Source organism: uncultured Maribacter sp. (assembly GCF_947495965.1).
Classification (GTDB): domain Bacteria; phylum Bacteroidota; class Bacteroidia; order Flavobacteriales; family Flavobacteriaceae; genus Maribacter_B.
Genome location: NZ_CANMBB010000005.1, coordinates 173,015 through 230,685 on the forward strand (window position 1 = coordinate 173,015; position 57,671 = coordinate 230,685).

Here is a 57,671-nt window from a genome sequence, read left to right on the forward strand (position 1 = left end):
ATAGTATCTGCTTTACCTGAAAGTATTTTTTTCTTCAAGGTATCAAACATAACAGGAGTTGCAATAAATACAGAAGAGTATGTACCCACAATAACACCAATAATCATTGCAAACATAAACCCTCTTAAAGATTCTCCTCCAAAGATAAATATTGCTAATAATACCACTAAAGTAGTTAAAGACGTATTTAAGGTTCTTCCTAACGTACTATTAATAGCAGAGTTTACATTTTCTCCTTTGTTCCAACCTCTTTCCGCTATTATTTCTCTAATACGGTCAAATACTACAACGGTATCATTCAGAGAATATCCAATTACGGTAAGTATTGCCGCAATAAATGCTTGGTCTATTTCCATATTAAAAGGCATTATTTTACCTAATAAAGAGAAAATACCTAATACTATTAATACATCATGGAAAACCGCCACAACAGCACCTAAAGAGAATTGCCACTTACGGAAACGTATTAAAATATATAAGAACACAACTGCTAAAGAACCTAAAATTGCTAAGAATGCATTATTCTTAATATCATCTGCAATAGTAGGGCCTACTTTTACGGATTGTAAAATACCTATAGATGCTTCATTACTACCAACATTAAAATCCTGTTGTGAAATTCCATCTGGTAAATATTTTTGTAATGCAGTAAATAATTTTTCCTGAATTTCAGTATCTACTTCAATACCTTCAATATCTACTTTATAAGGTGTTGTAATTTTTATTTGATTTGATTCTCCGTATGTTTTAACATTAGTACCACTACCAAATACAGCATTTAATTCTGATGCTATTTCTGAAGGATTTACCTGCTGCTCAAAACGTACTTGATACGAACGACCACCAACAAAATCGACACCCTGTTGCAATCCTGCTCCAAAGAATAATGAAAATAAACCTACACCTACTAATATTGCAGAAATTACATAAGCAATTTTTCTTTTTCCTAAGAAGTTAATACTAATATTTTTAAATAAGTTTTTTGTTGCTCCTGTAGAAAAATCTAATGTTCTTCCCTTACCACTTAGGTACCAATCTACTAACAATCTAGTAATAAATATTGCAGTAAATAAAGAAGTAAGAATACCTATTAATAATGTAGTTGCAAATCCTTTTATTGGACCAGAACCAAAAACAAATAAGATTATTGCTGTAAGACCAGTAGTAATGTTAGCATCTAAAATAGAAGATAATGCATTACCAAAACCATCTGAAACAGCCTGAGATTTTCCTTTCCCTTTTGCTAACTCTTCTTTAATACGCTCAAAGATAAGTACATTAGCATCCACAGACATACCTATGGTTAATACGATACCTGCAATACCAGGTAAAGTAAGAACTGCATTTAAACTAGTAAGTACTCCAAAAATTAATAATATGTTTAATAATAAAGCAATATCTGCAAAGGCACCAGCTTTACCATAATAAGCTATCATCCATAATAAAACAATTGCCATTGCTATTAAGAAAGACATAAAACCACTATCTATAGCTTCTTGTCCTAAAGATGGCCCAACAATTTCTGATTGAATAATTTCTGCAGATGCAGGTAATTTACCAGCACGTAATACATTAGAAATATCTTTAGTTTCGTTAATTGTAAAGTTACCTGTAATTTCTGAACGTCCTCCAGTAATTGGTCCTGTAGATACTCCAGGAGCGGTATATACTTTATTATCTAGAACAATTGCAATACCTGTTTGGTTGCTATATGCATCTCCAGTTAACTTTTCCCATAATTTGGCACCTTTAGTGTTCATGGTCATAGAAACTGCAGGCTTGTTAAATTGGTCAAAATCATCTCTAGCATCACTAACCACATCTCCACTAATTCTTGGTGTAGCGTCTCTGTTAGATTTTAATGCATATAAATCTATAACCTCAACTTCTTCACTAGTAGGACGCTCCCATACAAATTTTGTAAACTGAATATCTGCAGGTAATAAACGTCTAATTTCTGGCATTCTTAAATATGCTCCTAATTGTGCAGTATCTTTAATTGCAGCTCTAAACATTGCATTTGTTCCTGGATTAGCAGGAATTAATAAATCATATAAAGGATTTACCTGGCTTGCTAAGTCTAAAGAGTCTGCAGCCACATCGGATAATAAAGAATCTATTTCTGACTCTATTACCTCAGGTTCTGGTTTTTTAATATCTACTATAGTTTTTAGTTTTTCATTAGCAGAAATTAAAAAATTATTAAAACTTGGGTTTCCTTGTTTGTACGTTTCCCAGAACTCTAATTGTGCAGTACTAGATAATAAACTTTGCGCTCTAGCTATATCTCTTGCTCCAGGAAGTTCTACCAAAATACGACCAGAATTACCTTCTCTTTGTATGTTTGGTTGTGTAACTCCAAAACCATCAATACGCTCTCTTAATACTTCGAAAGCAGAAACAATTGATTCGTCTATTTTTTTTCTAATTACTGGCTTAACAGCATCATCAGCCATTTGAAAGTTAACTTCTTCGCTAAGTGCTTTATTTGCAAAAATGTCTGGAGACGCTAATTTAGTTTCTCCTTTAATTTTATCAAAAGCTTCAAAAAATAACTCTACATATGTATCATCACTATCTTTAGATAAAGCATCTGCATCTGCTAGTGCTTTATTAAAAACAGGATTTTTAGTATTATTTGCAAGCCCCTTTAAGATGTCTTTTACAGATATCTGAAGGGTAACATTAATACCACCTTTAAGGTCTAACCCCTTATTTAATTCTTTCTTTTTTGCTTCGTTATAATTAGTATAACCAAAAACACTATTACCACCTATAGAATCTAAATAGCTTGCTGCTAATGTTTCTCTTTTAGAAATATGATCCGCTTCTGATTCTGAAATACGGCTGGCAGCAAAAACCTGTGCCTCCTTCTCTACTTTACTTGTAATAAAAGTATAGGAAAGCTGGTAAATACTTACTAACCCAAATAATAAAGCAAAAAGCTTTATAAGTCCTTTGTTTTGCATTTTAAAATTTATTTAATTTATGTTGATTATGATTGTATGAAATTTATAGCCTAAAGTAAATTACTCTTATATAAAGTAATTACATTCTTTAGTAATATTCTTTGTATTGGAATTAACTATTTCCACTTACATAAGGTCCTGCCCTTACTTCTGGAATTATTTGTGAAGTGTTGTATTTTGCAATTGCAATATTCTTATTAATCCTAAATGCTGCCTGCACAACAGCCTCCTGTTTAAAAACGAATGTTTTTTTACAAGGTAAAACTACTAGTTTAAATAATGTATTTAAATCTTGCTTTACTATAAAAGCATACTTTCCATTTAAATTCTGGCCTTCTTTAACGTGCTGATGCAGGTCTGAAACTACTAAATTATAACTTTCTGGAAGTTCATCTATTGGAAAATCTAGAGGATGCTTATCTACATCTTTATTCTTTACAGCAAGTTGGCTGTCTTTAGAAAGAAATTCTTTTACACTATCTGCATCAATAGCACTATAATAACGTATACTTAATTGCGCTTCGCCGTTTTCTATTATTTCAATAGTATCTACGCCTAACTGCTGCAGTTTTTTAGTAATGGCGGCCAAAACCTCATCATGAGCAGTATCTGAAGCTAATTCTACATCTGTAAATTCTAATAAAATTTGCTGATTAGAAGCTTTTGTTTGCTCTTGACTTAGCCCAAATATGGCTAGAATAATAATTAAAGTACTTACGCACCATTTTGCATTCATGCGGCAAATATAAAAAGAAAGATTATACTAGGTAGTATATTTTTACAATATATGTTTCTGACCACTACCCTCTTATAATAAGAAAGCCTTTATAGCTTAACTATAAAGGCTTTCTTATAGGTTTATGAGTATGTAAACTACAACTCTAAAAGACCGTTAGTTTTAGTAACACCAGCAGCACTTTCTTGCATTTTTGCTTTTTCTGCATCACTTAAAGGAACATCAACGATATGTTCAATACCGTCTTTCCCTAAAATTACAGGAACACCAATACAAATATCATTTAATCCATATTCTCCTTCTAAATAGGTAGAACAAGGGAACATTTTCTTTTGGTCACATGCAATTGCTTGTACTAAACCAGAAACTGCTGCACCTGGAGCATACCAAGCACTTGTTCCTAAAAGTCCAGTTAATGTTGCACCACCTACTTTAGTATCTGCAGCAACTTGCTCTAATCTTTCCTCAGATAAAAACTCAGAAACTTTAATACTGTTTCTTGTAGCATGCGATGTTAAAGGAACCATCCCTTTATCACTATGACCACCAATTACCATTCCGTCTATATCAGAAATAGGAGCTTCCATAGCCTCTGCTAATCTATACTTAAAACGTGCACTATCTAAAGCACCACCCATACCTATAATACGGTTTTTAGGTAAGTCTGTTGTTTTGTGCACTAAATAGGTCATAGTATCCATAGGATTACTAACTACTATTAATATTACATTTGGAGAATGCTCTATTAAACTAGAAGAAACTGTCTTTACAATTCCTGCATTAATACCTATTAACTCTTCACGAGTCATCCCTGGTTTTCTAGGAATTCCGGAAGTAATTACAGCAATATCACTACCTGCAGTTTTAGAATAGTCATTAGTAACTCCAGTAATTTTTGTATCAAAACTGTTTAAAGAAGCTGTTTGCATTAAATCCATTGCTTTACCTTCTGCATAACCTTCTTTAATATCTAATAATACTACTTCAGATGCAAAATCTTTAATAGCAATGTACTCTGCACAACTTGCCCCAACGGCACCTGCCCCTACTACGGTAACTTTCATATACTTATATTTTTTTAATATTTCTTTTAACGTACCAAAAGTACTGAATTATCCCTAAAAAGTAAGGAAGATATCCATCAAAATTTAACTTTTAGACCGATAAAATAAACGTATTATTTACCCTTTAACCCTAAAAAAAAGTCACTTAATCGATTATCTAACAATTTTGATGCAATACGTCGAATTTTAGCAATACAATTTTCTTAAATAGCGTTATAAATTTAAGAAACCCCCAAATCTAATACCTACAAAATGAAAAAAGTAGTTTCATTCTTAGCTATTATAGCTATAATTTTAGTGAGCAACTGTTCTCGTATTGAAGAAAACAACGACCCTGTAATTGGTATTTGGTCTAATGCAAGAACATCATCAGACAATGTAACTAATAAGCAAACCACAAGCAAGCAAGAGTGGATATTTAATGATGCTTATTTAGGAAGGTACCATGATTTACAAAATGGTTCTATTACTATGAAAACGGATTTTAAGTGGACTCAGAAAAACGGAGTTTACACTGTTTCTTATCCTGGATTACCAGATAAAACTAATGATGTTTTTGTAATTGTAGACAAAAGTCCGGAAGGCATTCTTTTACAAGATCAGAATGGCGATTTAATTGCGCTGAGAGAATAAAAAAACATAAAGCGGTGATTAAAAAAGGAGCTTTTGTTTTAAAAGCTCCTTTTTATTTTATCTAAACCCAAAATTAATACCCATAGATAGGGTGTTAAATTCTGCAAGCGTATAATCTGCATGTAATCTAAAAAAGCCAAGTTTTAATTTTGCTCCTATATTACCGGTTACACCGCTTATTTTATTATTAATAGAAAAAGGGTCTGTTACACTACCTGCTAATAAACCTCCACTATAAGTACCTAACACATCTATTTCAGATTTTCCGGCTATATAACCTAGACCACCATAAAAGTTAATTATTGGCAATTTTGTAGACACTATAGCTTGAAAAACCCAAGTATTCATTTTCGCATCTAATTTTTGATCATCTCCGGCTATTACCCCTTGTTCTGTAAAGTCATAAGAACCATTTAAATGGGTATAACCAATTACTCCTGAAATAGCTATAGGCCAAATTTTTTCTGCTGGTAATAGACTAGTAAATTCATGTTGCAAACCAACACCATAAAAACCTAATTTAGCTTCATCAGTATTAATCTTTGGCAAAAATCTTGCTTTAATTTCCGTTCCTTTTATTAAACCTAAACTTACCTGCACAAAAGCTGAAGGCACAAAATTTATATTTTCTGACGACAAGCCTGTTGGTAACTCAAAATCTTGACGATCTATATTACCCGCTAAAGGGCCATCCACATATACACCAACCCCATCTATATCTCCAAGAGCAGTAGCTACTGTTTTTACAATACTACCATCTTGAAATTGTAAGTTTTCATAATCTGCTGTATTTAACTCAAATCCTTTTTTACCTTCTTTATTTTTAAAAGAAGCCATATTTCCTATTATAGATATTTCAAAACCTCCAAGTGGTTTTGCTTTTCCTGAATTATACCATCCATTAGACATGCTATAAAGCAAACCTTCAGACATTGGAGTTACATATGCATTTGTAAATTTTTCTGCATCGTTTACCCCTGCTGCAAATAAATCGTTAGCATTAGATTGCGCCATTATGTGCAAACTAGATACTAGTGCAATTAAAAAAAGTATATTTTTCATGATTAAAATTTTCTCTAAAACTAAAAAACTCGCCCTTTAGAGGCGAGTTTTTGTTGTGTAAGTAGCTTTTCTTATACATCAATGTTAGCATAAACAGCATTTTTCTCAATAAATTCTCTTCTAGGAGGAACTTCATCTCCCATTAGCATAGAGAAAACTCTATCTGTTTCTGTTGCATTATCTATAGTGATTTGACGCAATGTTCTAAATTCTGGGTTCATGGTTGTATCCCATAATTGTTCTGCATTCATTTCCCCAAGACCCTTATAACGTTGTATTCCTACACTACCGTTAAAGCTTTCTGCAATTTCATCTCGCTCTTCATCAGTCCAAGCGTATTTTTTCTTTTGTCCTTTTTTAACCAAATATAAAGGCGGTGTTGCAATGTACACATGACCACCTTCTATTAATTCACGCATATAACGGAAAAAGAAGGTTAGTATTAAAGTTTCAATATGGCTACCATCTACATCGGCATCACACATGATGACTACTTTATGATATCTTAACTTTGATAAGTTTAAGGCTTTACTATCTTCTTCTGTACCAATTGTAACCCCTAAAGCAGTATATATATTTTTTATTTCTTCGTTTTCAAAGACACGATGCGGCATTGCCTTTTCCACATTTAAAATTTTTCCACGCAAAGGTAATATTGCTTGAAACATCCTATCTCTTCCTTGCTTAGCAGTACCACCCGCCGAATCTCCCTCTACTAGGAACACTTCGCATTGTGCAGGATCCTGCTCTGAACAGTCGGATAATTTTCCTGGCAAGCCTCCAATACTCATTACCGTTTTACGCTGTACCATCTCACGAGCTTTTGTTGCTGCATGACGTGCTGTTGCTGCTAAAATTACCTTTTGGATAATTGCTTTAGCTTCATCTGGATTCTCTTCTAAGTAATTGGTAAGCATTTCAGAAACTGCTTGACTAACCGCTGAAGAAACCTCACGGTTACCTAATTTTGTTTTGGTTTGCCCTTCAAACTGTGGCTCTGCTACTTTTACAGAAACAATTGCTGTTAAACCTTCTCTAAAGTCATCCCCTTGAATTTCAAACTTCAACTTATCTAACATTCCAGAAGCATCGGCATACTTTTTTAAAGTACTAGTAAGCCCTCTTCTAAATCCAGATAAATGTGTTCCTCCTTCGTGTGTATTAATATTATTTACATACGAATGCAGGTTCTCTGTATAAGATGTATTGTAAATCATTGCAACTTCTACAGGGATATTATTTTTTTCCCCTTCCATAGAAATAACATTCTGGATTAATGCTTCTCTAGTACCGTCTAAAAACTTAACAAATTCTTTAAGACCTTCTGTAGAATGAAAAGTCTCAGAAATAAACTCTCCTTTATCATCCTTATTTCTTTTATCTGTTATGGTAATAGTGATTCCTTTATTTAAAAAGGCTAATTCTCGCATTCTATTTGCAAGGGTCTCGTAATTATATTCTGTAGTTTGTGCAAAAATTGAATCGTCTGGCTTAAAAGTAACAACTGTACCTCTTTCCTCTGTTTCTCCTACTCTTTTTACTGGGTATTGGGCTTTTCCTTTTTTATATTCTTGCTCCCAAATAACCCCTTCTCTATAAACAGTAGCTTTTAAATCATTAGATAAGGCATTTACACAAGATACACCTACACCGTGTAAACCTCCAGATACTTTGTAAGAATCCTTATCAAACTTACCACCCGCTCCAATTTTGGTCATTACAACCTCTAAAGCAGATACTCCTTCTTTTTTATGTAAACCTACAGGAATACCTCTACCATTATCCTTTGTTGTAATAGAATTATCTTCATTTATAGTAACGCTAATTTCGTCACAATGCCCTCCCATAGCTTCATCAATGGAGTTATCTACTACTTCATAAACTAAATGATGTAATCCTCTAACTCCAACATCTCCAATATACATGGATGGACGCATACGTACATGCTCCATACCCTCTAGGGCCTGAATACTGTCCGCCGAATAATTATTCTTTTTTGCTTCTTCGCTCATATTAATTTTATTCCTAATTTAAACTTATTGCAATAGCAACTTAACAAAGATAAAATAAAGGATATGTCTTTTTTAAATGATTTTAAGCCAATATTAAATAGTTATCAACAATTTACCCAAGTTTAGCAAAAGTTCATAAAAAAGCCTTAAAAGCATCTTAAATACGATTTAACAAAAAATAAAAAGAAAACCCAGAATAACTAAAATAATAAAAGTCGCTAAAAAACCTTTTAAATTAATTTCCCTTTTTTAGAAAAAAATATTTACTAAAATAAAAAAACTACAAACTACTTGCTATAACAAAAGAAGCACCCAATTGGGCGCTTCTTAAGGACTAATTAAAATAAAAAAACTGAGACTATTCTTTCGAATAGACAAACAGAATTATTGTTAACGTATAATTCACTAATTAATTGTTAATACGCTTTGTCATGTACGTTAGCTATTGCCCTACCAGAAGGGTCATTCATGTTCTTAAATGCCTCATCCCACTCTAAAGCTGTTGCTGTACTACAAGCCACACTTGCTTCTTGTGGTACGCTTAATGCTGCAGCATCACTCGGGAAATGTCCTTCAAAAATAGTTCTATAGTAATACTCTTCTTTATTTAAAGGTGTGTTTATTGGAAAACGAAAAGCTGCATTTTCAATTTGCTCATCTGTTATTTCGTTTTCTACTAATTCTTTTAAGGTATCAATCCAACTATACCCAACACCGTCGCTAAATTGTTCTTTTTGTCTCCATGCTACACTTTCAGGTATCATATCTTCAAATGCCTTACGAACTACCCATTTCTCCATACGCTCCCCATTGATCATTTTATCTTTTGGGTTTATACGCATAGCAACATCCATAAATTCTTTATCTAAAAATGGCACGCGCCCTTCAATTCCCCAAGCAGCTAAACTCTTATTAGCTCTAAGGCAATCATACATATGTAATTTATCTAATTTACGCACAGTCTCTTCATGAAACTCTTGCGCATTTGGAGCCTTATGAAAGTATAAATATCCTCCAAAAATCTCATCTGCTCCTTCCCCAGATAATACCATCTTTATACCCATAGACTTAATAACTCTTGCCATTAAGTACATTGGTGTAGAAGAACGAATGGTAGTAATATCATACGTTTCTATATTATAAATAACATCTTTTATAGCATCTAAACCTTCTTGTATAGTAAACTTAATTTCGTGGTGTACGGTACCAATATGATCCGCAACTTTTTGTGCTGCTGCTAAATCTGGAGAACCTTCTAAACCTACAGAAAAAGAATGTAATTGTGGCCACCAAGCATCTTTAGTATCTCCAGACTCTACTCTCTTTTGTGCATATTTTTTGGCTACTGCAGATGTTACAGAAGAATCTAAACCTCCTGATAATAAAACACCATAAGGAACATCTGACATTAATTGTCTATGTACTGCTGCTTCTAAAGCTTCTTTTACTTCCTGAATGCTAGTTTCATTTTCCTTAACTGCATCATACTCCATCCAATCTCTAGTATACCACTTCTTAATTTCTCCGTCTTTACTATCTAAATAGTGTCCTGGAGGAAATAATTCTATTTTAGTACAAGTACCTTCTAAAGCTTTTAACTCTGACGCTACGTAAAAAGTACCATTTTTATCCCAACCCATATATAAAGGAATAATCCCCATATGATCTCTTGCTACAAAATAAGAATCATTCTCCGTGTCATAAATAGCGAATCCAAAAATACCGTTCAATTCATCAATAAAACTAGCTCCTTTTTTTTGGTATAGAGCTAAAATTACTTCACAGTCAGACTCTGTTTGAAAATTATAAGTACCATCAAATTGCTTTCTTAACTCTCTATGGTTATAGATTTCACCATTTGCGGCTAATACTAATTTTTTATCTTCACTAAACAAAGGTTGAGTTCCTGAAGCTGGATCTACAATAGCTAATCTTTCATGAGCTAAGATTGCTTTTTCATCTGCATATATTCCACTCCAATCTGGTCCTCTATGTCTAATCTTTTTAGACATTTCTAACAACTGAGGTCTTAAAACCTCTGTGCTTTCCTTTACATCAAACGCACATACAATTCCACACATATTATTATAATTATATCAATTCTTAAACAAAGATGCGTAATAACTTTCAATTAGAAAACATAAATAGCTTAATTAATTTCATATTAAAACTTAAAATAATTATATAAATTAAAATATATAACTTATTCGCTACTTTATTCCTAGAATCCCTACATTATGTAAGTTATAAAAACTTTAACGACTTTTTATGTATCAATACATCTAGAACTCACTAGATTTGAATTTATATTAAACAATCTTTATCATGAAAAACTTACTTGTACTTTTTACTCTAGTGCTTTCACTAGCATTTACTACCAACACAAACGCCCAAAAATTTAACGATTTAGATAGAAGTCCTATGGATATGGCTACTTTTCCTACTAGTTATAAAATTTCTGAAAAAGTGGTACGTGTAATCTATAGTCGTCCACAATTAAAAGGAAGATCCATAGCGCAACTTGCTCCTGCAGGAGAAATATGGCGTACTGGAGCAAATGAAGCTTCTGAAATTACTTTTTATAAAGATGTTAAAATAGCAGATAACGATATTAAAGCTGGAACGTATGCATTATTTACTATCCCTGGAGAAAAAGAATGGACCATTATTCTTAATAGCAAATTAAACCAATGGGGTGCTTACACTTATGAAAAAGCTGATGACGTATTACGTGTTAATGTAAATGCATCTATTGCAAAAGAAACCCTAGATGCTTTTTCTATAAGTTTTAAGGAAGAAGAAGATGGCGCTTCATTAGTGATGGGTTGGGATACTACACGAGTTACCGTTCCTATGTCATTATAACACTACAATTAAATAAAAGCATAAAAAAACCAAGGCGTCTACCTTGGTTTTTTTATGCTTTTATTTTTTACTTATTATTACTGCAATAAAACTTCCTTAACTCCTTCTACTTTATAGGAACCAGAAGAAGAATTACTTGTCCCAGAAATTCTATGGTTAGCAACTGAAAGAGAAAAAGAAACCTTCTCTTTATTTATAACTATTTGAAACGAAATTTCATCATTATTAACGACTATGTTTTCTGCATAAAGAGAACCAACTTCTGCATTAAGTTTTACTACATATTCTCCTTTAACTTTAGCAATAATTAACTGCCCTTCTGCATAAGATTTAGAAGCTCCCTTAACGTTAAGTAACCAAGCTCCTTCTAAAGAATCTTCAATATTAACATTTAACGCAGCACATTCTGTAGCTTCACTATTTATAATTGGTGATGCTACTATTGCTGTAAAACCGCTTAAAAAAGCAACGAACACAAATACTATCTTTTTCATTCTTCTAATTTATATTACAACAATTATAACGCTCAGGAGCTTTTTTAATTATAAAAAATCTATTTATTATACCAATTACATTAATTTTTAATAAAATTAAATATCTAAGAATGCAATTTAACCTCTAAAAATGCTATAGTTTTTGTTAGTTTTGCTCTCTTAAAAAACAACTATGATTTCAGTAGATGGTGTTGCCGTAGAATTTAGTGGCGAAAGCTTATTTAGCGATGTTTCTTTTGTTATAAATGAGCAAGATAAAATTGCCCTAATGGGTAAAAATGGAGCCGGAAAATCTACTCTAATGAAAATTATAGCAGGCATGCAAAAGCCAACAAGAGGTAATATTAGGTGTCCTAAAGATGCTGTTATTGCATACTTACCGCAACACTTACTTACCGAGGATAATTGTACCGTTTTAGAAGAGGCATCTAAAGCTTTTGGTCATATTTTTGCTATGCGCGATGAAATTGAAGAAATAAACAAAGCTTTAGAAACCCGCACAGATTATGAGTCTGAGGAGTATATGAAGCTTATTCAAAAAGTGTCTGATTTAGGTGAGAAATACTATGCTTTAGAAGATATTAATTACGAAGCCGAAGTAGAAAAAGCTTTAACAGGATTAGGTTTTAAACGTAAAGACTTTAAAAGACCTACAAGCGAGTTTAGTGGCGGTTGGCGTATGCGTATTGAACTAGTAAAAATACTATTACAAAAGCCAGATTTAATACTTTTAGATGAGCCCACGAACCACGTAGATATAGAATCTGTTCTATGGCTAGAAGATTTTTTACTTAATAAAGCCAAAGCTGTAGTTGTAATATCTCATGACCGTGCTTTTATAGATAATATTACAAACCGTACCGTAGAAATAACTATGGGTAAAATTTACGATTATAAAGCAAACTACTCGCACTATTTACAATTAAGAGAAGAACGTAGAAGCCACCAGATTAAAGCCTACCAAGAACAACAAAAATTTATTGCAGACAACCAAGCTTTTATAGACCGTTTTAAAGGAACCTATTCTAAAACCAATCAAGTTTCTTCTAGAGAACGCATGCTAGAAAAACTACAAATAATAGAAATTGATGAAGTAGATAATAGTTCCCTTAGACTTCGTTTTCCTCCCGCACCGCGTTCCGGAGATTACCCTGTTACCGCAATAGACCTCTCTAAAAATTATGACGACCATATAGTTTTTAAAAATGCTAATCTAAGTATTGCTAGAGGGGAAAAAGTTTCTTTTGTTGGTAGAAACGGAGAAGGAAAATCTACCATGATTAAAGCCATCATGGGACAAATAGATTTTGAAGGTAGCTGTACTTTAGGGCACAATGCAAAGGTTGGTTATTTTGCCCAAAACCAAGCATCTTTATTAGACCCAGACCTTACCGTTTTCCAAACTGTAGATGAAGTTGCTAAGGGCGACATAAGAAACCAAATAAAAAATGTACTTGGCAGATTTATGTTTAGTGGTGATGCAATTGATAAAAAAGTTAGTGTACTATCTGGAGGAGAAAAAACCAGATTAGCAATGGTAAAACTTTTATTAGAACCTGTAAATGTTTTAATATTAGATGAACCAACAAACCATTTAGATTTAAAATCTAAAGATGTATTAAAAGATGCTTTATTAGAGTTTGACGGCACTTTAATATTAGTTTCTCACGATCGCGATTTTCTACAAGGATTGTCTAAAAAAGTATTTGAGTTTAAAGAAAATAGAGTCATAGAACATTTTGAAACTATTGATGCTTTCTTAATTAGAAATAGAATTGAAAACTTAAAAGAAATGGATCTAAGTAAATAAGCTAGTTAAAATTTAAGAACACGTATATTTTAAATTACCCATTAAACAGCTAATCGTCCTCAAATAATGTTTCTGCGTAATTGTTTCTGCTTTTTGGTATAAATCTTTTTTCGGACAAAATAAACTCTGCTCTTCTGTTCTTTTGTTTACCTACTAAAGACTTATTAGCTACTACTGGTTTCTTTTCCCCATGACCATACCACTGTATACGGTTTTCATTTACACCTAAAGCTATTAAATAATTAGCAACAGATTTTGCTCTTTTGTTAGACAAACTTTTATTATAAGATAAATCACCATCATTATCTGTGTGCGCATGTATAGAAATAAACATTTCAGGATTTTTCTTAAGATGCTTGTAAAGCGATTTTAAATCGGTTTTTGAAACAACATCTAATCCGTAATCATCTACAGGAAAATGAACTTTTTTAAATGCATATACCCTATCTACTTTTAAATTTTCATAGGAACTAGTTTCTATTGGCAGCACAGAAACCATATCAATATAATAGTAAGAAGCATTTTTTGTTCCCTCTGCTTGTAAGGTTTTTGTATCTCTATTATCCTTAAAATTTCCAATTATCAAAAAATTCTCAGTACCAGAAGCTGTTATTTCTGTATAAACTTCTGTCCAACCTTTTTTATCTTTAAAAAAAGAAGGCTTTTTTATTTCTGCATAATTAAAACTGTTATTTTTTTTACTTTTAAGAGAAGTTCTTTTAATCACCTTAGTACTTTTTATATTCATTTCCTTGGCAGATAATAAAACTCCAATATCTCCAATTGCATACTTAGATTTTTCAGAAAGACTTATATAAAAACTTATACCATAACGTTTTCCTTTTTCTAAAGTCTTTAGTAACTTTCCTTGTATGTACTCCCTATAATTATTAGGTGCTAAAAAATATGCTCCAGCATAGGCAGAACCAAAAGCAGCTGTTTGGCTTCCATTAAAATTATTGGGTACTCCCATTTTAGAACTACATGTATTAAAATAATCTGAAGTTCCTTCTGTAGCTTTACTCCAGCTCCCAACATCTTCAGCTACATTACCATGACCATCTGGACAAACACTAAATTTCTCGAAACTAGGGTTTGAAATTAAATTTTGAGCATTAACAGTATAAAGCTGCAATCCTACAAAAGCTATTAAAAGTTGAAAAACATTTTGCATAAAATATTTGTAAGTTTTTACCTACATAATTCATTAACGATATCCAGAGCAAAATAGTATATACTTTTAATTTTGAAGTAATTAAAAATCAAATTTATAGGTTGCTCCGCCTAACACCTGTATTCCCTGTACTGGAAAATTTGCCCAGTTTTGGTAATCTGAATTGGTTAAATTAGCTCCTTTTATAAAAAAAGACCACTGGTCTGTGTACCTATAACCTACTTGCAGATTAACATCAAAATAACTCTCTAAGTTAATTAAAGTTGCTGGATAATCCCTCTGTGGTATATTTTGCACTACTCTTGAAGAATAATCTTCACGCTCTCCTACATAAAACAAATTGGCTCTAGTAAACCATTTTTTTCCTATTTGGTAATCTAAAAACACCGAAGCTTTTGTTGTTGGTAAATTCCATGCTGGGTTTTCTGTTTCTGTAGAATAATCTAAAAACTCTGCATTAACACCTAATGTAAAATTTCTATTTACATCTACATTTAATTCTGCAAAGAACCCAAGCGTTTTTATATCGTCATAAAAAACTTCAAAAGAATTACCGTAGTAATATCCTTTTTCATCGTCTCTAAAATCATTCTCAGGGTTTAATTTAAACAAAGGACTCTTGTTTTCTGCACTGTAAAATGCTTTTACATTATAGCTTAAGTTAGGTAACAATTGTCCTTTTAAGCCCAAATACGCATTGTACTGCTTATCTGTTGGCGCAATTGTAATTGTTGGAGAAATGTATGGGTTTTCTTCTACAAAATCATAATAAGAATTTTGTTTTAACTCCCCTACTATCCCACCATAAGCAATAGCATTTTCTCCCAATAAACGATAGGAAGCAGTTACTGCTGGGTATATGTAAAAATTACTATCGCTAGTATCTGCATCGGCATTTAAACCATATACCAAGTTTACTCCTAAACGTAAAGATAAATCATCACGTAACATGGTTAAACTTGGATTAATACTTGCCTGAATGTTTCGGTATTCTATTCCTACTAGATTAGTGGCACTATTTACATCACTATTCTTAAAATTACCATTAACATAATCTACATTAAAACCAATATCTACAGTTTCATCATTCACAGGTAAGGAAGTTCCTGCATTAAAAACTACTCTATTCTCTCCAGATTTAACAGCATCCCAAAACCTTCTATAAGCAATATCTGCATTTGTAAAAATTGCATCTTCTACATTTATATGCGCTCCAGCTTCACCCATATAATAATTTTGCCGCTCGTCTATAGAGCCTATAATAGCTGGATCTGTAATTGTAGTTGGCAAACCATACCAATTATAAAGTTGGTGTTGTAAGGCTACATCTGCTCCCCAATCCATATCTCTATCTCTTTTAGAATAAGAAGCATCTAATTTAGAGTCCGAAAATATATTACTTAAAACTACGCCATCTAAATCTCCTCTAGACGAAATATGATTAAGACCTATATCTAACCTCTCATCCCTATTCAAAGCTCTACTAGTATAAAAATCTGCTGTTGCATTACCATAATTACCAACACCAACAGATGCATAAGAATTATATAATACTGGAGGTGGAAGCTTTTCTACTTTAGATGCTTTCCCTTTTGCCGGTGTAAAAGTAGAAGCTACAGGAACTGAAAAAATACTATAGTTTATAGGCTTTTTTTGCAACTCTATAGAGTCATTTATACTTGGAGAAGATTTAATTTTAAAAGCATCAGAAACCGTTGGCGAATACGCTTTAGTTACCGTAACTGTTTCTGTCCCTAAATCGTCCTCTTCTGTTTCTTGCGCTATTCCTATTTGAATACACCCTAAAAAGGTAATAAGTGTAAATTTTATGTACGTATGCATATATGGTTCTTTTTTCCCTAAAAAACGGGATACTATTAAAATCTATTAATTAGGATTTACAGAGGAATTACTTTGCGCTTCTTTTGCTTTTATGATAGATAATTCTCCTTTTGCTTCTGCAACTAAATCTGGATACTGACTAAAATTGGTAATTACACTTTCTAAAATATAAGTGGCTTGGTAAGCATCATTCAAAGCATAAAAATTCTTGGCCATTATAACCAAACCTTTACCTCCCCATTCTTTATAACTAGAATAGTCTTTTGCTAATTTTTGTACCGCTATGTTAGAATCTTCATAGTTATTCTCTTGGTATTTAAAATAAGCATCATAATACAAAGCTTCCGCAGCTGTTTCACCAGACGCAATTTTTAAAACTTTAGTGTATGCCTCTTTTGCTCTAGAAGCATCGTTAGTTGTTATAGCAGAACGCGCTATCATTATTTGAGCATCACTTTTAATTCTATTATCTATACTTGCAGTTGCTAATACCTTTTCTGCATAAGAAATAGTATTGCTGTAGTCTTTTTTCTGATAATAACCTTTCATTAAATTAGACTGTGCAAATGTTCTGTTTTGTTGGATATTTGCTACTGTTTCTAAGCGCTTTAAATATGGTAAAGCCTTATCGTAGTCTTTATCTGCAATATACACTTCGCATACACGTGTTAAAGCTTGCTCAGAATATTCACTAGTACCACTATCTGCCACGTATTGGTAGTACGGCAATGCCTTTTCTTTTTGTCCTTTTCCAAAATATAATTGCGCTAAATTAAAATTAGCAGGTATACTATGCAATCCATTTGGAAATTGCTTTATGTAATTAACATATCCTTTTATAGCGGCATCTTTATTGCCTTCTAAATTTTGTTTATCTGCAGACTCATAACTAGCGTTATCTAACTCTGCATCTGTCACCTCAACAAAATCTAAATCTTTTACCCAAGCAGCATACTCATTAACTTTCCCTAAATCTACATATACTAATTTTGCAGTTGCTACAGCCTGTATTGCTTCTTGTGTTTTTGGAAAATCTCTTACTACTGTTTTAAACTTAACTAAAGCTTGCTCATTTCTACTTGCGTTATAATGTACTAAACCTTGGCGCATTAAAGCCTGTGGAACTAAAGAGCTTCCTTTAAAATCTGTAACCAATCTATTATACGCATTAAGACCTTTACTTTCTTGCCCTTCTGCTATGTAAGTGTTTCCAAGTTCAAATAAAGCATCATCTCTAAGGGTAGATTTAGAGTAGGTAGAAACAAAACTGTTTAACCCATCTATCTTTTTTGCCTTGCGGTCTACAAAACCATAACTCATAGCTTTTTGGTAAGCGGCATAATCCTTTTCGGGACCAGTTAATGCTAAAGATTTGTTATAAGTCTCTATTGCTGGCCAATATTTTCTGGTAACAAAATAACTATCTCCTAAACGTAAATAGGCGTCATTAAGTTTCTCGGTGTCTGTAGTTCCTTGTTTCGTAAAACTATCAAAATAAGAAACCGCATTTGCATACTCTTTCTTTTTAAAATACGTGTAAGCTAAATTATAATCAACATCCTTATTCTCCTCTAACAAAGAAGCGTTAGGACTTTGTTTAAAAGCCATAAACCCTGCTAGAGCAGCATCAAAATTATTTAAAAGATAATCAGACTCTGCTTTCCAATAACTTGCTCTTGCTTTAAAACTAGCATCTTCTGCACTTGCCAAAGATTTTGAAAAAACTTCTGATGCCTTTCCATAATCCCCATCAACAAACAGCTCTACTCCTCTATAAAAAGCAACTTTTTGATAGGTAGTTTTACTAGCATAATTTTTATTTTTTTCTAATAACTCCATTGCCCCAGCAAAATTCTTAGAAGTTATATACGAATCTACCAAAAGCTCTTGCATTTCTTCGGTATGCGCATCATTAGGGTATTGTTTTAAGTAATTTGTTATCACTTGCGGCACTGGCTCATAGGCATTACCAACCTCATAACTTAAACGAGCATAATTTAAATAAGCATCTTTCTGTATTTCAGGAGAAAAATTCATTTGCGAAGCGTTCCTAAACGCATTTAATGCCTCTTGTTTCTTTTCTAATTTTAAATAACACTCTGCTAAATGGTAGTAGGCGTTTTGAGAAACACTATTAGTACCTCCAATTATTTTATTAAACTGCTGAATAGCATTCGCATAATCTTGTTGCTTATAATATGCATAGCCTAATAAATAGTAATCTGTATTATTCCATTTACCTTTTTTTCCTTTATACTCCTCTAAATAAGGAACTGCATTTTGATATTGCTTTAAATTAAAATAACTTTCTCCTATTATTTTATTTAATTCTGATATTTCTCTGCGATCTGCTTTTGGTAATTGTTTTTTTGCTAAAGCTATAGCTTCTTCAAATTTTCCAAGTTTAAAATTCATATCTGCTTGGTAGTAAGATAATTTTTCCTCTAAAACCTTTTGGTCTGTTATTTGGTCAAAACGTTCGTTTGCTGCTTCATAATCATCTTGTTGGTACGATATATAGCCTAAATAATATTTAGCTTGAGAACCATACACTGGAGAAGAAGTTACTTGTGACAGGTATTTTTCTGCTTCATTAGTTTTCTTTGAAGAAAATAAAGCATACCCATAATTAAAGTTAAACTTATCCATCTCTTTTCTAGAAAGAGCTCCCTGATCTACTTTATTATACCATTTTAACGCATACGGATATTTCCCTGTTTCAAAATAATACTCCGCCACATCTGCATAAGCAGAGTTTCTCTTTGTTGAAGTTGGGTAATTTTCCACAAAATCTTCCATAAGGCGGTCTGCACCTAATTGGTTTAACCTAACCGCAGCGTTTGCTGCATAATATGCACTGTTAGCTGCAATTTCCTCATCGGTAGTAGAGGCTCCTACTTTTTCAAAAACAGTTTGCGCTGCTTGGTACTGCTCATTATTATAAAGCGTTAAAGCGTCTTGGTATTGTTTATCTTGGTGCGTGTATATTGTTGTTTCTTGGGCACTCCCAAAAGAAACCATTCCCAAAAGTATGGGAAGTATTGTAGTACTTTTTTTAAACATAGCGTTCTCTAACTATTAACTAAAATATACAACGACAAATATTGTTCCGAAGTATATATTATAAGGTGGATAAGTCTTAATTTTTTATTAAAACTTAAATCAAAACTAATTAAAGAAAAAGATTTTTAAAAAAGCGTACTAGCTAATCCTTTAGAACTTATTACTTTTATATTAACAATACTTGAATATGGAAGAGAATACAACTGTGCTAGAACTTAAAGATGTAGCAATATTTCAAAAAGATAGTTTAGTACTTAATGAGGTTAGTTTACATGTACAAAAAGGTGAATTTGTTTACTTAATAGGAAAAACTGGTAGTGGTAAAAGTAGTTTTATGAAAACACTTTATGGCGATTTACCCCTAAAACAAGGCTCTGGCAAAATTGTAAATTTCGATTTAAAAGCACTTAAAGAAAAAGACATTCCGTATTTAAGAAGAAAACTAGGCGTTGTATTCCAAGACTTTAAACTTTTACCAGATCGTAATATTAATAAAAACCTACTTTTTGTCTTAAAAGCTACAGGCTGGAAAGATGTCACTAAAATGAATAACCAAATAGAAAAAGTTTTAGACAAAGTAGGAATGAAAACTAAAGGATTTAAATTTCCTCATGAACTTTCTGGTGGCGAACAACAACGTATTGCTATTGCTCGTGCTTTACTTAATGACCCTGAACTTATTATTGCCGATGAGCCTACTGGTAATCTTGATCCGCAAACCAGTGTTGAAGTAATGAAAGTTTTACAAGAAATAAATAAAGCAGGAAGAACCATACTTATGGCAACACATGATTATGCTTTAATTTTAAAATATCCTGCCAAAACTTTAAAATGTGACGCCAATAAAGTTTTTGAAGTAGTACAAAGGGCTGTTTAATTTTTTAGACTATTAAATTCATAAAATACAATTAAACCCATTATTACATTTATGAATTATCACATATTCTTTTAAACTCTTTACTGTAAGATGATATTAAAAAAAGAAGCGCCTCAAAAAACCAAAAGAACCAACTCCATTATTGGATTACTTTTATTTACTACTTCCATAGTTCTAATACTAGTAACTGGCCCTCTGGGTTTTATTTACGGAATTATCCATTCTTTATTCACAAAAAAACTATCTGGTGTTGGGGAATATTTTCTAAAAATTGCAATCTCAATAGACCAATTAGGGAATGTGTTAATGCAACATTTACTAAACATTTTATGGCTCAAAAAAGGAGGATATAAATTTGGAAATAGAGACGAAACAATTTCTAGTGTCATTGGCAAAAACAAGCAAACAAACACCCTCACTAACTTTGGAATTTTCATAGATAAAATACTAGACCTTATAGACCCAAATCATTCTTTAAATTCTATAGATTATTATGTAGAGCCTAATCAAAACAACTCTATTTAAAAGTTAAAACAATCTTTTTATAATTCTTTTCGTTATTTTGGTAGCAAAACAATAAAGTACTTATGGAAGTTTTAGGAATAGATATAGGTGGTTCTGGTATGAAAGGAGCTCTAGTAGATACAATAACTGGCGAAATGACCACAGAACGCTATAGAATACCTACACCTCCCGATAGAAAGCCTGAAGAAATGGCCAATGTCATAAAACAAATTGCAGAACATTTTAATTATAACGGCCCCATAGGAGTTGGTTTTCCTTCTATAGTAAAACATGGAGTATGTAAGGCTCCAGGAAACTTACACAAATCTTGGGTAAATGTAAATGTACATGAATTATTTAGCGAAGTAACAAAACTTCCTGTTACCGTAATTAATGATGCTGATGCTGCTGGTTATGCTACTATGAATTATGGTACTGGAAAAGGAAAAGATGGTCTTGTTATTATGATTACCATTGGTACTGGTTTAGGAAGCGGTGTGTTCTTAAACGGAGAACTACTTCCTAATTTTGAATTAGGGCAAATACCATACAAAAAATATAAAAAAATAGAACAGTGGGCTGCTGGTTCTGCTAAAGACCGCGAAGACTTATCGTATAAAAAATGGGGAAAACGTTTTAATACATTCTTAGAATATGTGGAAGTAATTACCTGCCCAGACTTAATTATATTAGGTGGCGGAGCTTCTAAAGATTTTAAAGAATATAAAAAACAAATTACTATTGATACCCCTGTTATTCCTGCAGAATTAAAAAACCATGCTGGTATTATAGGTGCAGCAGCAGCTGCGCTGCATCAAGCTCCAAAAGATTAAATACTAAAAAAGCTTCATTCTATGAATGAAGCTTTTTTTTAGTTTATCACAAACTACGCAGTATTACTCTAAAACTTTAGCGCCTTCTGGTTTAGAAAAATAATTGTCAGGTACAGTTGGAGAAAATGAAACATTGCTAACCTCTATTTTGGTAATATACTCTCCTAAATCTCCATCTTTGGACCAGTGCGTTTTTAGCGTTGTTGGTAAATCTATGCCATCTACAGTTGTCCAGTCTACAATTTCCATAATTTTTTCTGGTGCATGTCCGCCATTAGGAAAATATCCAGGATAGGAAACTATATATAAAATAGCACTCATTTTATGCGTATTCTTATCAAAATATAATTTATAATAATCATCAGGAGCGTCACCAGTACCAGACGCAAATGTTACTTTAATAGCATCTTGCATTACTCCCTTATATTCTTTGTCTTCTAAAAGCTCTAAATTAACCCCTTCTCCATCTAACACAAAAGGATGTGCAAAAAGATAAATAGGCGTTAAAGCCCAAAATTTAGTATCGTATTTAAAAGCTAAACTATCTTTAGCTTTTACCCAAGCTTCTTTACCATCCCAGCCAAAAATAGCAGTAGTATCTTGCATGCTATTATGCCTAGCCTTATTATTCCAAGTATCTACTGTTTGATAAGAGTTCCTGCGTGTAGAGCCATCTTCTGGCTGGTAATCAAAACGAAAAGAAATAAAACCATTTTTAAACCACTTTTCTAAACCACCTTGCGCTTCCATTCCATTCCATAAAACTTTTCCAGCATCGGTAGCATGTAATCTTGCTTTTGCTTTTTCAACTCTTTTCTGAATCCAAGTATCTGGAATTAAATACCCCTTCTCTTTTATTGTTACATCACTTACTACTTCCTTTTTAGGAGTCTCTTTACAGGAAACAAATCCTAATATTAAAACTACAGTAATGACTTTAAATAAATTTTTCATCTTTAAATATTTTGCTTAAAAAATAATAGTCGAACTCTTTCTATAACCTAACAAAAAAAACAAAAAAAATCTCAAGAAATAATTCCTTGAGATTTTCTATAAACTATCTTAATTGTATTTAAGCTATTTTATTACGCTTACGCTCATTTTCTGTTAAGTAAATTTTACGTAATCTTAAGTGAGAAGGAGTTACCTCTACATACTCATCTTTTTGTATATATTCTAAGGCCTCTTCTAATGAAAATTTAATTGCAGGTACAATTTTAGCTTTATCATCTGCTCCCGAAGAACGTACGTTAGAAAGTTTCTTAGTTTTGGTGATATTTACTGTCATATCATCCCCTCTAGAATTTTCCCCAATAACTTGTCCTTCATAAATATCCTCTCCAGGATCTACGAAAAATTTACCTCTATCTTGTAATTTGTCAATAGAATAAGGAATAGCTTTACCAAGTTCCATAGAAACTAAAGAACCGTTTTGTCTTTGTGGAATATCACCCTTCATTGGTTGGTATTCTAAAAATCTGTGCGACATAATTGCCTCACCTGCTGTAGCAGTTAATAGTTGGTTACGAAGACCTATAATACCTCTAGATGGAATTAAGAACTCGCATACCATACGGTCTCCTTTTGCTTCCATACTAGTCATTTCTCCTTTACGCATAGAAACAAATTCTACCGCTTTCCCAGAAACTGCTTCAGGTAAATCTATCGTAAGCGCTTCAATAGGCTCACATTTAACACCATCAATCTCCTTGATAATTACTTGTGGTTGTCCTATTTGAAGTTCATACCCTTCTCTACGCATAGTTTCTATTAAAACAGAAAGGTGTAACACCCCACGACCAAATACTAAAAACTTATCTGCACTATCTGTTTCATTTACACGTAAAGCTAAATTTTTCTCTAGCTCTTTTTGCAATCTTTCGTTAATATGCCTAGAAGTAACAAACTTACCATCTTTACCAAAGAAAGGGCTATCGTTAATAGTAAAAAGCATACTCATGGTAGGCTCATCTATAGCAATAGTTTTTAATCCTTCTGGTGCTTCAATATCTGCAACAGTATCTCCAATTTCAAAACCTTCAATACCAGTAATAGCACAAATATCTCCTGCAGCTACTTCTTTTACTTTTAGTTTTCCTAAACCTTCAAAAACAAAAAGTTCTTTTATTTTAGATTTTACAATGCTACCATCTCTCTTTACTAAAGAAACTTGTTGTCCTTCTACTAAAGTTCCTCTTTGTAATCTTCCAATTGCAATACGTCCTGTAAAAGAAGAGAAATCTAAAGATGTAATTAACATTTGCGTGTTTCCTTCTTTTGGTTCAAAAGATGGCACATGCTCTATAACCATATCTAACAATGGCTCAATATTTTCTGTTTCTTTTTTCCAATCTTCACTCATCCAGTTATTTTTAGCTGAACCATAAACTGTTGGAAAATCTAGCTGCCATTCTTCTGCACCTAACTCAAACATTAAGTCAAAAACTTTTTCATGTACTTCTTCTGGAGTACAGTTTTCTTTATCTACTTTGTTTACAACCACACAAGGCTTTAAACCTAAGTCTATTGCTTTTTGTAATACAAAACGTGTTTGTGGCATTGGCCCCTCAAAGGCATCTACCAACAACAAAACACCATCTGCCATATTTAATACACGTTCTACTTCTCCACCAAAATCGGCGTGACCAGGAGTATCAATAATGTTAATCTTTGTTCCTTTATAAACAACAGAAACGTTTTTAGAGGTAATAGTAATACCACGTTCACGTTCCAAATCGTTATTATCCAAAATTAAATCTCCTGTATTCTGGTTCTCGCGAAACAGTTGACAGTGATACATAATCTTATCTACCAAGGTTGTTTTACCGTGATCTACGTGCGCAATAATGGCAATATTCTTTGTTGTTGACATAAATAAATTATTTAATAGCAGTCTTAATAGCTATTTTAAGCGTGCAAAGATACTTTTATTTTTTTGATGCTAGCTAATAGTTGTGTTATTTTTATCTTATTGATTTTGAGCAACTTCCAATAAAATACATTCTATTTATTTTTCTTCTTAAATAATACCCACCCAATACTCAAATCAATTTCTATGGAAACACCTCCATCAACATCATTTTTGTAATAACCTACACCTCCTGCTAATTCAAAATTAAAACCACTTTTATAAGTTCTTTGAAGTCCATAAATTGGACCTGCAAAAAAATAATTATTCCCATCTAAATCCCCTAAAATAGAATTACCGCTATAATAACTAGTTTTTATCGCAACATAATTTCCTGTATTTAAGGCAATATTTTTTCCTTTAGCAATTCGCCTGTTAAGATTATAGTAGTAATTGTATTGACCATCTAAATACGGATAAAAACCAAAATCAGTTCCAACTTCCGACCCTCCTCTTATAGCGAACCCCGTACCTAATTCAAAACTTAAAGTACTATTTTTTTGTATTCCTACTTCATAATTTAAAGCAGGTGCCAAAAAATTAATTTTAAACTGATTATCTTCTACATTTTTAGAAGATTGTGCAATAGAAACTATTGGCATAGTAATACAGAGAAATAAAAGACTTATTTTTTTCATAAGAATATTCTGATAATTATTTTAAGTACTCAATCTATCAAATACTAAGCCAAAACCGTATCTTTACCATCTTAATTTTAAGAAAATGGAACTCAATTTAATACCTCAAATAAAACATACTAACAGCAACAACTTTTTTCTTTTATCTGGCCCTTGTGCTATTGAAGGAGAAGATATGGCATTACGAATTGCTGAAAAAATAGTTTCTGTTACTGATGCTCTTAAAATACCTTATGTATTTAAGGGTAGTTTTAAAAAAGCGAACCGTAGTAGAGTAGATTCTTTTACAGGTATTGGGGATGAAAAGGCATTGAAAATTTTACGCAAAGTATCTGAAACTTTTCATGTTCCTACAGTTACTGACATACATACCAACGAAGATGCTGCAAGAGCTGCGCAATATGTAGATGTACTTCAAATTCCAGCTTTTCTTGTCCGACAGACAGATTTAGTAGTTGCTGCTGCAAAAACTGGAAAAGTTGTAAACTTAAAAAAAGGACAATTTATGAGTCCCGAAAGCATGCAACATGCGGTGACCAAAGTAACCGATTCTAATAACCAACAAGTTATGGTAACTGATAGAGGTACTATGTTTGGCTACCAAGATATGGTGGTAGATTTTAGAGGCATACCAACCATGAAACAATTTGCCCCAGTAGTATTAGACGTAACCCATTCTTTACAACAACCCAACCAATCTTCGGGAGTAACTGGTGGAAGACCAGATATGATTGAAACTATTGCACGTGCTGGCATTGTTACTGGAGCAGATGGTATTTTTATGGAAACCCATTTTGACCCAGCTAATGCTAAAAGCGATGGTGCCAACATGTTGCACTTAGACCATTTAGAAAAACTTTTAACCAATCTAGTTGCTATTAGGAAAACTGTGAATTTACTGTAGGAAATTCTATATTTGATGGGTAATTTAAAATTTACTCAAAGTGCGCATTAAATTCTTTCTTTTATTATCTATTACTTTTACTACACTTTTGTTTTCTCAGGAAAAAAAAGGCCATCCATTTGGCGAATTACTTTTTTCCGAAAAACAATTAACAACCTACGATAAAGATTCTACTGCAAATGCAGTAGTTCTTTATGAAAGAGGAGACAATTATTTTGAAATAATAAATGGCTATGTAAGATTAGTTAAAGATTATCATGTAAAAATTAAAATCTTAAACAAAAAAGGTTTCGATAATGGCACTATTTCTATAAATCTATACCATAATAATGACAGTAGAGAAAGTCTAAAAGAACTAAAAGCTATTACCCACAATGAAGGAATTAAAACAATTCTTCAACAGAATAAAATATACACAAAAGATCTATCTGAAAGATGGAAAGAAACTACTTTTACTTTTCCTAATATAAAAGAAGGAAGTATTTTAGAATATAAATACAAACAAATATCTCCTTACATTTTTAACTTTAATGGATGGGAATTTCAATCTAATATTCCTAAAATCTATAGTGAATTTAATGCTAAAATACCAGGTAATTACTTATACAATAGAGTATTAAAAGGCCCTCTTTCTTTAGATATAAATGATGCTTCTATTAAAAAAGATTGTTTCTACGTAGACGGATACCCTGAACCAGCAGATTGCGAGGTTTTAAAATATGTAATGAAGGATGTTCCAGCTTTTAATAAAGAAGAAGAATACATGCTTGCAGCTTCTAATTACATATCTAAAATTGAATTTGAACTCTCGGAACATCGTCGTTTTGATGGTTTAAATCACAAATACACCAAATCATGGAAAGATGTAGACAAAGAATTTAGAACGGATAAAGACTTTGGTAAGCAACTAACCAAAAAGAATTTCTTTGAAAAAAATGTCCCGACAAGTTTACTAACTAGTGAGAAAGACTCTTTAGAAAGAGCTAAAAAAATATACGGTTTTATACAAAACCATTTTACATGGGATGGTAAATATTCTTCTTACGGAAGAGCTCGAGTAAAAGAAGCTTTTAATTCCAAAAAAGGAAATGCCTGGGAAATAAACATGTCTCTCATTAATTTACTAAATGCCGCAGGAATACCTTCTAAAATGATGCTTATTTCTACAAGACAGAATGGCCTCCCTAAAACTACGCATCCAGTTATGAATGATTTTAATTACATACTTGCTAAAACAGAAATTAACGGTGAAACCTATTTGTTAGATGCCACTAATAAGTATATGCCATTTGGCTCATTACCTTATAGAGCATTAAACCACTATGGTCGTGTTATGAATTTTAAAAAAGAAAGTTCTTGGAAAAAAATAACCCCTAAACATGGAAGTAGAGAAGCCGTTATAGGTGAAATAAAATTTAACCCAACCACTAAAAAAACAAATGGTACTTTAAGAATTATTAATAGCGGATATAGAGGAATTAGTAAACATCAAGAAAAGAATGAGATAAACGAGGAAGAATATCTTAACCAATTAGAAGAAAGTATTTCTGAAGATTTTGTAATTACAGATTATCTTTTTGATGAAGAAAAAAATACTCCTCTAAAAACACAAGAAATAATTACGTTTGAACTGGAGAATAGCTTTAAAGAAAAGATGGTTTATCTAAATCCTTTTCTTGTGAAATTTTTCAAAAAGAATCCTTTTTTAAGTGAAGAACGAAACTTTCCAGTAGATTTTGGATATAAAAGGAGATATACATACATGATAAATATAGAAATACCCCTAGGTTACATGGTACATGAATTTCCTAATAATAAAATTATAAAATTCGGAAATAATTATGGTCATCTCCGTTTTTCAGTGCAGCAAAATTCTAATAATATTGCTTTGTCCTTTGATTTATCATTAAATGAAACTCATTTAGAGGCCGAAAATTACTTAGCGCTTAAAGAATTGTTTAAATATGTAACTAGTATTCAAAACAACAGCCTTTTAGTGCTAAAAAAAGAATAAGCCACAAATAAATATTTTTTTATCAACCAGAACCACATTAAATAAGCTTTTTCCTACAACAAAATTATTTAAAAATCGTTCATAGATAAGCCCAAATAGTAATTCAATAAGAATGAAACCTACTTTTCTACGTAACAACCCTTATTATACAAGATTGTTATTACTTTCTTTTTTGTGTGCCCTAGCTCTTTTATACAGAGTAGTAACAACGCATAGTATTGATTTTACTTTTTTATTGTGGAATTTATTTTTGGCAATTTTACCACTGGTTTTATCTAAAGCCATTAGATATACTCCTAAAATACACGCTTCTAAACCAGTACTTTATTTATTGTTAATTCTATGGGTTCTTTTTTTACCCAATAGCCCATATATTATCACAGATTTTATTCACTTAGAAACGGGAAAACCTACTATGTGGATAGATCTTTTTATGCTCTTTACTTTTGCTATTAACGGAGTAATATTAGGTGCACTATCTATGATAGATATATTTCATTTTATAACAAAAAAATATACCCAGAAAATTGCCAATATACTATTGTTTATCACATGCTACTTAGGTGGCTTTGGTATTTTTATAGGTCGTTTTCTTCGTTTTAATTCTTGGGATATTATTGCTAGGCCTAAAATTTTATTTTATTGCCTTTACAAATGCCTTTTCTTATGGGAAGCATGGGTATGGACTATAGGTTTTGGAAGTTTCATGTGGATTTCATTTTTGGTACTAAAACCTATAATGCGTGCTACAAAAAAAATAAAAACTAAACCCTACTCTTTGCCATCTACATAGTCTTGTAAATAAGAATATCGTTCTGTAAGCTTTCCGTTTTGTGTCATTCTTGCTCTATGCAAAACACCATGTTTATCGTCATTAAAAAAAGCAGGTATTACATGTTTTACAAATGCCTCACCAAAACCATTACTAGCATCTCTTGGAAGTTCGCAAGGCAAATTATCTACCGCCATTACAGCAATAGCCTTAGCATCCTTAAAATCTATTTCTTTTTCTGTTTGCGGATCATAACCATACACAGGGTCTGCAATAGTAGAGGGTCTTATCGTTGTTGCCACAGGGCCATCTATGTCACAACTTACATCGGCCACAACTTTTATTTTAAAATCTGGATGTTTTGCATCTTCCCTTGTAAATAAATATGGTGCTCCATCACCATAAAAATGGCCCGCAATATAAAAATCGGTTACTTTGGTAAATCTTGTAAAATTAGTTTTATACTCCTCTGGATTAGCAAAAAAATCGGATTTACTTCCACGTTCTCCATCTTTACGCTTATTATATTCCGAAGCATCAATTTGGCAATACACAGGCTCCAAAAAATCATCTTGTATGTACTCTTTTACATTTACCTTCGTAATATGCATAGCATCTAACATTTCTTTTGCACCATTTCCTACTCTCCCCTTTCCGGTTAGCATAATTTTTATGTTCGGCAGTTTTATTTTTCTTAGATGATTTATTAAATCTTCTTGGTCCTTTAAATTTTCTGCTTTTGGTAACTCAAAAGCATTGTATTTTAAACCATAAGCTCTAAAACCATTATACGCTCCTACAATTCCGGCATACCTTCCAAAAGCTACAACACGTTGCTCTTTGGTATTTGTAATTACCTCATGGTCGTACATTTCTATATTCTTTTGCAACATTGTGCGTAATAACTCCCTATTATATGGTTGTTTCTTTATGGTATGAGAGAAAAAGAAATATTTTTTATTCGGAATTAAAGACTCCATAGGAACTTCTTTTACACCAATAAGAACATCACAATCTTCCATTCTAGATGCCACTGTTATTCCAGAAGCACTGTATTCTTCATCTTTAAAAACACGAATACTAGATGGCTCTACAATTATTTTTGCCTCTTTAAACTTATTTTGTACTTGTACGCAAGCTTCTGGTGATAATACAACACGGCGATCTGGAGGATTTTTACGTTCCTGAATAATTCCGAACTTCATAATTATAATTTTATAACTTATGCGGTTATTTTAGTTGTAAATATAACAAGTCAAGAGTCTAACCGCAAAACTTTTTTTGGAATACTTTTTGAAGTACCTTTGTAAGCTACTTTTTTAGTATAAGCTAAAATTAATATAAGTTTTATAATTAATGGAGCATAGTTCTTTGAAAAAAATAAGGAGAGAATTAAATACTGACTAGACGCCCTTTGGCTTGGCTCAGGATTTAATTCGTATACAATCGGCAAAGCCGATATAACTCATTAAGGGGCCGACTGGTTTTGACAGCGAGACTAATTGGAATATAAGCATGCCGAGCTTTGTTATGTGGCTCGTTAATCTCATGTATCACACTTTTAATTGGCGAAAATAATTACGCTCTTGCCGCTTAATCTGAATTATAGTAAGATTAGCCTCGTCTCTACTAGGTAGAGAAGCGAGATGTCCCTGAATAGCCTCTGTCGACGGCGATTCAACTCGGGGCACCATAAATGTCGATATAAGGATATTGTTGCTTTGGCAGTATCACTAAAAGGTAAAGAAGCTAAGTATGTATTGGGCGGTTTCTAGTCAGGTACATATCTAAAACTAAATAGAAACTAAGCATGTAGAAAGTATTGTAATTACTTGTTTGGACGAGGGTTCGAATCCCTCCGGCTCCACTGAAATGATATCATTTAGAACCACAAACCCTGTAAATCTATGAATTACAGGGTTTTTCATTTTATACAGTATCGTTTAATATCAAATAATAGCACTCTAAAAGTCACCATATCGACACCTATTTTTAAAATACAAAAGTGGTGTCGATATCTCTATAATCAACTCTTTTTTAAGTAATTGTGATTTTATTTTATCTACCTTTAAACAGATTAAATAGACACCTAAAATTAGATGAATTCGTTTTCGATACTTTTTTACCCTAAAGATGAACGCCGAGATAAAAACGGAAAAGCTGGCTTATACCTAAGAATTACGGTAGATGGAAGACGAACATCCATAAGTTTAAATCGAAAGATAGACCCTTCCAAATGGGATTCTCGAATGAATAAATTGAAAGGGAAAGACAACGAAGCGGAAGAACTCAATCGATTTATGGCAACCATTCGCCACAAAATAAATAAGATTCAACATCATCTTATTGAAGATGGTGAGCCCTTTACTGTTCATGATATTAAAGAAAAATACCTAGGAAAAGACAGAAAGTACAAAATGCTGATTCAACTATTTGACGAACATAATCAGCAAATGGAAAAATTGGTCGGTATTGAATTTGCCCTTGGTACTTGGAAACGATATTTTACTACTAAAAGCCATATTGCTGAATATGTAAATCAAGAATATAGTAAACCTGATATTCCCATTAAAAGTATTGACTTAAAATTCATCAAAGGCTTTGAATATTTTTTAAAAGTGACCAAATCTTGCAATCATAATTCCGCTTTAAAATACGTCAACAACTTTAAAAAAATTGTAAGAATTGCTGTTGCCAATGACTGGCTTCCTAAGGATCCCTTTTACAACTACAAAATCCAATTTAAGACTGTTCATCGCGAATTTCTTTCCAAAGAGGAACTACAACGTCTTATAGATAAGAAAATTGACAATGAGCGTTTATTTATTGTAAGAGATATGTTTGTACTATGTTGCTTTACAGGCCTGGCTTATGTAGATGTACAAACTTTAAAACCCGAAGAGATATACCAAAACGAAAATGATAGTTTTTATATTAAATCAAAACGTACTAAAACGGATACAGATTTTACCATTCCTCTTTTACCTACTGCTCAGGCTGTAATAGAAAAATACAAAGACCACCCAAAAGCTATAAACAAAAATTGTGTGATTCAATATTCCGATTTGATAAGACGTATAAAAAAGAGATCCGCTGTATAGCGGGCCTGGTTTATGCCGTAGTTCAAAACGGAATGTTGTTGTTTTGCGGACAAAAAAAGGGAATAATGGAGACTCGGTAAGTGGATTAAAAGACTATGTGAAGTTTAAAATGGAAGGGAGTGGGGTTAAAAAAAATATCTGACTTACCAATTATGTTTTTTTGTAATTTCATTAGATATAATAGAAAGATTTTGAACACTGAATTAATCGATTGGAACAAACCAACAACTCTTTATGTTTTAGTAGTCAACTCTTTTGTGAAGTTTGGAATAACATCCAATTGGGAAAGACGTATGAAAATGTATGATAAAGAATTAAAGTCGTCAGTATATACGATTATCAAAAGAATTGAATTCCATACTCGATGGGAAGCCGAATTAATTGAACAAGTTGTTAAATGGAGATTGAGAACATGGGTAGTAAATGGACGCCATGAATGGGTAGAACTTCCTATTCAACCAGTATTAGATTGTATACATCAAAGCATTAAACAGATTGAACCCGAATTTAACAAACATAAATACATACATAGTAATGGCAAAAAAAGATGGGATTTTTACAAGCAAATCGCTCAATGTTATTTTTAATTAAAAATACTGATGAATAAACAGAAAAAATACCTGAAAAAAGCCTATTTATATACCGTTTTAAATTGTGAATTCATTTTTAAAATGACAGAATCTGCAAAGACCGAATAAACCAAAATATTATTTATTTCTTGTTGAGAGCGCACCCTATGAAGTTTATTATTCATTTTAATAAGAGCTAACTTTTCTTTGTTACTCCCTCCTTTCATGTATCCATAGTACTTTAGTTTTGGCCAAAGCATTTTTGAACCTATATTTTTTTTAGAAATTGGTTTCTTATTAACTTTCTTAGGCGTATTCTTACTATTATTCATTTTCCTCTTAAAAGTTTTACCATAACCATCTAAAAAAGGGTCTCTTTTGTATACACCTATATTAAAAGTGTCTTTCTTAAATTTAATATCTATCTCAGGTTCATTTTCTATAGAAGAATAGGTTAAAACATTAGAATTTTCATTTTTAAAAATATGTGTTGTCCTTTTTAATACAAAAATCCATATTATCAAAACTCCGAAAATCAACAATCCATTTGCTATTTTTTTATTCATTATTCTACTGTCAAAATTCTAGAAGTACTAAAAGTTCCAATGTTTCCCGCTATATCCATAGACGTTACTCTCCAATAATACTCCCCAACTAATTCAAAGATATGTTGTTGACTTTCTCCTTGTATTGTATATTCTTTAAGAATTGTAGTAAAATTTTGATCTGTAGAAATCTCTAAAAAGCTTTCTAACGAAGATTGAACCTCTCCCATATCCTCCCCCAAACTCCAAGAAAAATCCACTGTAGATGTAACCTTGGCTTCATCATTAGGTGTAATTAAAGTGGCTTGATTTGGTATCGTTGTATCAATGAAAATTTTTCTTGAAGAAAATTCAGTTTGTCCATTGTCATTTACTGCCTGTATACTCCAAGTGTATATTGCATCCTCCTCTAAAACAGTGGAATCTAACGTATAATCACTGGTTAAAATTTCATCAATCTGTAAAACTATTGAAGAATTATTAGCTACTACTTTTTCTACTTTTAATCTATAATGAGTTGCTGCATCCAAAGTAGACCAATTCAGTATTATTGTATTGTTTTTAGTATAGAAATTATCAGAAGGTAAATTCAAAAATACATTTTGCGTAGACAGGTCATTCGTAGATTCAACAACAAAATTTTGTGGTAAGCTATAGGCTGTTTGATATGCGAAATTTTCGCCACGAACTTCCCAAGAATATGTTCCTGATACAATGGGCACAGATAAAAAATCTATCTCCACCAAGGAATCTATTACAATTTTATTTGTATTATCTTCTATTACTTTAACCCGATAATCACTTGCTCCTTCTATAGTTTCCCAATCAAAATTAACAGAATTCCCTACTACTATATCATTACTTTTTGGACTATTCGTAATAATACTATCCTTTGTTATATCCTCTTCGAAAACGTCATCACACCCTACTAATATAGACATTATAATGAATGAAATAATACTTATACTAACTAACTTTTTCATAATTTTGAAATATTAATTGAACTTTAAGCCTGCTTTTACGTTGGTCATATTTTTTTTCTTTAATGAAATTTATACTCACAATAGAAGAAACTTTAAATTTTTTTTCGAACTCATAAATTACTTCAATTAAAGATTGAAAATTCCCCTCTAAGGTTAACTGATTTGTTATAACCTCAAAACCATTAGATTCAGAAATATGTGTTTCTGATAATTTATCAATTTTTATACTCTCATAACCAGTAGCAAAATCGAGTATTGATTGTTGAATTTCTTCAGCTTCAACATTTTGGCTCCCAATTAATTTATCATATAAGTGTATTTGCTTTTGTAGCTGTTGAGAATCGTGTGAGGAATTTTTCATATAATCAAGACGTTTATTAACCTCTTTCATTTGTTCATAAGCACTTAGTGTAATTTTAAATGAGCGTTTGTTCGCTGTTAAAAATAATAACAAAAAAATTACTCCTAACCCTATTAACTTTTGTTTGTATGAAAAATTCTCGAACATTATATCATAACTATTTTAAGTGAAAAAATATCATTTCCTTTCGCATCAGAATTAAGATTCAATATTTCTATTGAATTAATCCACTTATTTTTTTTTAATTCTTTTACCCATTTATTAACGCTAGAACTTCTTTTGGCTTCTCCCATAATAAATATAGTATTCGCTTCAATTTTAATTTCTTCCTTATTCTTTATCTTTTTAGATATAGGATTAACTTTTAGGTTCGTCAAAACAATTTCACTAGGGGTAGAACTTCCGATTTCGTGTATATAATATGAAAGGAAATTGCTACTCATAATCCCCGAATTTTTAGCAATAAACTGTTTGTTCAATAAATCTTCTTCCATGTTTTTAATATGAAAATAATCATCATTGAAATGATATAGTTGTTGTTCGTATTTGACATACTCATTATTAAAATAATGAAGAAGCAAATAACTACTGAATAAGGTTATTAGGAAAAACACCAAGCTTCCTAACGCTAAATAATCGAACAACTTTTTATTTTTTTGTTCTTTAAAATTTTGATCTAAAAATCCCTTCTCGTATTGAATATCATCGGAAGAGTAAAGGAAATTCAATATGGTGGATAATAAAACTACATCTTTACTATTTAAAATTTCTTCTCCAAAAGAATAATTCTTATCAGGATCTCCATAGCTATTAAAACTAATTAAAATGTCATCTTTAAACTCCAAAGTAGATGTATCTAAGATGATAGCATCTTCTTCATTAAAAATATTTTTAGATAACCTACTTACAAAATAGCCTATACTATAGTCTAATGGCTTATATCCCGCTTTTTTGAATAGATTAAACTGTATATCAATGACTTCTTTTCTTCCTATAGAAACAAAATTATTTTTCCCTTCGAAAAGGGTATATATATAAAAATCTTCCGAAGAAGCATTAAAAAGCACTTCCTTAATATAATTTCTATTAGATTCCACTTTTTTACTTACAATACCTTTTCCAGAGAAATTAAGTAACAAAGGTTTGCTTTTGGATACTATTTTTTCAATTTGGGAAAAGTCCGTAGTACTTACAGATTCAGAAATAGATAATTCTTCTTTTTCTTTTGTGCAAATAAGAATATTGTATACTGGAATATCCCCAAGTACAACCCCTACAACCGAATAGGTACTTTCTTTAAATAAGTCTATATTTTTTATCTTATTCCACATTAATATACAACTGTTGGTTTTATAAAAACATGAAGTTTAGACTTGCTTTTGGACTTTGCTCTACCGCTAAAAAACCATTTTAGAATAGGTATTCTAGAAATTCCAGGAGTTCCTGTTCCAGAATTTTCATTTTCCAATTCATCAAGACCTCCCAATAAAATCATCTCAGAATTCTTGCATCTAACCATGGACTCAAATTGTTGCGTTGCCTTTCCAGGAGGTGCATTTTCACCTTGCCTTCCTAAAAAAGTACTCCTCTCTACCATAATATTCAACGTTATTTGTTCGTCTTTAGAAACAAATGGTCTAATGTTTACACTTAAATTTGCATCCGTAGATTTCCATTGACCAGATTGTAATATATCATTACCTAGACCACTATTAATCAACCTATTGTTTTGCTCAAAATAATAGCTAGTTTCTCCAATGGATAATTTTGCATCATGCCCATTTAATGTAGAAATTTTAGGAGTAGATTTTAAACTTATTACAGAATTATTCTCTAAAAAACTTAAATTAAGATAAAATTGTTCTGTTACTTTTCCTAGGTTAAAAATTCCAAATCCATTAAAAGCCTCTATTAAAGAGTTTACTGAAGAACTATTTAAATTTACATCTGTTGTTGGAAAAAGAACGCCTTGTGTTGTTCTTGATTCTGCTTCCAATCCGGCTTTCATTCCTGTTTGTATTTCACTTGACTTCTTATACTGTACAATTAGCACCTCAATCAAAACCATAGGCACTACTTTATCAATCTCTTTTATATATTCCTTTATCTCTAAAATCCTAGGTCTAGAACCAGAAACCAAAAAACCATTAAGTTCCAAGAACTCTTTTACTTCTACATTTTCTAATAAATCTTTAGGTAGCGTTTCTAAGACTGTTTCTATAGTTCTATTTTCTAATCTTATTAATTCTGTACTCCTAAGGCCTTCAGCATTTTGCTCTCCTATTAAATAAAAATTATCTGTTTTTTTAAATGTATAAGGTTTCCCTTTAAAAATATGATCGAGCAGTTCATCAAAAGTAATCATCTCGGAAACTAAAGTAGTTTTCAATCCGTCTGGTTTGTTATACATGAAATAATTAATATTAAGTTGATCCGCTACTTCCGTTATTAAGTCGGTTATATCTGCATCATAAGCTCTTATACTCACAAAGCCTTTAGGGTCAATTTTAATTTCGGCAGTTGAGGCTAAATCAGACACTTTTCTTAAACCTTTACTTTTTGATTTGCTTGTAACCTCTCCATCCAAAGGAGACACATCTTTTTCTAAATAATAAAATCCATTTTCATCTATAGTAGCAATAAGTTGGTTTGATTTTGCAAGCATATCCATTACTTGATCAAATGGTCTATTTAAGATATATGCAGAAACCGTTTTTCCTTTAACATGAGGGCCAAGTACAATATTAACTCCAGAAATATCGGTTATTTTCTGTGCTACTCTAGGTAATGAATCATTCCTAAGTTTTACGGAAAGGAATTTGTTTTTATCATTATAGCTCGCATCTATTTCTTTTGATTTTATAACTTCTACGACCTCTCTTTGTATTTTTTTCTTTTTAAAGACAATAATATTATTAATTACTTCAATTTTTAAATCATATTTATTTACTAAAAAAAGAAATATATCTTTAACTGGAATATCGAAAAAACTGCTTTCAATAGTGTCCTCTAAATCAGAATCTACACTTAGGTTTATTTTATGCTCTAAGGCTATTGAATTAAGAAACTCATAAATAGTAAGACCTGATATATCTATATTAATAGTTTCTTTTAGAGCATTGTTAGTATCCGAGTAATTATCCAGGATATTTTCAGCACTATCTTGTGCTATTCCATTAAAAATGAAACTAATAAAGAATACGTAAATTAAAGTTTTTTTCATTTTAAGCATTTATTAAAAGGGAATAAATTTCCTCTAATGAGGTCTCTCCCTCTTCAAACAAATCAAAAGCCTTTTCTGCAAGACTTTGATATTTATAATTAATTTTTTCTTTTAAATTCTTTGAATGCTCCTTAATTGTGGATACAATTTCATTCTTTATAGGTATTACTTCATAAATGGCTCTACGTCCCTTATAGCCAGTAAAATAACATTCTGGACATCCTTTGGGTTGGTAATATGACGCAATTGGCCTTGGAGGCACATATCCTATTGGAAATTCCTTAGGGTCAAACAAAACCTGTTCTTTACAAGAATCACAAAGTTTTCTAAGTAATCTTTGCGCTACGGATACATTTAAAGTTTCTGCAATATAAAAAGCAGGTACTCCCATATCTACTAATCTAGATATGGTTCCTATTGCTGAATTTGTATGTATTGTAGATAATACTAAATGTCCCGTTAGAGAAGCCCTTATAGCCATTTTAGCCGTTTCCGCATCCCGTATTTCCCCAAGCATAATAACATCTGGATCTTGCCTTAAAAAAGATCGCAATGCACTTGTGAAAGTTAACCCAATATCTTCCTTTAATTGTACTTGATTAACACCCTTTAATGTATACTCAATTGGATCTTCAACCGTAACAATATTTCGCTTATTGTCATTTAGAGATTTCAAAGTAGCATACAAGGTTGTTGTTTTCCCAGAACCCGTTGGGCCACTTATTAAAACAATGCCATTAGATTTTTTAACAGCTTCTAAATAAATAGCAAGTTGCTCTTCTTCCAAACCAACCTCGTCAAGATTAAGATGCGAGGTATCTTTACCCAATAAACGCATCACAACTTTTTCACCATGCAATGTTGGTAATATAGAAACCCTTATATCAAAATCTTCGTAATTAATTCTTCCATCTTGTGGTAGTCTCTTTTCAGTAATATCAAGTTTAGAATCAATCTTAATCTTATTTATTAACTCTAAATAATTTTCTTTCGGAATAATATACTTTTCAATTAGTAAACCATCTATTCTATATCGAACTCTTGCCTCTTCTTCATAAACTTCAAAATGTATATCACTACTTCCTATTGATTTTGCTTCAAAAATTACATTTTCTAAAAAACCATTGTCTGGAGAAAATGTAGTTTTTTCATTCCCTTCGGTCCTTTTATCCTCTTTTCGATAATATTCATACAACGCTTTATTTAAAAGTTTTTCATCTACTTTAAATAATACTATCTCCTTACCCAAATATAATTCTAGTTCTTCTTTCGTTGTTTCTATTAATTGATTTTCATCAATATAAAACTCAATTAAACCACTAGTTTTACTTTTAGGGATTATCTTAAAATGATAGGCCAATTCAGCATTTATAATTTGCTGTAATTCTACTGGAATTTCTATGTTGGTTAGTGCTTTCAAATTAATTATAGTAATAAAAAGTTATTCTTAGCAAAAAAATTTATACCCATTATACCAATAATGAATATCGATAGGTAACCAGCAAATGGAATTGTTTTCTCGATTGGATAAATGGATTTAATTATAACATAAAAAATCAAAGAAAAAACCGTACCCATAATAAAGAAAACAATGTAATTTCTAAATGAAAAAAGCGGTGCTAATGCTATTAAAAAAAGGACATCTCCCCAACCAATTAAAGTGTCGAAAGGATTTATCCATGCTCTTTTTTTTAATGAATAATAAAAAGTGATTACCAAAAAGTTCGTTATTAAAAAGAGTATCGTTAATCCTACTTGCCAATACTCTATATACTCCCATTTTAAAAATATATTTAAAATCAAAGTTATTATAGGAAGTAGCACATGTATCCTTCTCATTTTAAGATCTTGATATACTACTAATAGTAAAGTTGTGACTAGTATTATATATAGCGCTATTTCCATTAATCCTTTACGGTCTCTATTAGTAATTTATTTTGATCTATTTCCCAAGTATTAAAATTTCCATCTCCATCAAAATCAGAAAGAGAAATTGCTCTGGCTTTAAAAGAATTAGCAGACGCTTCTGTAACTTCTATTCTATACACTGCTTGTCCTCCTTCATTTATGGTAGCAGCTTGTTCAAAGCCTAAAGCTTCAAAATCATTGGTATATTTAGAATATCTATAAAAATGACTTTTTTCCAAGCCATACAAATGATTCAACATACTTTGTGCTTCTATAGCCTTAGCTTGTGAAATTACTGAAGTTTGATTGGGTAAAACCAATAAAATTAGAATACCGATAATACAAAGAACAATCAGCAATTCCGACATGGAATATGCTTTTAGCATTGCCTTCTTACTGAACACTTTCTTACTCCATTTTTTTGCTTTCATAAATGCCATATAACTATTTTATTTTTGTATAATTTTACTTAAATCGAACATTGGGGAATACATTGCTATCAATACAACTCCTACTATTAACCCTATAATTACTATAATAAGCGGCTCCATAACTACCCCTATCATTTTCGTTTGGTGCTGTGTTTCTTCATCATATTGTTGCGCCAATCTTTCAAACATTTCATCTAACTTATTTATCTGTTCTGCTACCTTTACCATAGACACAAGTTTAAAATCGTAAATAGTATGTTTGGATAAGGCTTCCGAAAAAAGAACTCCTTTACTTATATCTTTTTGTACTTGTTTTAAGCTAGATTCTAACGGATAAAATGATATCATTTTCTGCACCAAATCTAAGGATGTTATTAATGGAGTCTTTGCACTGAGTAACAAACTAAGTGACTGACAAAACCTTGTGATATATATTTTTTTTATAAGCTTCCCTATAAAAGGAGTTTTAAGTAAAACCCAAGCTTGTTTTATTTTATAATTTTCTTTATTTCTTAATACGTAATGAGCACCTATTAAAATTGCAAAAAAGCCTAAAAAGCCATAAGTAATCGCTGAAAAATTTTCTGAAAGAAAAATAACTTTCTTCGTTAACTCTGGCAGCTCTTTGCCAAATTGCCTAAAAACGGTTGCAAACATTGGAACTACAAAACGTAACATAAAATACAAAACACCAAATGTTAGAACCAAAACAAAAGCAGGATATGTAAGTACTGAAATTATCTGCCTTTTCATTTTAACTTTTCTATCGAAATACTGACTTAATTCTGCTAGCACTTCCCCTAACTTTCTTGTTTCTTCTCCTATTTTTACACTAAAATATTCGTAAGCTGTAAATTTTCCTGAATCTTTAAGTGCCTCATATAATGACCTTCCAAGAACAACTGCCCTTGTAATATCTCCTATAAGTTCTTGATGTACTTTTTTCTTCTGCCCCTCTTTTAATATTTCTAAAGCCTGCCTAAAATCTACACCAGATATTAATAGCGTTGCAAACTCCTTATAAAACTCAACACGATTCTTATCTGAGAAGCCTTTGTTAAGCTCTATTTTTAAAAACCCAGAATTTGGCTCTTTCTTTTGAACAGCTTCCCTTTCCTTAATCTTATATGACGAAATATTAATACCCATTAAGATATAAGTTGTTTATATAATTTGCATTTGTATCATTCTTCTCTTCAAATAGCGTAATCTCTTCTCCTAACACACGGGTCGTTAAAAACAAAGCCTTTTTCCTTTTATTCTCCTCCGTAATCGTTTCCTCTATTTTCATCCGTACAAAAGATAAATTAAAAGTGTCTTTCATACCATTATCTGTATCTCTAATAATCTTATTTTTATACATTTTATATGTGTATGTTTCTTCTCTAAACACCAGCTTAAATGTATTATTATTACTCTCCTCCATGGTACTTGCAAACAACACATCTTTACATAATACTTGCCTAAATTGATTATAAATCATTAGTCCTTGTTGGTCTCTATTATGCCCAAGTAATTGTTTATTTATATGTTCATATATAGTATACATCATGCTAATTATTATAGAACTAATAACCAAGCCTACTAACAACTCTTGCATTGTAAAGGCCTTTAATTTATATGTTTTTTTAGTTTGCAATTATATATTCATATTTATTTTGTTTGCCACCAGATTTTACGGTGAATTTTATTTTAAACAAATCTTTATCCACCGATAATTCTTCTACTTCCTTACTAATTACAAAAGAAGGGTATGAATAATCTTCGCTTACAAATTCATTGGTATTCTTAGTTTTCCATAAAAGTTCTTTAACCTTTTGTTCTGCTATATACATTTGTAAGTTTTTATCTGTATGTAACACTCGTACATATACTACCATTACTATAGACAAGCAAACCGCAATAATTACCATTGCAATTATTGATTCGGCAATAGAGCTTGCTTTAAGCTTATAACATTTTAACAACCCCATACTTTTCTATTAATTCCTTTTCTTTAGAAAACGAACAGCCTAAAAAATCTTTCGACAAAGACTTTTGGTCAATCTGACCATCCTCTATATAATTCTCATAAGTAGACGCTTCTGTCTTTAAATAAAATTTATCTGTATAAACACTTCCTATTATACTTCCTTTTAAATCTGTATTGCCATCGCAATACAAACTGCCGATTATCTGAGCGTTTTTTGCTACCGAAATTAAACTCGGTGCTTTACTACTTGATTTTGCAACCACAACACTGCCTAAAAATTTACTATCTTCATTAAAGAGTACCTCCCTATTGTTTAAATGAGTACCATCCATATAAATACCTGATGGGTATTTTAATACCACATCCTCTTCTAATTCCACTTTTTCATTACTAAAAACCTGTACTGTTCCTGTAAATCCTTTTTCAAAAACAACAATCGGAGCCATTATTACAACATCTTCTAATTTGTTGCTTCTGGTGATAAAAAGTGAATCTTTGGCGCTTATAACTACATTCCCTAAAATAATTTTATTTGTAATAGTAGGTGTACTTACAGTAATTTGCAGAGACCTATCTGTAAAGCTTTGATTTATAATTTCACCCTTCTTTATTTCTTCAAGAGTTCTCTTTGTAACCCCAACCGTATCTGGTAAAGAAAAAGCACCAGTGATTATTGGCAATTTATTACCAGATCGTAATTTATTCCCCTCTAAAAAAGTAAATGAACTAAAAGATTGAGAAGTAATATATCCTTTTTTAATCCCCTTTTTAGGAAGATATGCGTCTCCTTTTATTTTTGCTTTACCAACCATTTGCACTGGCTTATCATTGTCCACAAGGTAAAGTGCTGGTGGGTTACTATACTTTTTCCCTAATAACGCATGCCTTACAATGGTATCCCTTTTAAAAACAGAGCGTACTTTTAGAACTTTATAAAAACCCCAATTGGTAATACTGCCTTCTGTTATAATTCCATTTTCAAAAAAATCTACTTTTTCAGGTGTTGTCCCTAAACGGTTTACCTTGTTCAGAAAATATTGAATACCTGAAGTATTTGTATTAAGCAGTTCGGATTGTGTTTGCAATATAATTCCATGCATCTTAGAATAGTGGCTGGTGAGCATAAATGCAGCGCAGCAGACACCTACCAAAACACAAATTATTATTGCATAATAAAGCGATCCTGCCTTAATCATTCCTTTGCTTCTGTTTGTTCTTTATTTTTCTTTTTAAAAAGCCTTTGAAAAAAATTAGGTTCCTTCTTTCCTTTATTTATTTTTTTCTTCTTAGTTACCTCTTTCTTTTGCTTTTTTCTTTCCTTTTTAATCTTAAAAGACTTGTTTGTTTGTTTTACATTATTCGGAGAAATTTTTTGTTTTGCTCCATTCTCTTTCTTGTTTTTTTTCTTAAAAATTCGCTGAAAAAAATTAGGCTTCTCCTCTGCCTCAATTTTCTTTCCTTTATTATTTACTTGATTCTCTTCTTTTGGTTTCTTTTTAAAGATTCGTTTAAATACATTCTTCTCTCTATTCTCTTTCTTTGGTCTAACAACCCCTTGCTCTATACGTTGTCTTTTAGACATAAAAATGCGCTTAAAAAAAGGTCTCTCCCTTAATGAATCTGTAATAGTTGTATCTGTAATTATCTTTGTTCCTTTAACAAAATACATGGTATCTCCTTGTATTGGATATATCCATGTTCCCGTTTTGTATCCATTTTTATAGGCACCGCTACTCTTAATACTCCCCAAGCTATCGCGAGTAATATACTTGCCAGAGAGTCTCCCTTTTTTCCATTTCGATACCTGAGCTACCATCCCATTTTTATGCCAAGAAGTCCAGTGCCCACGTTTTATTCCATTACTAAAATCTCCTTTCTCTGCTAATTGATTAGAGTAATAATGTTTTATATAAGGCCCATCCAAAAGTTCTCCTGCATAATTATTTTGAGAAGCATATATTTCTTGCGATTTATACCAATGATATAAACGTTTCCCTTTTGGTTTTGGTGTTTTATCTGTAACAAAAAAATCTTCTTTAAACTCTCTATCGCTTATAATTTTTCTATCGGTAGGCACCTCCAAAGAAGACTTACAGCTTAATAAATTAAGGAATATAAAAAAGCCTAACCCCAGAGGTATAGATAGCATTCTTCTGAAATAATTATATAATAAATAAACCTTGTATTTAAATTCCATTACTCCTTTTAATTTTTTAATCTGAATATTTTTAAACCAAACTATTAGTATCGAAAATCATTAAAACATGAATTTTTCGAAAAACAATTTTTTCTCTTCCTTATAACTTCGCAAAACATTAACCCCTTCCTCTGTGTTATAGGCATTAAGTAAAGAAGAACCCTCTTCATTTAATTTAGTTACATACGCTTCAAAAATTGGATTGTATAGTACTGAAAACAGAGAAATTCTATCTATAATTAAATTTTTAAGTTTCTCTTCCTTGATTATAAATTGAGCGTACAAACCGTTGTATTTTTTGCTTGAGTTATAAAACGTATAGCCTTTAAATTTTTTAGTTTTAAAAAGCTCTCCGTTCTCTTTATTAAACAAATAAAAATCACAATAATTCTTTCCTTTTCTTGAAAAAACAGAAGAACCAATATAATTGGAAGAAACATCGAATGTTAAAAATCTATTGAAGCTATTTATATATGCAAACTCCGTATCCTCTAGTTGGTATGTTTTTTTCCATACCTCATTTCCTTTAAGGTCATATTTCCCTATTAAAAGTTTGGATTGTCCTTTTTTAGGATTTATACCTGTGTATATGTAAAAGTTCTCTGCGTATTTATCATAAGCTATTGCTCCTTTAGAATCCTCCGTTGGTAGTTGATATGGAACTATCGTTCTATGATCAAAAGGGTTCGATGTTGCATTATTTAAAGGCCTATATCCATTAAAAGAACCATTTCCATAATTTAGGATTGCAAATTTATCTCCTTTATCTTCTAAGGTTAGAGGGATACTACATAGATTCGTAATCTTACCATTATACGAATACGTTGCATTAACATAGGTGCGTTTATAATCTTCTGTATCCTTAAGATAGGATAGGATAAAACCTTGTTCATTATAATGCAATAGTTTAGGTCCTAGTCTATTAAAATTTACATCTTTAGGCTGTTCTAATAATGTATACTCTGTTGCTAAAGTTTTTAAATTTTTCTTTAAAAGATAAATTTCTATTTCTTTAAATTTACCTTTCTTGTAATGCTCTTTTCCTTCCTTTCTTCCTATAGAGATAAAATTAGAATCTGTTAAAAATTCAACATCTACTACATCATTCCGCTGTCCTCTATCATTTACATAATATGAGTCAAAAAGTTCTCCATTAAGGTTTTCATCATTAAATTTTGTTCTTTTCTCATTAATTAGAGCATATCCTTTTTTTTCTTCTAGAATTAAATTACTTCCAGAATAAGAAGTGAAGTCAATATCGTAGGCTGTAAATTTCTCCGTATCTGTATATTCTCTTAGTACATTTAAATTGGAATCCCACAGGCTATATCTTGTCTTAACAGGTACTTTTCCTTTGCTATTTTCTAGAATATAGAAATTACCAGATACAGTACTACCAGAATCTTCTATTATAGCATCTTTTGCTATAGGTATTTCTTTGGTTATTTCTTGCGATGTTACTATATAGCTATGTAATAAACATAACAAAGACACAAAGAATAGTCTTTTCATTGGTTAGGCTAGTTGGTTAATGTTTGCATTTTACCTATTTTATGTACAAAAATAAGTAATCTTATATCTTTTTGTAAGCATCGAAAATACGACATTTAGCGTAATAATTTTATACAAATACTTCTATTTGTTGTTTGTAAGTCTAATACAAAATGGCATAACAAAACTTCTCTTTCTAAAACTTAAATTTTTAGATAGTAATACTAGTAAAATCTATTTTCTAATTAATTGCTTTACCGTATAAATACCATTTATTGCAATTTGAATGGTATAAATCCCATGAGCTAAAGTTTTTGAAATAGTAACTTTAGAGACTCCATTATCTGGTATTTCTGCATGAATGCGCCTACCTGCAGTATCAAAAATTTCTATGGTTACGTTATTATTTGCTACAACCCCAAAATCTATTACAAAATCTCCGCTTGTAGGATTAGGATATACGCTTTGTATGATCTCTACCTCTGGTTCTGGATTCTCTACTATTTCGTCGTTATCCTGAATAAGTAGCGTTGCTGCTGTATTTTGATCTATATCTATATATTCCGAAGTACTTTCTACTTTAAGCATTACTTCTTCTCCTCCTATTTCTACTATAGTATCCTCTATAATGGTAATAGGCACTTCTATTTGCGTTGTATTTTTAGGTATTGTAATTTCTGTTACAGAAGACATATAATCTTCCCCAATAGTTGCTGTTCCAGAAAATAATAGATTTAACACTACATCTTCTTCTACAGGACTAGTTAGAGTTATAGTGAACACAGCTTGCTCATTTGCTTCGCTTACATTTTCTGGGGCAGAAATTTGTACTATAGAAGCGGTAGAAGAATCATTATCTAAAATTTGTACGGAAGCAGAATCTGTAGCTCCAATAACAACATCATTAGTAGATTTTTCTAAATTAATAGTTACCTGCTCTACTTCTATTTCTATTTCACTATCTTCAATGGCATTAATAAAAACCTCAACACTAGTGGTATTCCCCGGAATTACTGCTGTTCTAGGTATAGAAACATAATCTATACCTTCTTCCGCATTACCAAGAACTGTATAATTAATGGTTGTTTCTTCTGGAATAGCTTGGGACAAACGAATAGTAAAAATACCTTCTTGGCCAGATTCACTTGCAGATTGCGAGGCCACTATAGTTGCTTCCACAACTTCATTATCCGTAATTGTAATAGTGGCTGTAGATGCTGTGCCTATTTCTACGGCATTGGTTGTGCTATCTAAACGTAACTCTACATTTTCTCCTCCCCATTCTAAAATGGCATCGTCTATAACGGATACGGATACAATAACTTCCGTTTGTCCACTTGGAATAGTAATTGTAGGATTAATAGTGGTATAATCTACTCCGTTTACAGCCTCTCCAGTAAATATACTATTTAAGATTGTTTCTTCTGGGATGGCTTCTGATAAACTAATAGTAAATACACCTTCTTGACCAGCCTCACTAGCAATTGTCTCTGTTGCAACTATGGTAGCTTGTACTTTCTCATTATCTGCTATTAGCATGGTTGCAATAGCATTTGCTCCCAACACTACTTCATTAGTAGCACTTTCTAACGTTAGGGTTAGGCTTTCTCCTCCCCATTCTAAAATAGTATCCTCTAAAATAGTAATTGGTAAGACGGCCTCTGTTTCTCCATTTTCTATGGTTATGGTATTACTAATAGTAGTATAATCTACTCCATTGGTAGCCGTGCCTGAAACACTATAATTAAGCACTGTATCTTCTGTTACCGCTTCTGAGAGTGTAAATGTAAACTGCCCATTTGTACTGCCTTCCGCAGCACCAGTACTTGTAGCAATAGAAACTTCTACTTCTGTAGTTGTTGTACCATCCTCTTTAAAAATAAATGCCGCTCCCAATCTAGATATTGTATTGGCATCATCGGAATGGTCCATAGCACTAACAATTAAGTTTTCGCCATCATAAGCGGCATCATTGCCAAAATCATCTCCAATACTTACTGTAGAACCTCTAATTCTTTGCTTTTCTTCCCAAAAACCCGAAGTTCCAATTTTATAAATATAGGAAGCACCACCAGAGAGAAAAGAATTAGTAGCATCGTCATAAAACGTTACTTGCGGTGCGCCAACTATAAGGGTATTATTTTTTAAATGTACATCATCTCCAAAAAAAGCATTGTTTTTTGGTATTTCTGCATTTAATACTTGAAATTCTTCCCAATCGTCCTGGTTTTCTTTTTTCTTATATATATAAACTACACCAGCATCTTGTAAAAAATTACCCATAGGATCTTCTACAGCTTCTTGTTTTGCACCTACCATTATATAATCCTCATTTATAGTAACGGACTCTCCGTATAAAACTTCTGGTGCTATATTAGAAGGAATTATTTTTTTTATCTCTAGCCAGCTACCATCTGCTTGTCTTTTAAAAATATAAACGGCACCTACCCTGTCTATTTCATACCCAGTATTATCAATAAAACTTTTCTTAGGGCAACCTATAACTGCATAATCTCCGAGAAAATGAATAGCTCTACCAAAATTATCAAAAGACTTTGGTTCTGAATAATTTATATCGGCTGTGCGTTCCCATTGCCCTGTACCATTCAGCTCAAAAACATAAGCCCCTCCTGTATCTCTATAACTATCTCTTTGGTTAAATTCATTGGTATACGCTATCGTTTTTTGTGTAGCACCAATAATTGCTCTGTTACCATCTAAATGTATTGGAAAACCAAAACCTGCATTGGGTGCAGGAACATCTAGTTTTTGAACTTCTGTCCATACGCCAGCATCGTTACGCCAAAATACATATACAGATCCATTGTTTGTATTGGGGTTGGTGCCGCTTACACCTTCATCTTCATTAGGCGCACCAATTAATGCATACCTGCCACTTATTGCTGTGGTTGTACCAAAACTATCATTTAAACTCCTATCTGAGGCCACTATTTTTTGAGAAACACTCCAGTTGCCTGTAGCATCTCTTTTCATAAAATAAGCAGCACCAGCACTTTGCAAAAAATTTAAACCATTTACATCGGTATCATTTCTGTAGGCTCCTGCTATGGCATAATCCCCATCTATACCAACGGTATTACCAAACCTATTGGTTTTGGTACCATCTGGTGCTAGTATTCTCGTAACTTCTTGAAAATTTTGTGCAGATGCAAGACTGTGAAAAAAAAACAGCCCTAGGGTATAAACTAAAACTTTTAAATGCATGGCTATGGTTAATGGTTTATTCTAAACGAAAACATAGTATTTATAGTATAAAATATGTACGTATTGTCCTCTAATTTAATTAGCAACTACCTACTTATTATCCTTGCCTTAGGATTCTCTTTTTTATTTATTTTTAAAATATACTCCCATAGCTATTAATACATACCCCAAACAAAAACTTTTATTTACTACCCTCTATTGTTTTCTTACTCTATACGGTACGAGCGTGAAGCTCGCACTAGCTAAGCCTTTTTGTTATTTTTTACTCGCGCCAGCGGGGACATTACAATTCCCTTGCCGTCTAATTTTGCACTCATTGATTACTAAAAAACTATATTATCAAAAAAAGTGGTATATGTTATAGATGATTTCTAAAAATAAGTATACAAATCAATAATACTGGAATGAAAAGCCATTTTAAGAGTAAAATATATCTTTTAATTAAAATTTCTCTTTTAGAATTTGTTCCGTTAAATATCTTTATTTTCTTTTCAATATTTAAAAAAAAATAATCAAGAAACAAAACTCTTAAATTTCTAACAAATGTTTTAAAATCAGTCCCCGATTCTAACCTATTATCATTGAAATCAAAGTTCCTTCTAATTGAAAAATTTATAAAAAACCTTGAAAAAAGATAAATAATAATAAAAGTAAATACAAAATTAAAAAACATAACACTAATTTATGGATTATCATCATAAACCTTGACCTTTCTACTAGAATTTTCGTTTATAATTGGCTTATTAATACTATCAATGAAACCATCTATATCAATATTCATATCTAATTTTAGATTATGAAAAACATCCATTCCATTTTTAAATTTCGCTGGTCCTTTTTTAGATAAATCAAAAAACTCAATTCCTAAATCTAAATTCTTGTCTGATCCTACAAATTCAAGTGTTGAAGTATTAAATGTTGTTTCACCTGAACCAGATAAAGAAAATATTGAATAACTTCCCGAAATCTCTCCATTTACCTTAAGTAAACTACTATTTAATTCTAATTCAACAGATCCAGAACCTGCATAAATACCTTTAGAATATTTTAATTCACCTTTCCCACTAAACCCATCGAAAACATGTAATGAATTTTGATTAATACCTTCAAATTCTCCTTTCTCATAATAAGCTCTAAATGCATCTAATCCATTTAATTCAAGTATTTTAAAAGTTCCCGAAGCTTTAAGTCCTTTATCAAATTGGTATCCCATAAACCTAATATAATCAGCCTCACCAACTCCTGCCTCAAGAGTATAAGTTAAATCCATAGTTGTATTGTCATATAACGCTCTTAAATGATACTTCCCTAAGGATTCCAAATCTGCTGATAAAGATTTTGGAGGCATTGGATCAAATTGTATCCATTTACCTTTCTCTGGATTCCAAAACCTATTCCTTTCATTAGTTTCATTATCAAAATCAGAATATACCCACCAACCTTGTACCAATGCAAGATGCCCACCTCTTTTATAAAAATCACCATAACTTTTATAACCATCACTTGTACTCCATTGATACTTTGGATTTTGAGGTTCTTTCCCTTCCAATTCAATCATGTCAATTACTCTATTTCCACTAAATGAATAAGACGAATAATAAGGATATTTTCCTATTAAAGGGTCAACTGCAAAAAACCTACCAATCCTTGGGTCATGCATTCTATACTTATAGTTTAATGAATTCCCTTCCCCTTTCAGTTCAGAATCCTTCTCTTGACCTTGAAAACCATACCTGTACTCCTGAGAATCAAAGTTACGATTTGGTTGCAACATACCGAAAGGATAATAGTTATTATAACTTACCACATTGGCACTTAGGGCATTGTCTGTAGTATTTAAATTTTTACGATCACTAACTACTACACGTACATTACCCAAATGATCTTTAAGCTCGTAATACTTTTTACCTATAGTACGGTATACCACCCCATTATTCTCTGCTGCCGTAACCCCATTAATAGTATACGGTTGGTAGGGTTGAAAACCGGTAGCTCCATTATCTGAAACTGGTAAATTAGCTAATGCAGTAGTATTGGTTGCTATTAGGTTGTATTCTGCTCCTTGGTTTTTACCTTGGGCAAAATAATAAAAATTATCATTTTTATTTGCCCTTAAGTCTCCTAAGTCCGTTGCTAATACTTGCCCATCGGAAGCGCGTTTTACCGCTACCGTTTCTGTAGTGGTACTTACCTCATGCGTACGCTGTGTATAGTACAACTCCGTGCCTGTATTTAAGACAGAGCCCTTGCCTATATTACCACCCAAGGCTACTTCTTTAGCATTTTCTTCTATAGGCAACCATTCTTGATTGAATGGCCAAGTGCGTATTTCCGCTTGTCCTAGACCTGTCCATTGCGTAGCTAAATCTGTATAGTTATACATATTTAGGCTTTTACCGTCTAAAGAAATTTGTAGTTCTCCGTTTCCTTTGGTATCGTAACTATCAAAAGCAGGAATTACCACTCCTTCTTCTGTTATTGTTCCTGTTTCTGTTATTACAAAACGAACAACAGTAGCCTGTGGAGGAGTTTTTATTGTACCATCTACATCTACTACCGCACCACTATGGGTTGTTGCATAAATATATGCTTGCTTGTTTTTACGGTCATCTACTACTGCCATATGACGGCCATAGTTACCAAAGCTTCTGCTCTCTACACTTGCCACTTCTAGGCTACCAGAAGCGGTACTTAAGGTTGCGGTATGTAAGCCACCAACAACATCTTTATAAAATAATAGATACTCATTATCTCTTGCTGGGTTTTTAACTACCACACTTTTTGCCAAGGCATCTATGGCCTCTGCCGTATCCGCATTTATTAGTTGCAAGCCTGGTATTATATTCCCATTGGTATCATAAATTAACAATACACCTTCTTCTACACCACCATTGAAATAACTAGAAGCTACCACACCATACCCCACTGGAGTTTCTTGTACATCTTCTATTAAAAAGATATTATTATCGGTGTCTATTGGGGTGCTATTGCCATCTTGTATTATGGTACTGTTATACAATAGATCTACAAAAGCACCATCTACAGCTGCGGAAGCAATATTTGTTCCTGGTACAAAAACAGAATTACCATCTACATCAAACAACTCCTGATCACTATTCTGTGCTACCATTACTGTACTAAATGCTACTTGGTTAATGGCTTCCTTAAATTCTAAAGCTACGCTATTGTAAGCTTCTTCATTTTCAAAGTTATAGGTAGTACTAAACAATTCTTCTTCCTTAGTATCTTGCCCAATACGATCGCTACCATACATTGGGCGTTCTGTAATTTTAAATACCGCTTTATAACTCTGGCTTGCTATATTCGCAGGATCTAATTTTACATCTTCTCTCTTATAAATACCCATAACATTCCCCTGCGCGTCTAAACTATAATAGGTCGTTTCTACTGCTTCTGGGTTATGTACTTGCGGCCCATTACCGCCAGCATCATACGGCATACGGTTTACCATTTTTGCAATACGATTGCCTAAACCATTATACGTAAACTTCATGTATACTTTTTGCGTATCCGCGTTGCCAGTATTATCTGGAACAATCTCGGAAACTTTCCCTGAAGTATTCCATATATATGTAAGTCCTTCGCTATTATCCCTAGATAATTGCCCTATAGCATCGTACATATAATTACCATCGTTTTGGTTTGGTAAATCATTAATTTCTGCACTCACCTGCCCAACCGCATCATTTACATGCGTTAATTTGTTAGATAAGTTAGGGTTCGTTAGATCATAATTATAAGCTAAATCGTCCATTAACTGCCCATCGTCCTTATAACGTTTTAACGTTTCTAAATTACCATTACCATCATAGGTATAATTGGTACGGAAAGCATCTGCATTGCCATTTATAGCTGCATAGGATTGGCTTGCTTCATTAAAAGCCTTGGTAGTTGCCTCTTTTATACGGTTTAGCTGATCGTATCTATACGCATTCCCTGTTAGGTAACTGGTAACATTCTTTTCCTTTGCCTCGGCAGCAGTTTGCGATGTCCAAGTGCTAATGTTTCCATTATATAAATTTTGCGAAACACCACTTACTTGGTTTTCTAATACAAATGGGTTTGCCGCTGTTAAACGAGTATCAAAAACTCCATCTCTTGTAAAGTCTCCTTCATAGTACCCCAATGCCATACCAAACTCATCTTTGGCATGTTTTGTATTTGGATCCCCCTGTACATTTAAGCCGTCTGGATTATAAGCACTTTGTACTAAATCTGGCGTATTTATACCTTTTAACCAACCATGAATGGTATAGGTAAAATCTAGCCCCTGTACACGATCTTCTCCTATTTCTGTTCTAGCTAATGGACCATGTAAATAATAATCGTAACGCGCATCTTCATCCCAAAGATACCCATCTTTGGATGTTTTTACAGATACAATACGGTTATCTTCATCATAAGAATATGCATGATGATATTCATCTTGTCTGTCTTTATTATAAACTACACTATTTACATTACCCGATATTAAATCGTACTTATAAGCAACCGTTGTTTGCCCTATTCCTGGTAAATCTTGAATAATCCACTCTACATTACCATGCGGATCATAGCTATAATACGTTTTTGTTTCTTGTCCGTTTTTATCTAAATTATAAATTTGGCTAACTCTATTTCTTAAATAACGCTGTTCCTCCTCTTGGTAGGTAACTAAAGCCTTCTCATTAAAAGTAGTCTGTATATATTCTGCTTTTTCTGTTAAAGGAATTGCTTTTGCTATAGCTTCATTTGCTTGATCATTAATTAAGAAATCCGTAGGGAATACTTTTCCGTTTAAAGTGGCTTCCCCCGCTTCTATAATTCGTCCTAAATCATCATAAATACTGTAAGAATATGCAGCATCTGCAATCTGGCGTTCGTTTTGAGAATATAGTAATTGACCAATATCATTATACAAGAAATTAGTTGTACCCCCATCTGGCGTATTTTGCTTTCCTAATTGTGCTATACTATTATAATCATAGCCCGTAACATAGGTATGGCTTGTTGGGATACGTGAGGAAACTAAATTAACCCCTTCTGGAGGGACTGTACGTGTTAAATTTCCTGCCCTATCATAATAATACAAGGTATAATGGTATACATCGCTAACACCATTTGTATATTCTAATTGTACCGCATCTTGTAAACTTTCTATATCGTTCGCAAGTTTTTGCACGCTAGATTGTGCTACTTCTTGTGCTTCTGCAATACAACGGTCTACTTGGGATGTAAGTGCTAACTTAAAGTTAGAAGGCCCAATTGGATCTATTGTAAAAGTATTTTGATCTATCTCTTGATTTTCTTTTATAGCCTTTGTTTTCCAGGATAAACATATATTATATTTTCTTGGTACTTCGGGCTGGGTAACCGCTGTAACTAAACTTTCAGTAGTACAGCCATTAGCATCTTTAACCACTACTTTATAGTCTCCTGCGGTTATACCAGGGTAGGTAGAAGTACCGCCTTCTGGAACTGTTTCTTGGTATACTAATGATTCCCCTGTTTGTACCACATCATTAACATCTGTAGTACTAATCACCTCATACCAAGTAAAAGTATACGGTGCCACACCAGAAGAATAGCCAGCTGCGGATAGTCCGCCATTACCACCAGCAATAGCTTCACAAGCCGTTTGTACATCTTCTATAAAAGGGACATCTAAAGGTGCTGGGTCTGTCAATGTAAAGGTCAATGGAATGCCGTTAGGGCATCCGTTTTCATCTGTAACCATTACTTGGTAGTTACCTGCTGGTAATCCTGTTGCTTTATATCCCGTAGAAATAATATCTGCACCGCCACTTTGAGACCAAGCATAGGTAAAACTTCCTGTACCTCCATTTATAATTACCTCTGCACTACCAGATTCTTCTCCTGCACAAAGTGGATCTTTAGTTTCTAATGCTGCTTTAAAATTAGCACGCGAAATAATATTAAAATTTAAAACCTCTTCACATAGTGTAATATCATCCGAATACCCGTTAACACTAGCTGGTTTCACCGTTATTTTATAAGTACCAACACCTATACCTTCAAAAGTAATTTCATTGGTTATATCATTAAATACTTGCGGTGTTCCTTCATATGCTCCATCAGCATCTACCGTACCAATTAATAGTTGGTAATTAGGAACTGTAAAAGAAGAACAAGTAGGGATATTGTCATTTATACTAACCACAATATCTCTAGTATCGTTAGCAAAACAAAGTTCGTAAAAGTTTGGATCGCCATTATCGTTGGCAATTGCTGCGGATACTTCATACGTATCAATTACAAATGGTCTCGTATAAACACAACCGTTTGTTGCTGTGAGTTCTAAAGTATATCTAGCATTATCAGAGACATTTGCTAATGCATGTGTCTGGTTATCTGGAAAAGTTCCCGTAAAGTTCAGTGCAGCTGTTCCTGTTTGGTTCTCTATAACTACTGCGCTATAATTAGTGCCATTTAAACTACTATGTAAATTTGCTGTATTAAAGCTCATATCTACATTACCAGAAGCTACGCCACATGGAAGCAGACTTGTACAGAAATTAGTAATTGGATTGGCTATTAGAGGAATATTTAAAGTTCTCTCGAAAGTACATCCATAATTATCCCTAAAACTTATACGGAAAGGCCCTTGCGGTAAATTCTCAACCGTTATTAGCTCTCCACTGCTTACTTGTTGGCCAATAGTTACTACTCCTGTAGGAGATGCAGATACAATTTCGAAAGGTTGTTGCTCGGTGTAACCCGAATTATTCTCTCCTATAATTTGAACTGTAGCTTTACCATCTGCTTGACTAGAACATGTAATACCTTCTATTAAGGTCATAGTTAAAGCAGCTCCAGGATAAACATCTACATCTATATTAGCACTACCAGTACAACTACCGCTATTATTTCCGTTTGGCGCTACACTTACAGATAGTTGAGAAGAGTTGGTAATATTAAAAGTAAACTGATTATTATTTATAGATGTTGGAGCAATATTCCAATTAAAAGCATATGTTGAATAGTCTGTAACTCCTTCCAAAGCAACAGAAAGAACAATTGGAGATCCCTCACAAACTGGTAAACTAGTAATCGGTGTTATAGTTACAGATGGCAATGTAATTTGATTAGAAATATCTGTATCTTGAGCCGAAGTTACTTCTAAATCACATGCTTGAGAATCTTGAATACAAGTAGCTTCTCCATTTTGGATTACATCTACCTTATACTCTAATTCCGTTAAACTAAAATTAGTTAAAGTTGTTAGTATTTTAAAGCTCTGGTTTAGGTTGGTATTAATATCATCAATATCCCATGTTAATACATTACCTGTCTGTACTGGGGCATCAAAACCAGTAACGACTCCGCCATAAGAAACACCAGCAGGAAGTGTAACTTTAAGTTCTTGTTGTGCTACATTTGGAACCGCTCCATTATTTAATAGAGTAATTTCTACTTCATTTTGGTTGTTACATACCACAAAATCACTTGCTTGAATATCGACTGTTAAATCTGGTAAAATAACTCCTTTAATAGGCAAAGATCTATTAAACACCAAATTAACACTATCACCACAATTGGTTGTACCATCCAAATCAAAACGAATTGGAATACCAGGATCCATATTACAATCTGCAACAAAGTTGATATTAAAGATAATTTCGTTTTTACCTAATAAACGAGAACCAGGAATAGTATTATCTCCTGCTACAATACCAGGCACAGCAGCAGTAACTAATAAATCCGTTACTAACTCTGACACCTTAATTATTACTTCATTAGATGAAGTACTATTATCAACAATAAAATTTGTCTGATTAACTAAACCTGTTTGGCCATCATACTGGTATTGAATATTTGCTATATCTTCTAAACCAATTCCTTGAGGAAGCTGTATTGTTAAATCCGTATCGTAAACATTAGCAAATTTTGAACTTACCACCTTAATCTCAAAAGGCATAGCTTCACATAAGTCTACTTCATCTTCCAGACGATTAACTTCCCAACTTAAATCTCCCGTTTTGTAACGAAGTGTAACCTCTTGCTCATCTAAACGGTATTGACAAGAAAGTACTCCAAAATCCTTAAGAGAACTAATTCCATTTAAAGATACTTGATCCAAACCTTCTAATGGGTATTCTCCACAACTCCAACTAGTTAAAAGTTCAATGTTTTGAGTTTGATCATTTACGCATTCAATATATGCTACTCTAGGATATATAGTTTTACACGATTGAGCTGATATATTTTCAGTTTTAACTAACATCCCTCTAGCAGAACCTACATCTTGTCCTCCATAAAATATAACTTCTAACTCTACCCCATTTTCGTCTGTGGCACCCAATAATTTTGTTCTTGTATCATCTTGTTTTAATTCCAATGCTGTCCAAGCTCCTGTCATCTGAGATCCAAAACCACCTGTTGCTTCATTACAAATTACAACTGGCCAACTAACTGTACGTTCAAATCCTTCTTGTGTAGTATTAACGCCAACTGTAAACGGTATTTCAAC

Annotated in this window: 40 protein-coding genes and 1 other RNA gene (2 of these 41 running past the window's edge); 12 read left to right on the forward strand and 29 right to left on the reverse strand. The window is 32.3% G+C overall.

The window, feature by feature from the left end; translation table 11 throughout:
• The 3 genes from secDF to Q0820_RS11730 form a co-directional block, all read right to left on the reverse strand.
• Positions 1-2,969, reverse strand: partial view of a protein translocase subunit SecDF gene (gene secDF, locus Q0820_RS11720; RefSeq protein WP_298487826.1) — the 5' portion only. The gene continues 28 nt to the left of window position 1, outside the view; the window shows 2,969 of its 2,997 coding nt (coding positions 1-2,969); the start codon lies at positions 2,967-2,969; its stop codon lies off the left edge, out of view.
• A gap of 112 nt (positions 2,970-3,081) precedes the next feature.
• Positions 3,082-3,705, reverse strand: a complete 624-nt coding sequence (locus Q0820_RS11725; protein WP_298487827.1) for a hypothetical protein — start codon at positions 3,703-3,705, stop codon at positions 3,082-3,084.
• Between the two features lie 137 nt (positions 3,706-3,842).
• Positions 3,843-4,769, reverse strand: coding sequence for a malate dehydrogenase (locus tag Q0820_RS11730; RefSeq protein ID WP_298487828.1), 927 nt, complete (start codon positions 4,767-4,769; stop codon positions 3,843-3,845).
• Positions 4,770-5,021: 252 nt separating this feature from the next.
• Between Q0820_RS11730 and Q0820_RS11735 the strand changes: the two genes are divergently transcribed.
• On the forward strand, positions 5,022-5,402 hold the full coding sequence (locus Q0820_RS11735; protein ID WP_298487829.1) for a hypothetical protein: 381 nt from the start codon (positions 5,022-5,024) through the stop codon (positions 5,400-5,402).
• A gap of 57 nt (positions 5,403-5,459) precedes the next feature.
• On the opposite strand, the gene Q0820_RS11740 is transcribed toward Q0820_RS11735, so the two are convergent.
• The 3 genes from Q0820_RS11740 to asnB form a co-directional block, all read right to left on the reverse strand.
• Positions 5,460-6,464 carry a DUF6588 family protein gene (locus Q0820_RS11740; protein ID WP_298487830.1) on the reverse strand — a complete coding sequence of 335 codons (1,005 nt, stop codon included), beginning with the start codon at positions 6,462-6,464 and terminating at the stop codon, positions 5,460-5,462.
• Positions 6,465-6,535: 71 nt separating this feature from the next.
• Positions 6,536-8,476 carry a DNA topoisomerase (ATP-hydrolyzing) subunit B gene (gene gyrB, locus Q0820_RS11745; RefSeq protein WP_298487831.1) on the reverse strand — a complete coding sequence of 647 codons (1,941 nt, stop codon included), beginning with the start codon at positions 8,474-8,476 and terminating at the stop codon, positions 6,536-6,538.
• A gap of 416 nt (positions 8,477-8,892) precedes the next feature.
• A complete protein-coding gene (gene asnB, locus Q0820_RS11750) occupies positions 8,893-10,557 on the reverse strand; it encodes an asparagine synthase B (protein WP_298487832.1) in 1,665 nt (554 codons plus the stop codon).
• Between the two features lie 244 nt (positions 10,558-10,801).
• Between asnB and Q0820_RS11755 the strand changes: the two genes are divergently transcribed.
• Positions 10,802-11,341, forward strand: a complete 540-nt coding sequence (locus Q0820_RS11755; protein ID WP_298487833.1) for a DUF2911 domain-containing protein — start codon at positions 10,802-10,804, stop codon at positions 11,339-11,341.
• Between the two features lie 77 nt (positions 11,342-11,418).
• Here the strand turns inward: Q0820_RS11755 and Q0820_RS11760 are convergent, their stop codons facing one another.
• Positions 11,419-11,835, reverse strand: coding sequence for a hypothetical protein (locus Q0820_RS11760; protein WP_298487834.1), 417 nt, complete (start codon positions 11,833-11,835; stop codon positions 11,419-11,421).
• 172 nt (positions 11,836-12,007) lie between these two features.
• Between Q0820_RS11760 and Q0820_RS11765 the strand changes: the two genes are divergently transcribed.
• A complete protein-coding gene (locus Q0820_RS11765) occupies positions 12,008-13,645 on the forward strand; it encodes an ABC-F family ATP-binding cassette domain-containing protein (RefSeq protein WP_298487835.1) in 1,638 nt (545 codons plus the stop codon).
• A 49-nt stretch (positions 13,646-13,694) separates the two neighbouring features.
• Here the strand turns inward: Q0820_RS11765 and Q0820_RS11770 are convergent, their stop codons facing one another.
• The 3 genes from Q0820_RS11770 to Q0820_RS11780 form a co-directional block, all read right to left on the reverse strand.
• Entirely contained in the window at positions 13,695-14,819 is a 1,125-nt protein-coding gene (locus tag Q0820_RS11770; RefSeq protein WP_298487836.1) for an OmpA family protein, read from the reverse strand.
• An 81-nt stretch (positions 14,820-14,900) separates the two neighbouring features.
• Positions 14,901-16,661, reverse strand: a complete 1,761-nt coding sequence (locus tag Q0820_RS11775; RefSeq protein ID WP_298487837.1) for a TonB-dependent receptor — start codon at positions 16,659-16,661, stop codon at positions 14,901-14,903.
• A gap of 45 nt (positions 16,662-16,706) precedes the next feature.
• Entirely contained in the window at positions 16,707-19,724 is a 3,018-nt protein-coding gene (locus tag Q0820_RS11780) for a tetratricopeptide repeat protein (protein ID WP_298487838.1), read from the reverse strand.
• A gap of 187 nt (positions 19,725-19,911) precedes the next feature.
• Here Q0820_RS11780 and Q0820_RS11785 point away from each other — a divergent pair, with 187 nt between their 5' ends.
• From Q0820_RS11785 to ppgK, 3 genes are all read left to right on the forward strand, one after another.
• Entirely contained in the window at positions 19,912-20,601 is a 690-nt protein-coding gene (locus Q0820_RS11785; RefSeq protein WP_298487839.1) for an ATP-binding cassette domain-containing protein, read from the forward strand.
• 90 nt (positions 20,602-20,691) lie between these two features.
• A complete protein-coding gene (locus Q0820_RS11790; RefSeq protein ID WP_298487840.1) occupies positions 20,692-21,126 on the forward strand; it encodes a hypothetical protein in 435 nt (144 codons plus the stop codon).
• A gap of 62 nt (positions 21,127-21,188) precedes the next feature.
• On the forward strand, positions 21,189-21,938 hold the full coding sequence (gene ppgK / locus Q0820_RS11795) for a polyphosphate--glucose phosphotransferase (RefSeq protein WP_298487841.1): 750 nt from the start codon (positions 21,189-21,191) through the stop codon (positions 21,936-21,938).
• Between the two features lie 63 nt (positions 21,939-22,001).
• Here ppgK and Q0820_RS11800 read toward each other — a convergent pair whose 3' ends face one another.
• The 3 genes from Q0820_RS11800 to Q0820_RS11810 all read right to left on the reverse strand — a co-directional run bounded on the left by Q0820_RS11800 (position 22,002) and on the right by Q0820_RS11810 (position 25,484).
• A complete protein-coding gene (locus Q0820_RS11800; RefSeq protein ID WP_298487842.1) occupies positions 22,002-22,892 on the reverse strand; it encodes a hypothetical protein in 891 nt (296 codons plus the stop codon).
• A gap of 118 nt (positions 22,893-23,010) precedes the next feature.
• Positions 23,011-24,810, reverse strand: coding sequence for a translational GTPase TypA (gene typA, locus Q0820_RS11805; RefSeq protein WP_298487843.1), 1,800 nt, complete (start codon positions 24,808-24,810; stop codon positions 23,011-23,013).
• A 131-nt stretch (positions 24,811-24,941) separates the two neighbouring features.
• Positions 24,942-25,484 (reverse strand): hypothetical protein, encoded by a 543-nt coding sequence (locus Q0820_RS11810; protein WP_298487844.1) that lies wholly within the window; start codon positions 25,482-25,484, stop codon positions 24,942-24,944.
• Between the two features lie 85 nt (positions 25,485-25,569).
• Here Q0820_RS11810 and kdsA point away from each other — a divergent pair, with 85 nt between their 5' ends.
• The 3 genes from kdsA (at position 25,570) to Q0820_RS11825 (ending at position 29,195) form a co-directional block, all read left to right on the forward strand.
• The gene (gene kdsA, locus Q0820_RS11815) at positions 25,570-26,388 is read left to right on the forward strand and encodes a 3-deoxy-8-phosphooctulonate synthase (RefSeq protein ID WP_298487845.1); all 819 of its coding nucleotides are present in this window, start codon (positions 25,570-25,572) and stop codon (positions 26,386-26,388) included.
• Positions 26,389-26,428: 40 nt separating this feature from the next.
• Positions 26,429-28,402 (forward strand): DUF3857 domain-containing protein, encoded by a 1,974-nt coding sequence (locus Q0820_RS11820; RefSeq protein WP_298487846.1) that lies wholly within the window; start codon positions 26,429-26,431, stop codon positions 28,400-28,402.
• Positions 28,403-28,514: 112 nt separating this feature from the next.
• Positions 28,515-29,195: a DUF1361 domain-containing protein gene (locus Q0820_RS11825; RefSeq protein WP_298487847.1), complete on the forward strand. Its 681-nt coding sequence runs from the start codon at positions 28,515-28,517 to the stop codon at positions 29,193-29,195.
• Here Q0820_RS11825 and Q0820_RS11830 read toward each other — a convergent pair.
• Positions 29,174-30,379: an NAD(P)-dependent oxidoreductase gene (locus Q0820_RS11830; protein WP_298487848.1), complete on the reverse strand. Its 1,206-nt coding sequence runs from the start codon at positions 30,377-30,379 to the stop codon at positions 29,174-29,176. The two genes, Q0820_RS11825 and Q0820_RS11830, sit on opposite strands and share 22 nt — an antisense overlap.
• Before the next feature lie 267 nt (positions 30,380-30,646).
• Here Q0820_RS11830 and ssrA point away from each other — a divergent pair.
• The 3 genes from ssrA to Q0820_RS11845 all read left to right on the forward strand — a co-directional run bounded on the left by ssrA (position 30,647) and on the right by Q0820_RS11845 (position 32,862).
• Positions 30,647-31,044, forward strand: a transfer-messenger RNA (tmRNA) gene (gene ssrA / locus Q0820_RS11835).
• A 229-nt stretch (positions 31,045-31,273) separates the two neighbouring features.
• Positions 31,274-32,275: a site-specific integrase gene (locus Q0820_RS11840; protein WP_298487849.1), complete on the forward strand. Its 1,002-nt coding sequence runs from the start codon at positions 31,274-31,276 to the stop codon at positions 32,273-32,275.
• A gap of 119 nt (positions 32,276-32,394) precedes the next feature.
• Positions 32,395-32,862, forward strand: a complete 468-nt coding sequence (locus Q0820_RS11845; protein ID WP_298487850.1) for a GIY-YIG nuclease family protein — start codon at positions 32,395-32,397, stop codon at positions 32,860-32,862.
• 44 nt (positions 32,863-32,906) lie between these two features.
• On the opposite strand, the gene Q0820_RS11850 is transcribed toward Q0820_RS11845, so the two are convergent.
• The 15 genes from Q0820_RS11850 to Q0820_RS11920 form a co-directional block, all read right to left on the reverse strand.
• Positions 32,907-33,410 (reverse strand): hypothetical protein, encoded by a 504-nt coding sequence (locus Q0820_RS11850; protein ID WP_298487851.1) that lies wholly within the window; start codon positions 33,408-33,410, stop codon positions 32,907-32,909.
• Positions 33,410-34,372: a hypothetical protein gene (locus tag Q0820_RS11855; protein ID WP_298487852.1), complete on the reverse strand. Its 963-nt coding sequence runs from the start codon at positions 34,370-34,372 to the stop codon at positions 33,410-33,412. Before Q0820_RS11855 ends, Q0820_RS11850 begins: the two co-directional genes overlap by 1 nt.
• The gene (locus Q0820_RS11860; protein WP_298487853.1) at positions 34,356-34,733 is read right to left on the reverse strand and encodes a hypothetical protein; all 378 of its coding nucleotides are present in this window, start codon (positions 34,731-34,733) and stop codon (positions 34,356-34,358) included. Before Q0820_RS11860 ends, Q0820_RS11855 begins: the two co-directional genes overlap by 17 nt.
• A 146-nt stretch (positions 34,734-34,879) precedes the next feature.
• Complete coding sequence (locus Q0820_RS11865) at positions 34,880-36,064, reverse strand: hypothetical protein (RefSeq protein WP_298487854.1); 1,185 nt, start codon at positions 36,062-36,064, stop codon at positions 34,880-34,882.
• Positions 36,064-37,956: a type II and III secretion system protein gene (locus tag Q0820_RS11870; protein ID WP_298487855.1), complete on the reverse strand. Its 1,893-nt coding sequence runs from the start codon at positions 37,954-37,956 to the stop codon at positions 36,064-36,066. Before Q0820_RS11870 ends, Q0820_RS11865 begins: the two co-directional genes overlap by 1 nt.
• A 1-nt stretch (position 37,957) precedes the next feature.
• Positions 37,958-39,376, reverse strand: coding sequence for a GspE/PulE family protein (locus Q0820_RS11875; RefSeq protein ID WP_298487856.1), 1,419 nt, complete (start codon positions 39,374-39,376; stop codon positions 37,958-37,960).
• 484 nt (positions 39,377-39,860) lie between these two features.
• Positions 39,861-40,304 carry a type II secretion system protein gene (locus Q0820_RS11880; RefSeq protein WP_298487857.1) on the reverse strand — a complete coding sequence of 148 codons (444 nt, stop codon included), beginning with the start codon at positions 40,302-40,304 and terminating at the stop codon, positions 39,861-39,863.
• Positions 40,305-40,313: 9 nt separating this feature from the next.
• A complete protein-coding gene (locus Q0820_RS11885; protein ID WP_298487858.1) occupies positions 40,314-41,444 on the reverse strand; it encodes a type II secretion system F family protein in 1,131 nt (376 codons plus the stop codon).
• Positions 41,434-41,847 (reverse strand): hypothetical protein, encoded by a 414-nt coding sequence (locus Q0820_RS11890; RefSeq protein WP_298487859.1) that lies wholly within the window; start codon positions 41,845-41,847, stop codon positions 41,434-41,436. Before Q0820_RS11890 ends, Q0820_RS11885 begins: the two co-directional genes overlap by 11 nt.
• A 76-nt stretch (positions 41,848-41,923) precedes the next feature.
• Positions 41,924-42,268: a hypothetical protein gene (locus Q0820_RS11895; protein ID WP_298487860.1), complete on the reverse strand. Its 345-nt coding sequence runs from the start codon at positions 42,266-42,268 to the stop codon at positions 41,924-41,926.
• Positions 42,246-43,463: a hypothetical protein gene (locus Q0820_RS11900; protein WP_298487861.1), complete on the reverse strand. Its 1,218-nt coding sequence runs from the start codon at positions 43,461-43,463 to the stop codon at positions 42,246-42,248. The genes Q0820_RS11895 and Q0820_RS11900 overlap by 23 nt, the downstream gene beginning before the upstream one ends.
• Positions 43,460-44,464: a hypothetical protein gene (locus Q0820_RS11905; RefSeq protein WP_298487862.1), complete on the reverse strand. Its 1,005-nt coding sequence runs from the start codon at positions 44,462-44,464 to the stop codon at positions 43,460-43,462. Before Q0820_RS11905 ends, Q0820_RS11900 begins: the two co-directional genes overlap by 4 nt.
• Before the next feature lie 60 nt (positions 44,465-44,524).
• Positions 44,525-45,976: a hypothetical protein gene (locus Q0820_RS11910; protein WP_298487863.1), complete on the reverse strand. Its 1,452-nt coding sequence runs from the start codon at positions 45,974-45,976 to the stop codon at positions 44,525-44,527.
• Positions 45,977-46,189: 213 nt separating this feature from the next.
• On the reverse strand, positions 46,190-49,180 hold the full coding sequence (locus Q0820_RS11915; RefSeq protein ID WP_298487864.1) for a Calx-beta domain-containing protein: 2,991 nt from the start codon (positions 49,178-49,180) through the stop codon (positions 46,190-46,192).
• A 682-nt stretch (positions 49,181-49,862) separates the two neighbouring features.
• Positions 49,863-57,671, reverse strand: the 3' portion of a protein-coding gene (locus Q0820_RS11920) for a hypothetical protein (protein ID WP_298487865.1). Its footprint extends 2,955 nt past the window's final position; only the last 7,809 of its 10,764 coding nucleotides appear in the window; the start codon falls outside the window, past its right edge — the gene reads right to left on this strand; its stop codon occupies positions 49,863-49,865.

Coding starts and splice junctions, on each gene's coding strand:
- Q0820_RS11725 (WP_298487827.1), bottom strand. CDS start 3,705: ATGAATGCAAAATGGTGCGTAAGTACTTTAATTATTATTCTAGCCATA.
- Q0820_RS11730 (WP_298487828.1), bottom strand. CDS start 4,769: ATGAAAGTTACCGTAGTAGGGGCAGGTGCCGTTGGGGCAAGTTGTGCA.
- Q0820_RS11735 (WP_298487829.1), top strand. CDS start 5,022: ATGAAAAAAGTAGTTTCATTCTTAGCTATTATAGCTATAATTTTAGTG.
- Q0820_RS11740 (WP_298487830.1), bottom strand. CDS start 6,464: ATGAAAAATATACTTTTTTTAATTGCACTAGTATCTAGTTTGCACATA.
- gyrB (WP_298487831.1), bottom strand. CDS start 8,476: ATGAGCGAAGAAGCAAAAAAGAATAATTATTCGGCGGACAGTATTCAG.
- asnB (WP_298487832.1), bottom strand. CDS start 10,557: ATGTGTGGAATTGTATGTGCGTTTGATGTAAAGGAAAGCACAGAGGTT.
- Q0820_RS11755 (WP_298487833.1), top strand. CDS start 10,802: ATGAAAAACTTACTTGTACTTTTTACTCTAGTGCTTTCACTAGCATTT.
- Q0820_RS11760 (WP_298487834.1), bottom strand. CDS start 11,835: ATGAAAAAGATAGTATTTGTGTTCGTTGCTTTTTTAAGCGGTTTTACA.
- Q0820_RS11765 (WP_298487835.1), top strand. CDS start 12,008: ATGATTTCAGTAGATGGTGTTGCCGTAGAATTTAGTGGCGAAAGCTTA.
- Q0820_RS11770 (WP_298487836.1), bottom strand. CDS start 14,819: ATGCAAAATGTTTTTCAACTTTTAATAGCTTTTGTAGGATTGCAGCTT.
- Q0820_RS11775 (WP_298487837.1), bottom strand. CDS start 16,661: ATGCATACGTACATAAAATTTACACTTATTACCTTTTTAGGGTGTATT.
- Q0820_RS11780 (WP_298487838.1), bottom strand. CDS start 19,724: ATGTTTAAAAAAAGTACTACAATACTTCCCATACTTTTGGGAATGGTT.
- Q0820_RS11785 (WP_298487839.1), top strand. CDS start 19,912: ATGGAAGAGAATACAACTGTGCTAGAACTTAAAGATGTAGCAATATTT.
- Q0820_RS11790 (WP_298487840.1), top strand. CDS start 20,692: ATGATATTAAAAAAAGAAGCGCCTCAAAAAACCAAAAGAACCAACTCC.
- ppgK (WP_298487841.1), top strand. CDS start 21,189: ATGGAAGTTTTAGGAATAGATATAGGTGGTTCTGGTATGAAAGGAGCT.
- Q0820_RS11800 (WP_298487842.1), bottom strand. CDS start 22,892: ATGAAAAATTTATTTAAAGTCATTACTGTAGTTTTAATATTAGGATTT.
- typA (WP_298487843.1), bottom strand. CDS start 24,810: ATGTCAACAACAAAGAATATTGCCATTATTGCGCACGTAGATCACGGT.
- Q0820_RS11810 (WP_298487844.1), bottom strand. CDS start 25,484: ATGAAAAAAATAAGTCTTTTATTTCTCTGTATTACTATGCCAATAGTT.
- kdsA (WP_298487845.1), top strand. CDS start 25,570: ATGGAACTCAATTTAATACCTCAAATAAAACATACTAACAGCAACAAC.
- Q0820_RS11825 (WP_298487847.1), top strand. CDS start 28,515: ATGAAACCTACTTTTCTACGTAACAACCCTTATTATACAAGATTGTTA.
- Q0820_RS11830 (WP_298487848.1), bottom strand. CDS start 30,379: ATGAAGTTCGGAATTATTCAGGAACGTAAAAATCCTCCAGATCGCCGT.
- Q0820_RS11840 (WP_298487849.1), top strand. CDS start 31,274: ATGAATTCGTTTTCGATACTTTTTTACCCTAAAGATGAACGCCGAGAT.
- Q0820_RS11850 (WP_298487851.1), bottom strand. CDS start 33,410: ATGAATAAAAAAATAGCAAATGGATTGTTGATTTTCGGAGTTTTGATA.
- Q0820_RS11855 (WP_298487852.1), bottom strand. CDS start 34,372: ATGAAAAAGTTAGTTAGTATAAGTATTATTTCATTCATTATAATGTCT.
- Q0820_RS11860 (WP_298487853.1), bottom strand. CDS start 34,733: ATGAAAAATTCCTCACACGATTCTCAACAGCTACAAAAGCAAATACAC.
- Q0820_RS11865 (WP_298487854.1), bottom strand. CDS start 36,064: ATGTGGAATAAGATAAAAAATATAGACTTATTTAAAGAAAGTACCTAT.
- Q0820_RS11870 (WP_298487855.1), bottom strand. CDS start 37,956: ATGAAAAAAACTTTAATTTACGTATTCTTTATTAGTTTCATTTTTAAT.
- Q0820_RS11880 (WP_298487857.1), bottom strand. CDS start 40,304: ATGGCATTTATGAAAGCAAAAAAATGGAGTAAGAAAGTGTTCAGTAAG.
- Q0820_RS11885 (WP_298487858.1), bottom strand. CDS start 41,444: ATGGGTATTAATATTTCGTCATATAAGATTAAGGAAAGGGAAGCTGTT.
- Q0820_RS11890 (WP_298487859.1), bottom strand. CDS start 41,847: ATGATGTATACTATATATGAACATATAAATAAACAATTACTTGGGCAT.
- Q0820_RS11895 (WP_298487860.1), bottom strand. CDS start 42,268: ATGGGGTTGTTAAAATGTTATAAGCTTAAAGCAAGCTCTATTGCCGAA.
- Q0820_RS11900 (WP_298487861.1), bottom strand. CDS start 43,463: ATGATTAAGGCAGGATCGCTTTATTATGCAATAATAATTTGTGTTTTG.
- Q0820_RS11905 (WP_298487862.1), bottom strand. CDS start 44,464: ATGGAATTTAAATACAAGGTTTATTTATTATATAATTATTTCAGAAGA.
- Q0820_RS11910 (WP_298487863.1), bottom strand. CDS start 45,976: ATGAAAAGACTATTCTTTGTGTCTTTGTTATGTTTATTACATAGCTAT.
- Q0820_RS11915 (WP_298487864.1), bottom strand. CDS start 49,180: ATGCATTTAAAAGTTTTAGTTTATACCCTAGGGCTGTTTTTTTTTCAC.